The sequence below is a fragment of the Alcaligenes parafaecalis genome (assembly GCF_026344135.1).
Lineage (GTDB): Bacteria > Pseudomonadota > Gammaproteobacteria > Burkholderiales > Burkholderiaceae_B > Alcaligenes > Alcaligenes parafaecalis.
Genome location: NZ_JAPKNA010000002.1, coordinates 346,029 through 402,788, shown reverse-complemented (window position 1 = coordinate 402,788; position 56,760 = coordinate 346,029). Strand labels below are relative to the sequence as shown.

Genomic DNA, 56,760 nt, shown 5'->3' with positions numbered 1-56,760 from the left:
GCCTTGCCAGGAAGCAACTTCCGTGTCAGCGGTGCACCTATCGCCAAGAATGCCGCTGTTGCCGAGTTGGGCGCAGAGCTGAAAGCGGGCAAGAGCACTTCCTTCGGTCTGAACTACCAAGGTCAGTTTGGCCGCAATCAGGATCATGCAGGCTCGCTGTTCATGAAGGTTCGTTTCTAAGCAGGACGAAAAACACGGGGCTGACAGCGCGTCAGCCCCGTGTTCTATCAAACAGACGGGCATGAAAAATCCCTGCGATGCTCAAGCACGGCAGGGACTCGGGCTACAAGGCTAAACCGGCGTTACACCGCTTACATAGCGATTAGCGATCAGATTCGTTAAAACTACAGACGGTGTAAACCGACAGGCCGGAATCCTTCACGGCTTTAGATCCACCCAGCTCAGGCAAATCAATAATGGCAGCGGCTTCCACTACGTTGGCGCCCAAACGCTGCAGCAATCGGGCAGCAGCCAACAGGGTGCCACCGGTAGCGATCAGGTCGTCGATCAGCAAAACGCGCTGTCCAGGACGCACAGAGTCAGTGTGCATTTCAACGCTGGCATTGCCATATTCCAGGGAATACTCTTCAGCCACGGTATTGAAAGGCAGCTTGCCTTTCTTGCGCACGGGCACAAAACCCAGATTCAGTTCGTAAGCCAGAACCGAGCCCACAATAAAGCCACGCGCATCCACACCCGCCACCAGATCCAGCTTTTGTCCCATGTAGCGGTAGACAAACAGATCAATCAATACCCGGAAGGAACGCGGGTCTTGCAGGACCGTCGTGATATCGCGGAAAGTCACCCCTGGCTTAGGCCAGTCCGGCACATTGCGAATGATTTGACGGATGTACTGGGTGGGATCAATTTGCATGTCAAAGCTTCTACAACAAAAAATCCGGACGCGGAGGGCGCTCTTGGATACGTTGCAAGTGTACACAATTGGGCAGCAGCAACAAGGGCTCGCCCGGCTTGTGCCCGTAAGTTGTACTAATACGACGCGATTGAGCAGAAATCCTCGCAGACTTGACCCGACGCGTCCTTTTAGTTTGGCTCTAAAGTATTTTTTCCAGTGCTGGAACCGGCCTGCAAACGACCGGCATCGAACTGATAAACCTGGTCAAGCAAAGGCAGCAAGCGAGTATCGTGGGTCGCCATAATAACGGTTTTGCCCCGCGCTGCCGCCAGAATATCCTGCATCAGGGCCTGGCTGGTGGGGCCATCCAGACTGGCTGTGGGTTCATCCAGAAACCAGATATGCGCAGGCGACAATAGCACCCGCGCCAGGCACAAGCGGCGCTGCTGTCCCAAGGACAATTGCTGCCCGCCCTCCCCCAGCCAGGTATCCAAGCCTTGCGGCAAATCTCGTACCACTGCATCTAACTGCGCATCGTGAAGCACCTGCCAAATACGCTGTTCTGATGCGGCAGGTTCGGCCAGCAATAAATTGTCTCGTACAGAACCCAGAAACAGCGGTGAATCCTGGGCTAACAAGGCGCAATGATCAAACCAGCTAGCGCGAGTCCACTGTTGAGCCGCCAAGCCATCAATCTGATACTGCTGACCCGGTACAGGCAGAAGACGCATCAGCACGCCTAGCAAGGTCGACTTTCCAGAGCCACTCGGGCCGAAAATGGCAATGTGCTCACCGGGCGGCACGCGTAGCGACAAGTGCTCCAGCACGGGCTGCAAACCATAGGCAAAATTCAGGTCTGTAATTTCCAGCAAAGCGGGCTTGTCCAAGGCAATGACTTGCCCCTGCTCCTGTTCAGCCTCAAGTGGCTCATCCAGAATCATCAACAGGCGATTGCTGGCTGCCTGCACTTCACCCAAGCGCGAAGCACCCCGCATCATGGGAGCCATAATCTCGAACAGGCCCAGCAAAGCCAGCACCAGACCCACCCACAAAGGACCGCTCATGGCTTGTACATTGACTTGCTGTGCGCCCACGATCAGACAGGTCATCAAGGCCACGCCCATCAAGACTTGCTGGGAAAACTGCCCGACAATTCCCCAACCATTGCTGCGCAAACGAGCTTGCCCCAGTTTCTGACTCAACTTGTCCACTTGCTCCTGCACAGCATCAGCCGCGGCAAACACCTGGATATCGGCATAAGCACGAATAGCCTGATGCACCAGAACACGCTGACGGTTCTCCAACTGATGGACCTGCTGGGCGGCACGGCTGGCTCCGCGTGCACAAACATAAGGAACCAGGCAGGCGGCCAGCAGCAAACAAGCCAGAATCAGCCAAGCCCACCACGACAGCCAGGTTTGCAGCACGGCACTGAATACCAGCCCCGCCACAACTGCTGTTGTCAAAGGCACCAGAATCAGCAAGAGCACCAGATCCAGAATAGCTACGTCAGACGTCAGGCTCGATGCCAGCTCACCATCCCGGAACTGAGCCAGACGGGATTGGCTAAAACGGCTCAAGCGTCCAAAAACCAGGCTGCGTATGCGCACCTGTAGATCCAGTGTCAGGGCATGTCCGACCACTCGCTCCAGGTAGCGGGAGGTGATGCGCCAAAAAGACAGACCGCGAATCATGGCCGACGGGCCAAACAGGTTGAAAACAATACCCATCGTCGCCAGGAACGCACTGCTCAAAAACCAGCCTGCTACGCCCAACAGCCCCACACCGGCGGCCACGGTGCTGATGGCTAAAAGGACAGTGAATAGAACCGCCCCGCGACGGGCACGCAAACTGGAACCCAGGAGACGAAACCATGCTTTCATGCCGTCAGGGCTCCTTGGGCGATACGCAACTGGTTCGAGCACATGGCGGCCAACTCCTCGTCATGCGTCGCTACGACCAGACAACGGCCCCGGCAGAAACGAAGAATGTTGTGCATGACACGATCTCGTGTCGCGGCGTCCAGGCGAGAGCTGGGTTCATCCAGCAACACAACATGGGGGTCCGTCAGGAACAGGCGGGCCAAGGCCAGGCGCTGAATCTGGCCGCCGGACAGCCCAAAACCACCCTCTCCCAAGGCGGTCTGCAAGCTATCGGGCAAAGCGCGCACGAATTCCGCTGCACAGGCTTGTTCCAGAGCTTGCCAAAGCTGTTCATCGCTGGCTTGGGGAGCGGCCAGACGCAAACCATCGGCAATCGTGCCCATGGCTAAAAAGGCTTGTTGAGAAATCAGCACCACACCGTCGTGACGAGTCAGCAAACGACCGGCCGTGTCGCTATTGCGCAGCAGGATTTCACCCTGCGCTAAAGGCCGTAAACCGATCAGGCTTTCCAGCAAGCTGGTTTTGCCAGAGCCACTGGCGCCCAGCAAAGCGTAAGACTGATCTATATAGAGTTGCAGGCCGGGCACTTCCAGCAAGGTCCCCTGCCCGCTCAACTGCGGCAAATGCAGATGACGCAATACCAATACCGGCAAGTTGGGAAAAACTGCCTCATGGTCTGCGCTGGTGGGGGCTGCAGGAATCAAATCCTGACCCAGTTTTGCCCACAGTCTGTCGACCTCTACCGCAGCCGCACGCGCCGCTGCCCGGTCATGATAATTGGCGGCTAACTGACGCAATGGCTGGTAAGCCTCGGGGGCCAGGAGCAAACAGAACAAGCCTTGCTGCAAACTGATGCCTGAAAAGGACTCGCCCAGATAGCCCAGGTAACCCAAACCAATATAGACAGCGATCCCCGCCACTCCCAGGGCCGCAAAGAATTCCAGTACGGCGGACGATAGAAATGCGATACGCAGCACTTTCATGGTGCGCGTACGTAATTCCTGGCTGGCCAGTTCGACACGCTGCAACTCATCCTGCCCACGCCCCATCAGACTCAGGGTAAAGATCCCGCGCAGGCGGTCAGCAAAAAAACCGGATAAACGTAGCGTGGTTTGCTGCTGCTCTCGGCTGGCGGCTTCTGCCCCCCAACCGACCAATGCCATGAACAAGGGAATCAAGGGTGTGCTCAGCAGCAAAATCAAAGCCACAATGCCATCCACCGGCAAGACAGCCAGCACCAATGCCAACGGCACCAGAGCCGCAGCCGCCATGCAAGGGATGTAGCGCGTCACAAAGCCATCCAGGGCTTCGATTTGCGTGATCAGGCTAGTGGACAGTTCGCCGCTATTGCTGGCCCGCAAACGGGGCACCGTACTGCGAAACAGCCGGGCAAACAAGTCGGAACGCAGCCCCTGCTTCAATTGTTCTGAAACCTTCTGGGCACGGCGTTCGCCGAAAGCGGAAACGGCGGCCCGCAGCAATAAGAGCACAGCCACCATCAAGATAGAAACAAGCTGCCCGGTCCAAGGCAAACCATCGACCACAATGGCCTGCACAATTTGCGCCAGCAACCAGGCTTGAGGAATCAGTAATGCACCGGCCAGCACCGGGGTCAGCATGGAAACCCGCAAAGCCGTGCGGGCGCGGCTGGAGAATTGCTCCAGCCACTGTTGCGCCGTTGGACTTTGCGGGGTCAATCAGACCTCGATGTCTGCATTGGCCTTGGAGGAAGCTGCATTCTGCAAAGCAGTGTTCTCACGCAGCTCGAACCACATCGCATTCAAGATAGAAAATGCGCAGGCCAAACCCAAACCTAGAACCCAAGAGAAGTACCACATATGCGCTGGCCTCCTTAGTAAGAATGAGAAGAATCGTTCATGCTGGCAATCGACACTTTGCCCCGCATCACGCGGTAAACCCAGGATGTATAGAGCACGATGATAGGCAGGAACACCAGTGTCACCAGCAGCATGATCCACAAGGTCAAATGACTGGCCGAGGCATCAAACAAGGTCAGGCTGGAACCGGGGTTCAAGGACGAAGGCAAAAGGAAGGGGAAAACGGCAAAACCAAAAGTCAGGATGATGCCCCCCAAAGCCAGGGACGAAAACAGCAAGGCCAGCAAGCCACGACCACGGCCCGCCAACAAGGCCCCCAGCAACAAGCCCACAAAACCGACAACTGGGGCCGCCCACAAGGCAGGCCAGGTACGGTAGTTGGCCAACCAGGCGCCTTGCACCATCTCTACTGTTTTACCAATCGGATTGGACATGGCATGAGCCACTTCAGGCCAAGGCATGCTGTAGCCATCCATCGCGCTGATCCACCAACCACCTGCCGCAAAGGCCAGAATAGAAAGCAGACCCAAAGGCATGGCCCAGGCACGTGCACGTCGAGCAACCTGATCACTGCCCTTCCAAGCCACCACAACCGCCCCCTGGAAAGCCAGCATCAACACGCTAAGCAGGCCACACAAGACGGCAAAGGGCTGGAACAGGCCGAAGAAGTTGCCGTGGTACATAGGACGCAGCGTCGTGGGGTCAAAGCCAAACGGCACACCCAGCATGACGTTACCAATGGCCACCCCGAACACCAGAGCACAAACCAGACCCGAAGCAGTCCAGATCGCGTCCCAGTTACGACGCCAGCGCGTAGAGCTGAGTTTGCTGCGGTATTTGATGGCAACCGGGCGGACAATCAAGGCCACCAGGAGCAGCATCATGGCCAGGTAAAAGCCCGAGAACGCCATGGCATACAGCAAGGGCCAGGCCGCAAAAGCCACGCCACCGGCCACAATCAGCCAGACCTGGTTACCTTCCCAGACCGGACCAATCACGTTGTACAGCGTGCGTCGCTCGTCATCGCTGCGAGCAACCAGTGGCAACACCATCGCCACACCCAGGTCAGCCCCGTCCATGATGGCAAAGGCCGCCAGCAAAACGCCCAGCAGCAACCACCAGATGATGCGCAAGGTGTCGTAATCGAGAAGAATCAAATTATCCATGATGGTTCCCTCTCCTTAACCGCGCAGCAACGGAGCGTTGCGCGAACCATAAGACAAAGCGGACGGTGTCGCTGTGGCGCTCTCGTCATCCGGACCTTTGCGTATCGAGTGCAGCATGACCTTGATACCGATCACCGCCAACGTGGAATAGAGCAGCAAGAAGATGCTCATACTGATCATCAGATCCACAAAGGACAAACCGGAAGCCGCATAGTACGTGGGCAGGACACCTTCAATCGCCCAGGGCTGGCGTCCGAACTCGGCCACAAACCAGCCACATTCGATCGCAATCCAGGGAAGGGGAATACTCCAGACAGCCGCTTTGAGCAGACGCGGGTGACGCTGCAGACGGTCACGCGATGCCAGCACAAAAGCCACGCCAAAGAACAGGATGAAGTACAGGCCCAACGCTACCATCACACGGAAGCTCCAGAACAAAGGCGCAACCTGTGGCACCGTATCCCAGGCAGCCTGAGCAATAGTGTCGGTATCCGCTTTGGTGATGTCTTCGGTATAGCGCTTGAGCAGCAAGGCGTAACCCAGGTCCTTCCAGTTATTGTCAAAGACGCGACGGGCCTCGATATTGCTGGCATCGGCACGTACTAGCTGAAGTGCCTCATAAGCCCGCAAGCCATTGGCGATTCGGATCTTGGCGTGCTCCACCAGCTCGTTAATACCCATCATGGGGGTACTGACGGAACGTGTCCCGATCAGCCCCATCACCCAGGGAATTTCCACGGCAAAGCGGTTTTCACGGGCTTCCTGATCCGGCCAGGCTATAAGATTGAAGCTCGCTGGTGCTTCCTCGGTTTCCCACATGGATTCCATGGCCGCAATCTTCATTTGCTGGTGTTCAGTGGTCAGGTAACCACTTTCATCACCCAGAACCACCACGGACAGGGACGCCGCCAAACCGAAACTGGCCGCTACTGTCATGGAACGCTTGGCCAAATCAATATTACGGCCACGCAGCAAGTACCAGGCGCTGATGCCCATGACGAACATGGCACCCAGAACGTAACCGGCACTAACGGTATGAACAACTTTGGCTTGCGCAACGGGATTGAGAATGACCTCGGCAAAGTCGGTCATTTCCATACGCATGGTGTGGGGGTTGAAGATGGCGCCGACCGGGTTCTGCATCCAGCCGTTAGCGACCAGAATCCACAGAGCCGACAGATTGGTGCCGATAGCGACCAGCCAGGTAACGATCAGGTGTCCCAGTTTGGAGAGACGGTCCCAGCCAAAAAAGAACAGGCCGACAAAGGTAGCTTCCAAGAAAAAAGCCATTAATCCTTCAATGGCTAGTGGCGCTCCGAAAATATCGCCTACATAGTGACTGTAATAGGCCCAGTTCATGCCGAACTGAAATTCCATCACAATCCCGGTGGCCACGCCCAAGGCAAAGTTAATGCCAAAGAGTACGCCCCAGAACTTGGTCATGCGGCGCCAGATGGCTTTGCCCGTCATGACATAAACGCTTTCCATAATGGCCAGCAAAAACGACAGGCCTAGCGTCAAGGGTACAAACAAAAAGTGAAACATCGCGGTGGAAGCAAATTGCAGCCGCGATAAGGTAACGACATCCAGATCAATCATGACGACCCCCAGTTTGATCAGCTTTGCGAATCTTTCCGGCGAAACCCAGCACTTTCTGAACTTTGCTACCTAAACGCATCAGATTTTGCAGGGTCTCGGGCGGTAAGTGATGAACCTCGTCAAACCAACCACAAGCCAACTCGATCAACTCCAGCATTTCGTTAATGCGCTGCTGCCCATATTCTTCTTCTTCATTTACAGGCGCTTCCATTAGGATACTTCGCAATAAGGTCAATGTGGGATCTATCTCGCGCTTGCGTTTCTCCTCCACCAAAGTGCGGAAAATCTCCCAAATATCCTTGGGAGATTCAAAGTATTCCCGGCGCTCGCCGATCTTGTGCGTCATGTTGACCAGTCGCCAGGACTGCAACTCGCGCAAGCTCATGCTGACATTGGAACGAGAGATGCCTAGCGTTTCAGCAATCTCGTCGGCGTGGAGGGCTTCGGGTGCAATGAACAGCAACGCATAGATCTGGCCCACCGTACGGTTGACTCCCCAGCGCCCGCCCATCTCCCCAAAGTGCAGAATAAAACGCTCTGCCTGTGGTCCTAGATTCATGGCTTCCTGAATTTTCAGTAATTACTGAAATTACAAAACAGGGTGTATCTTAACCCTAAACTATTCAGCTTGCCACTGGTCCAAAGGCTTCTGACCTTACAATTTGCCTCCTGCAAATCTGCATGCCAAGCAGACACTTCACGTTTACAATTTCGCCATGAATACAACGGCACTTTTCGATCCCGCGCATATCCTGTCCTCGGCACGTCGCACCTTCGACATTGAAGTTGAAGCCTTGCAGGCGCTTGGCACCCGTTTGGACCAGAGCTTTGTCGAAGCCACCAAGCTGCTCGTGCACTGCCAGGGCCGCGTCGTGGTGACGGGTATTGGCAAGTCCGGCCATGTCGCCCGCAAAATCGCGGCTACCCTGGCCTCTACCGGAACCCCTGCCTTTTTCATGCACGCGGCCGAGGCCCTGCATGGCGATCTGGGCATGATTACCAAGCAGGACGTGGTCATTGCCATTTCCTACTCTGGTCAGGCTCAAGAGCTGGTCACGATTCTGACCGTGTTGCGCCGCATGGGAGCCAAGCTGATTGCCATCACCGGTAATGCCCAGTCCGAGCTGGCCCAAAACGCGGACCTGCATCTGGATGCGCATGTGGAGCACGAAGCCTGCCCGCTCAATCTGGCTCCAACGGCCAGCACTACCGCCGCTTTAGTATTAGGGGATGCACTTGCCGTTGCTTGCCTGGAAGCACGAGGCTTTAGCCGCGAAGATTTCGCCCGCTCCCACCCCGGTGGGGCCCTGGGTCGTCAATTACTGACGTTTGTGCGCGACATTATGCGTAGTGGAGAGCAACTGCCCATTGTCGCCGCCGACACCCTGGTTCCCGATGCCCTGGCCGAAATGTCCAGCAAGGGTATGGGCATGACGATTGTCACGGACGCACAAGGCCATCCCGTCGGAATGTTCACGGATGGCGACCTGCGCCGCCTGATTGCACGCGAAGGCGACATTCGTACCCTGCCCGTTTCCGCCGGTATGTCGCGCGACCCACGCAGCATTGCAGCCGAAGCCCTAGCCATTGAAGCAGCCGAGCAAATGGATGCCCTGCGTATCAGCCAAATGCTGGTTCTGGACGCAAACGGGCTATTATTGGGAGCTCTGCACATGCACGACCTGTTGGCTGCAAAGGTAATCTGATCATGATGAATACGCCCACTACCCCCATCCACCCTGCTGAAGCCCAGATTCTGGCCAAGCTGCCTGAAAACGTACGCAACCAATTACGTCAGTTGCGCATGATGGTGTTTGACGTGGACGGCGTACTGACAGACGGCCGCCTGTGGTACAGCGAGAACGGCGAAGAATTCAAAAGTTTCCATGCGCTGGACGGGCATGGTTTGCGCATGTTGGGCGAAAGCGGAATCAACGTGGCCCTGATTACGGGCCGTGAAAGCGGCATTGTGTCGCGCCGCGCCGCCGAGCTGGGCATTCCTTTTGTTCATCAGGGCGTACGCGACAAAATTGCTATCCTGACCCAGATTGCCCAGGAAAATGGCCTGTCCTTGAGCGAAGTGGGCTATATGGGCGACGATCTGATCGATTTGCCCGCCATGCAGCGCGTGGGTTTTTCCGCCAGCGTGCCTGAAGCCCCTTTCTATATTAGTCAGATCGCCAGTTGGGTCGCCACGCTGCCCGCCGGTCAAGGTGCGGTGCGCGAATGCTGTGACACCATTCTGGCTGCCCAACATCGTCTGGCCCCCTTTATTACCGGTGGTCCGCTGAAAACGACCGGAGTCATTCAGTAATCATGCGTGACCGTCTACCCACCGTCATTTCCCTGTTGCTGCTGGCCATGCTGGTGCTGGCAACCTTGTGGGCGGTCGATTACACCCAAAGCTCGGTGGCTATTGATCCCCCGCGCCGTATCACCCACGAGCCCGACTCCTGGGCGCGCGACTTCACCATGATCAGTACTGATCAAAGCGGCAAGGCCATCAGCCGTCTGGACGGGGTCATTGCCTACCACTATCCCGATGACGACTCGCACGACATCACGTCCCCGCGCGCAGTCAGCAACCGGGCCGATTCGCCCTTGACCATCGCCACCTCGGACACAGCGCATATGAATGCGGGCGGCGATACGATCACCATGACAGGCAATGCCCACATCCACCGCCAGGCGACCCCTGAAGAAGAGGCCATGGATGTGCGCAGCGAAGTGCTGATCATCCTGCCCGAAGAGGACGTGGTCTACACCAACGAACCGGCTTTGGTCGTGAATGGTCAGTCCACCATGCGCGGTACCGGTATGCGTTACGATAATCGCGTTCGCCAATTGAACGTCATGTCGGAATCCGACGTTAAAATCTCGGGCCAACAAACACAAAAAGCGCGTTCTTCCAATAGCTCTAAGGATTCCCCTCAATGATCACGCCTGACAGCGCCCGCCTGGGCCACAAGCCCAAGCTCTCCTTTAGCCTTTTGCGTGGTGCCCTGGCCCTGTGCCTGAGCACTGCAAGCCTGGCTTTGCTGCCTACGGCCCCTGCTCTGGCCCAGGCGGCTGCCCCTGCTGCCGCCGAACCAGACACTTCCGTGCTGTCCGACACCCTGACCTACGACGATATTGCCAAGCAGACTATCTACAAGGGCAACATCATCCTGACCCGTGGCGCCATGACCTTGATGGCCGACCAACTGGCTATCGAGCAGGACGCGGAAGGTTTCCAGCATGGCACCGCGACGGTAACCGAGCGCGCCCGTGTGACTATTCGCCAGGAAGATCCCGCCAAGTTTGAGCTTCTGGTCGCCGAAGGCGTCCGAGGCATTTATAACGGCAAGACAGAAGAAGTCGAGCTGATTGGCAAAGCTGTAGTCAACCGCTATGTCTGCGGCAAGTTGCAGGACACCATTCAGGGTCAGCGCATTGTTTACCGCCAGAAAGACGGCACCTACCAGGCTTTTGGTGGCTCCGAATCTGCCACACGTGATGGCCGGGTGCGCTCCGTTGCCCGCCCACGCGCCAATGCCGACGCTGCTCTGGCCGAATGCCAACGCAAGTCCTCCCCCCGCAAATAGCCCGGACACCTCTGAATCATGGTTGCTCCTAACAACCCGTCTACCCCTACCCGCGCCAGCCACTCGACCAAAGGCAGCCTGATTGCGCAAGGACTGCGCAAGACCTACGGCAAACGCACGGTCGTGCACGATGTTTCCCTGAATGTGGAAAGCGGTGAGGTCGTCGGCCTGCTCGGCCCGAACGGGGCTGGTAAAACCACCAGCTTCTATATGATTGTAGGCATTGTGCCCGCTGATGCCGGCCGCATTGAAATTGACGGCACGCCCATTACCGCCATGCCCATGCACAAGCGGGCACGTCTGGGACTGTCTTACCTGCCCCAGGATGCGTCTGTCTTTCGTCGCCTGACGGTTGAAGAAAACATCCGCGCCGTGCTGGAGCTGCAACTGGACGAAAACAGTCGCAGCATCAACAAGCACGATATCAACGAGCGCCTGGAAACCCTGATCAGCGAGCTGCAAATTGCGCACATCCGACAAAATACCGCCCTATCCCTGTCTGGTGGCGAGCGCCGCCGCGTAGAAATTGCCCGCGCGCTCGCCAGCAACCCCCGCTTCATCCTGCTGGACGAGCCCTTTGCCGGGGTGGACCCGATTGCCGTGATCGAGATCCAGCGCATTGTACAGTTTCTGAAAGGCCGCAATATTGGTGTGCTGATTACCGATCACAACGTACGAGAAACCCTGGGCATTTGTGACCGCGCCTACATCATCAGCGAAGGTACAGTCCTGACCAGCGGGCACCCGTCCGAGATTATTGATAACGAAGCCGTGCGCAAGGTTTACCTGGGCTCGAACTTCCGAATGTAAGCTGATTTTTGGCCCTGTAACGGGGCCAATCAAAGCAAGGGTTTTCCTGCACATCACAGATTGATCCAGGTCATGTTATCTGACCAACATATAGGTATACTGGAATATCCAGGATCAGTAGTAAGGAGGCTAAAGACGATCAACCTTCCCCTTCTTGAACACGTTGTTTGACTACTACGGAGAGCCTATATGAGCCTTAATATCACTGGCCGTAATCTTGACATAACTCCTGCCATTCGCGACTACGTCAAAAGCAAAATTGGTCGAATTGAAAAACACTTCGACAACGTGGTTGACTCGCAGGTTATGCTTTCCATCGAACGCCTGAAGCACACTGCCGAAGTGACCGTCCGCGTCCCCGGCAAAGATATACACTGCGCCTCTTCAGACGAGAACTTGTATGCCGCCATTGATCTGCTGGCCGATAAAATCGACCGCCAGATTCTGAAATACAAGGAAAAGGCAAACAGCCATGCGCATGAGCCCGCCAAGCGGCTCGAAGTTCCGGCAGTCTGATCACGCCGAACTGTTACAGCGGGCATAGCCTGCCGACAAACCCCGTTCTTTCAGAAGTTCGGGGTTTTGTGTTTCTGGGCACAGTGTCCGCCTGTTGTTAGCCATCCAAAAAATGTTTAGCTAAAAAACATTCCCCCCTATAATGGCCGTCATGAATCTCTTGTCGCGTATATTGCCTTTGTCCAACGTGGTTCTGGATCTTGCTGTTACCAGCAAGAAGCGCGCTTTTGAACAAGCCGGACTGATTTTCGAGAACCATCACGGCATTGCCCGGACAGCCGTTTTCCACAGCCTGATCGCTCGCGAGCGTCTGGGCTCCACTGCCCTTGGTCACGACGTTGCCGTCCCGCACGGCCGTATCAAGGACTTGAAGGAGCCTTGTGCCGTCTTCATGCGTCTGGCCGAGCCAGTGCGTTTTGATGCCAGCGACGGTCGGACTGCCAGCCTGCTGTTCTTTTTGCTGGTTCCCGAGACCGCTACCCAAATCCACCTGGACCTGCTGGCCGAGATCGCCCGTTTGATGGCCGATCAGGACATCCGCCAGGCGCTGGCCCAGGAAACGGACCCTGTTCAAATTCACCAGATCCTGACCCAGACCCCTGATCTCAACGCGGAACATCCCGATGCTGACAGTTCAAGAACTGGTCAATGATAATAATGACAAGCTTGAGGTAAGCTGGGCAGCCGGAAAACACGCTGCCCAACGTCCCATACCCGATCTTGGCGCCTCCGCCGCGGACCTGGTGGGTCACTTGAACCTGATCCACCCCGCTCGCATTCAGGTTTTCGGCCCTGAAGAGCTCTCCTTCTACAATCGCTTTGACGTCAAACGTCGCCTGCATCATCTGGACGACCTCCGGCAAGGCGGTGTTCCTGCCCTGTTTGTGGCCAACGACGCCGTTGCACCCGATGACCTGATCCAGTTTTGCGAAGAACAAGGGGTGCCGCTGCTCTACACCCCTATCGATGCGGCCCAGCTTATTGATCTGCTGCGCATTTACCTGGGCAAACGGCTGGCTCCCAAAACCACCATGCACGGTGTGTTCATGGACGTGCTGGGTCTGGGAGTACTGATTACAGGCGAATCCGGCCTGGGTAAAAGCGAATTGGCGCTGGAACTGATTTCCCGTGGCCACGGACTGGTGGCTGACGATGCGGTTGAACTGTCACGCACCGCCCCCAATATGATTGACGGCCAATGCCCGCCTTTGCTGCAGAATCTGCTGGAAGTACGCGGGCTGGGGCTGCTGGACATTCGCACCATTTTCGGCGAAACCTCTGTTCGCCGTAGAATGAAGCTTAAATTAATTGTGCACCTGGTTCGTTCCAACCCCGACAGCTTTGAGCGTTTGCCCACCCAGGATCAGACCCAGGAAGTGCTGGGCGTGGACATCAAACGCGTCATGCTTCAAGTGGCAGCAGGCCGAAATCTGGCTGTGCTAGTGGAAGCGGCCGTGCGCAACACGATTCTCGCCTTCCGCGGCATTGATACCATGGGCGACTTCATCGAGCGCCAGGCATTGGCTATCATGAACAGCCGCGATGACTAGGCACCTAAGGGTCTGTTAGCATTAAACGGCCCTGACGGCTTTGCCCTGTTTCACCTAACCGCCGCCCGCTGGGCAGCGACACGGAGCCCTTTGCTACGATGCTGAAAGTTGTATTGATTACCGGCATATCCGGTTCGGGAAAATCAGTTGCCTTGCGCCTGCTGGAAGATACCGGCTACCTGTGCATTGACAACCTGCCACCCCGATTTCTGGCCGAATTTGTCGAACGCTCTGCCGAACAAGGGCTGGAGCGGCTAGCCGTGGCCATTGACGTGCGCGGCGCCGGTGATCTGGACATCCTGCCCGGTGTGATCAGCAAACTGAATGAAGAAGGCTACGCCCTGCGCGTGCTGTTTTTGAACGCCAGCGATCACACCCTGATGCAGCGTTACTCGGAATCACGCCGCCGTCACCCGCTGACTGACCGTTTGCGCCAGGATGGCCGCTCGCCATCCCTGGAAGAATGTATTGCCGTTGAGCGAGAAATGACGGCCCCCTTGCGTGAGCTGGGCCACATTATCGACACCACCGACCTGACCCCGGGCCAATTGCGCGCCTGGATTCGGGATCTGGTACAGGCGGATCGCGCCAGCGTCGTGCTGACTTTCGAGTCCTTTGCCTACAAACGTGGCGTGCCCGGCGATGCCGATCTGATGTTCGACGTGCGCTGCCTACCCAACCCCCACTACGACCCGGAGCTACGCCCCATGACAGGCCGTGACGAACCAGTTGCCAAATGGCTGGCCCAGTTCGGCTCTGTGGAAACCATGGTGGATGATATTGCAGGCTTTGTACGCCGCTGGTTGCCTTTGTATATGCAGGACACCCGCAACTACCTGACGGTTGCCATCGGCTGCACCGGAGGTCAGCACCGTTCTGTGTACGTTACCGAACAACTGGCACTGCGTTTTGCCGACTACGCCCCCTTGCTAGTGCGACATCGCAATCAACCGCCCATCAATCCCGTCCCATGAGCCTGTCCACTTTACGCAAACTAGGCGCCACCCTCAGCATCCTGGCCTTACTGGCCGGGTGCGCATCCAGCCCCAAGGGCGCCAAATCCAAAGCCAAACCGGGAGCCACCGTCTCGGCACCTCGCGGAGGAGGCTATTACAAAGACGATGGCCCAGACGCCCGAATCCCGGCGAACCTTCAGGCCACCCCCGACGCTACACCTCGAATAGAACCCATCGCCCGCAGTAATACCCGCCCCTATACCGTGCTCGGCAAAAGCTTTGTTCCCCATACCTCTCACAAAGCCTTTTCCCAGACCGGCACAGCTTCCTGGTACGGACGCAAATTCCACGGCAAAAAAACCGCCAACGGCGAAACCTACGATATGTACGCCATGACGGCGGCACATCCCACCCTGCCCATCCCCAGCTACGCCCGCGTCACCCGCCCCAAAACCGGCAAGTCCGTGATAGTGCGCATTAACGACCGTGGTCCATTCCATAGCTCCCGCATCATCGACTTGTCCTACGTTGCAGCCGCCAAGCTGGACTTGATTGCACCGGGCAGTGGCACCGTTGTGGTGGAGTCGATTACTCAGGAAGAAATACGCACGGGCAGCTTTGGCCGTGGCGAAGTCGAAGTGGTCGAAGCAGCACCACCTCCCCCTGTCGCCCCCCAACCCAGCCTGACCATGACTGAAAAGCTGGAGCCCACGCCGGATGCGCTGGCCGTCCTGCCAGGAGATGATCTGACTGTAGAATTGGACGACTCCCCAAGCTGGAGCAGCGATGCCAATGATCAGCAGTTAATTGTGCAATCTTCGAGCACAAGCCCCAGCAAACCTCAGGCCCCATCAGGTCAAAATCGGGTTTATCTCCAGTTTGGCGCATTCTCCGCAAGAGAAAATGCGGCCGCACTGGCGCAGCAGTTGAACCGTCAGATTTCGCAGGTGGAGTACCGGGACGCCCAGGTTCAGATGCACAACGATTTGTACCGCGTGCAAATTGGCCCGTACCAGAACCGGACCGAAGCCATTAATGCGGCCTATCGGATACAGCAGAAAACCGGACTTAGCCCCTCAGTGGCGGTGCGTTAATCTTTAGGCGAATTCGCCAAGCCCCAGGCATACAAGACATCACGCGGTATGCCGCTGGCTTGGCTGGCAATTCGGGCGGCATCACGCAGTGAAACCTGCTCCAACAAAGCCTTCATCCAGCGTTCCGTATTGGCATCCAGGGCGGGGGCATCCTCGTCCACCTCTTGCACCGCAGCGTGCAAAATTAAAACAAACTCCCCCTGCTCACGGTGGCTATCCTCATCCAGCCAGGCCAAGGCCTGCCCCAGTGGCAAAGTATGAATCTGCTCGAAACGCTTGCTCAGCTCGCGAGCAAAGGTCAGTTCTCGCTCTGGGCCGCACACTTCTTCCATATCGCGCAAAGCAGCACGCAGGCGGTGCGGGGACTCAAACATCAACACCGGCATGCCCAGACTGGACCAATGCTGCAGCCACTTGCGACGCGCAACCGTTTTAGGTGGCATGAAACCGGCGAAAGCAAAGGCGGGATTCTCGTCACTCGTTGCACCGCTACCCATCAAGGCGGTAATAACCGCAGAGGCGCCGGGCAAAGGCACAACCTGAAAACCTGCGTCCCGCACTGCCCGCACCACGCGCGCGCCTGGGTCGCTCACCGCCGGAGCACCCGCGTCTGACACCAGGGCCACCCGTTGCCCTTGCTCAAGGCGCTCAATAATCGCCTGAGCCGCCTGGGCTTCGTTATGACGATGTGCCGCCATCAAAGGGGTTTGAATGCCCCAGGCCTGCAAAAAAGGACGAGTCGCCCGCGTATCCTCTGCCGCAATAATGTCGCAGCATTCCAGCGCCTGCCAGCCGCGCAGGCTAAGGTCTCCCATATTGCCGATAGGCGTGGCCACTACGTACAGACAAGACTGCGGCCAGACCTGACCTTGCACCTTGTCCATCATGCTTTGCCAGACCCCGGCATTCCCTGTTCGGTTTTCGATATCGCTCATGCTCGATCCTGCTTATTCATCATCGTGTATCCCTATGAATCCCTTTGAATACGCTCGCCAGGCACAAAACAAGCGACTGCGGCAGCGTCAGCGCATTCGCCCTCAGACCAGAGAAGACCGACCACAGCGCTCCCCCAGTCAACGAAGGGGCGATCAGGCCGAACAGCGTGCCTGCGATCATGTCACCGCCCAAGGTGCTCGCGTTCTGGCGCGGCAATTGGGTGCTCGTTTCGGGGAAATTGACCTGGTCCTGTGGCATCAGAGTCATCTTGTCTTTCTGGAGGTACGCCAGCGCAGTCACACAGGCTACGGAGGAGCGCTTGCCAGTGTAAACCGGGACAAGCAACGGCGCTTGATTCTGAGCGCCCAGCAGTGGCTGCCCACACTGAGCCAGCGCTACTTCCATGGCAAGCTGCCCGCCTGCCGGTTTGATGTCATCGCTATCGAAGGCGACACCCTGAACTGGGTGCAAAATGCCTTCGATCAGCCCTGAGCACACCTGAGCACACAGCGCCATGCACTGATTTCCCAGGCAGGACATTCATGCCCATCCTGAAAAAACCCAGACAAAACGCCGCATTTTGGCTTTGATACAGCATCTGGTTTCAATACCGTGGCGTTTTTTTCAACATGACACGATCTGCCTGCCCCACAGGGAAATTCTCCGTGCGATAATGCGCGCTATGGACCTTATCGCCTTAATGACTTCGCATTTCGACGATTCCGTCGATACCCTCAAAGCCAGCACACGCGAACTGGCCGAACCTTTGGCCGCCGCTGTCGAGCTGTTGTTTGCCACCTTGGCCAACGACGGCAAGATTCTGGCTTGCGGAAACGGCGGATCAGCAGCCGACGCCCAGCACTTTATTGCAGAGCTGGTGGGCCGTTTTGAGCGCGACCGTTTACCCCTGGCTGGCATCGCCTTGAATACCGACACCTCCATCATGACGGCGGTGGGTAATGATTATGGCTTTGACAGCATCTTTGAACGCCAGGTCAGCGCCTTGGGCCAGACTGGCGACATTCTGGTGGCCATCTCCACCAGCGGCAATTCGCCAAACGTCATCCGTGCCATTGAGGCCGCTCGCGAACGCGATATGGTCATCATTGCCCTGACCGGCAAAGGCGGCGGACAAATTGCCGACCTGCTCTCGGACACCGACATCCATCTGTGCGTACCGCACGATCGAACCATGCGTATTCAGGAAGTACACATCGTTCTGTTGCATGCCATGTGCGATGGCATTGATGCGCTGCTGCTCGGAGATCCACTATGAAACACCGTTTGATTCTGGCCGCCCTGCTGGCCAGCACCACTCTGACCGGTTGCGGTCTGCTGGTTGTTGGCGGCGCGGCTGCCACCACCGCCGTTGTCGCTACCGACCGCCGCACGACGGGCGAGCAGGTCGAGGACAAAACCATTGTCATGAAGGCCGGTGCTGAAACACGCCGTCTGCTGGAAAACAAGGAAGGCCGCATCAACTCCACCTCGTACGCCGGAGTTGTCCTGCTGACAGGCGATGTGCCTACCCAGGCTGATAAAGAAGAAGCCGCCCGTCTGGTTTCCAAAGTTGACAAGGTGAATCGCGTGGTCAACGAGCTACGCGTGGGCGAACCTACCGCGCTGGGCGTACGCTCGAACGACTCCTGGATTACCACCCGCGTCAGCACCGCCCTGCTCAACGCCAAAGAAGTACCTAGCCGCACTATTTCCACGACCACAGAGCGTGGCGTGGTCTACCTGCTGGGCCGTGTGACCCACCAGGAAGGCGAACGTGCTGCCATTGCTGCCTCCAGCGTGCCGGGCGTGAACAAAGTCGCCAAGCTCTTTGAGTATGTCAGCGCTGAAAGCCTGGCACAGCCTTTGAGCAGCAACAAGCAGGATGCCCCCAACACCGCCGCCCCAGCCGCTGAACCGGCCGCCGCCGCCTCTGTAGAAGTTATGCCCGTCCAATGAAAAAAGTAGTCATCATTGCTCTTGTTGTTGCTGTCGCCGTCGGTCTGGGTGTCTGGACCATGTCCGGCAGCTCCAAATCCAGCGCGCCTGATGTGGCCTTCACCGACCTGAACGGCAAGCACTTTGAAACCAAAGACTTGCAAGGCAAGGTCGTCCTGGTGAAATTCTGGGCCACGGACTGCACCACCTGCGTCGCACAGATGCCCGACAACATTAAAAACTTCAATGCCTTGTCCGGCAAGGGCTTTGATATTGTGGCCGTTGCCATGAAGCACGACCCGATCAACTACGTGCGCAACTTCACCCAATCCCGCCAACTGCCGTTCACGGTTGTCCATGACGACAAGGGCGAAATCGCCAAGGCCTTTGGGGATGTCCGTTTGACACCCACCGCCTTTTTACTCAACAAACAGGGCAACATCATCAAGCGTTACCTGGGCAACTACGACAAGCAGGAATTTATCGCTACCGTCGAAAAAGCCCTGGCTAGCAGCTAAAAAACTGTTTCTGCCCCCAGCCACATAACCCCGGGTACCAGCAGTGGACCCGGGTTTTCTTCAAGTGAGCGCATCAATGAGCACCACAGATCCGCAGAATTACCCCGCAACCGTCAAAGCAGAAGTGTTGTCCGAGGCCCTGCCTTATATTCGTCGCTTCCACGGCAAGACCGTTGTCATCAAATACGGCGGCAATGCCATGACCGAAGAGGCTTTGCAGCGCAGCTTTGCCCATGACGTCGTCTTGCTCAAGCTGGTTGGCCTGAACCCCGTTGTGGTGCACGGTGGCGGCCCCCAGATCAATGACGCCCTCAAGCGTATTGGCAAAGAAGGCACATTCATCCAGGGCATGCGTGTGACGGATGCTGAAACCATGGAAGTGGTGGAATGGGTGCTGGGCGGGCAAGTGCAGCAAGACATTGTCATGATGATCAATGAAGCAGGCGGCAAGGCCGTGGGTCTGACCGGAAAAGACGGTGGCATGATTCGTGTCACCAAGAAAATGCTGCCTGATGCCGAACACCCTGGCGAACTGCTGGATATCGGCTTTGTGGGCGATATTGAAAGCATCCAGCCTGAAGTGGTCAAAGCTCTGCAAGACGATCAGTTCATTCCCGTTATTTCCTCTATCGGTTACGGTGAGGACGGCCAGGCCTACAACATCAATGCGGACGTGGTGGCTGGCAAGATGGCGGAAGTGCTGAGCGCTGAAAAGCTGGTCATGCTGACCAACACGCCCGGCGTGCTGGACAAGGCTGGCCAACTGCTGCGCCGCCTGTCGGCCCAGACCATTGACGAGCTGTTTGCCGACGGCACGATCTCCGGCGGCATGCTGCCCAAGATCTCCTCGGCCCTGGATGCAGCCCGCAACGGTGTCAATTCCGTGCATGTGATCGACGGCCGTGTCCCCCACTGCCTGCTGCTGGAAATCCTGACTGATCGTGGTGTTGGCACCATGATCAGCTCTCACTAATCCGTGCGCGCCCCTATCCGTGCCCATCCCTGGGCACGGCCTTTGTCGGCCTGCCAGCCAGATGAAACCATCTGGCTGTTTGATCTGGATAACACCCTGCACAATGCCTCCAAAGGCATTTTTCAAGCCATTGATGGGCGTATGCGCATCGGCGTGGCTGAAACGCTGGGGGTGGATATGGATGAGGCCGACCGGCTGCGTCTGGAGTACTGGAAGCGTTACGGCGCCACCATGATTGGCCTGCAGCGCCATCACGGCGCAGACCCGGCGACTTTCCTGAAACACGCGCACGACTTTGATGTGCCTACTCTGCTCAGTTCCGAGCGTGGCCTGGCATCCCAGTTACGTCGTCTGCCCGGCTACAAGCTATTGCTGACCAATGCGCCGCTGGACTACGCACATCGCGTGCTGAAAGCCCTGAATCTGCTGCCTGTCTTTGACGGCCTGTGGGCGATTGAGCATATGCAGCTTCAGGGACGCTACCGCCCCAAGCCGTCCCAAGCGCTGATGAAACAAGCCCTGGCGGTGCTCAAATCCCAGGCACGTGACATCGTGCTGGTGGAAGATACGCTGCGCAATCTGAAAAGTGCCCGCCAGCTAGGGATGCAAACCATCCATATCTATAACGCGGGCACTCCGTTCAGCGCTTTGTATCATGGACGCGGCCCGTATGTAGACCAGCGCATCAACCGCATTGCACAACTGGTCAAAAACTGGCCACGCCCCCAGGGCTGATTAGAACGCCAACTGGCGTTCTCCTTGCTGGATGGTGACCCATTTCAGCTCAGTCATGTCGGCAATGGAATAACGGCCGTTTTCCTTGCCGTAGCCACTGTCCTTGAAGCCACCGAAAGGCGCGTTCGGATCATCATCAAAAGAGTTGTCATTGATGTGAACTGAACCTGCCTCGATACGCTCGGCAAAATCCATCGCTTTTTGCAGATCATTGGTCAGAATCGCGGAAGACAAACCGTAGGATGTGTCATTGGCCATTTCCAGTGCGTGCTCGTAGTCACGCGCCTTGTAGATGGCAGCGACCGGGCCAAAGGTTTCCTCGTGGTACAGATGCATATCCGGGGTGACATCGCACAAGGCTGTAGGCTGAACCACATTGCCCTCACGACCACCACCTGCCAACAAGGTTGCCCCCTTGGACACGGCATCTTCAATATGGGCCTGCACAAAATCAGCCTGTTCGGAACTGATCAAGGGACCGACAGCCGTTTGTGGCAAAGCAGGGTCCCCTGTGGGGATACGGGCTACCTGTTTGGCGAAAGCCTCGCAGAAGGCCTCGTAAATCCCCTGTTCCACAATAATGCGCGAATTGGCCATGCACACCTGGCCCTGGTTGAAGTAGATCCCGAACGCAGCAGAACGCACGGCGTAATCCAGCGTGGCATCATCCAGCACCACCACGGGGCTTTTACCGCCCAGCTCCAGCACAATCCGCTTCTGATGGCGACCCGCCAGATCAGCCAGAATCCGACCCACACGAGCCGAGCCTGTAAAAGTCACCAATTTGACGCGTGGATCGGAGAACAGGGTATCGCCCAAGGCTTCGTCCGTTGTCAGCAGAACGGTCAGCACGCCTGCAGGCAGACCGGCTTCTTCCAGAATCTCGGCAAACATCAGGGCGGCCATCGGAGTATGAGGCGAAGGCTTCAGAATGAAGCTGTTACCAGCAGCCAGAGCGGGAGCCAGCTTCTTGCCATTCAGCAGCAAAGGAGCGTTAAAAGGGCCAATCCCGGCGACCACGCCCAAAGGACGGCGAATGCTCATGGAAATACGGCCAGGCAGATCCGAAGGCATGGTTTCACCGCGAATATCACGAGTCTGACCGGCGGCTATGCGGAAGGTGCTTACGATGTAATCGCACTCGAACATGGCCTTGCCAAAGACGTTACCGCCCTCTTCCACCAGCACTCGCACGATATCGTCACGGCGGCGCTCCACAATATCGGCCGCACGGCACAGGATGGCCTCGCGCTCACGCGCCAGCATCTTGCCCCAGGTACGCTGCGCACGCTCTGCACTGGCCAGCGCTTCTTCAATATCCTGCTTGGTCGCCAGAAACACACGTGCCAGTGGTTTGCCGGTGTAAGGATTGACCAGATCTTTATGCTGCTGACCCTCTGATTTCCAGGCCTGGCCGTTGATATAGGGGTAGATCTGCTTTAGCTGTTCTGTCATGACTGCTCCTTTCCTGTATTGTCTCCAGGTGCGCTGTGGGCACCCTTCATGGTTAAACCCGATAGCCACCGAGGTGTGCCGTGGCCCACCATGCAGTACTGTCTTAGATACTATTCTTGAGCCTATTGCCTCTCTGTGTCGTGGACTGGGGCGCAGCCCAATCTGGACAATGACGCAGAAGACGGAAATAAACCGCATGAGCACGAACTACCACTGGGATACACAGACTTCGCCCCCCGGACAGGGAGCCAAGCTCTGGACACAAGCCATTTCACAGTCCTTTCAGCATGTGCAGACGCAGTGCTACGGGCAGAACTTCCATGGCACCCTGCGCTCCCAACGCCTTGGAGAGGTAGCGATTAATCGGCTGACGGCGCAGCCCTATCGAGTCAGCACGGGCAGGCCGCAAACGGATCAACCCTGGTTGTTTTTGAATGTGCATCAGCAAGGCCACTGCCGCCTGATTCAGAACGGGCGCGAACAATGGCTGCCCGCGGGCAGCTTGAGCCTGAATGTGGGCACCAGCCCCTTCACGCTGGATTTTGTGGACGAAGTCATCATGACCACGTTGCGGCTGCCGCTGGACGGGCTATTGCCGTATACGGGCCCCTTGAATGATGTAGTCGCCCAGCCCTTGAACCCGGGAGCCAGCCTGCACTTGCTGGAGCATTATCTGCAAGGCCTGCTGCTGTCAGCCGATGGCTTACGGGCCAATCAGCATGACCAGGCTTGGCGCTGCCTGCGCGATTTGCTGGCCATGAGTATCAACGAGCGACGCACGACGCCGCTGGCACCGACCACAGCGCGTTACGAAGATGCGCTGGGCTATCTCTCTGACCGTTTGGGTGATCCCGCTTTGACTATTGCGGCCCTGTCCGAATACCTGGGTATGGCACCACGCACTGTCCAGGAACTATTCAAAACGCAGGGCACGACGTTTACCGCCCAGTTGATGCATTTACGCCTGGAAGCGGCGGCACAATTGCTGCGCCAGACACCGTCCAACACGGTAGCGCAAGTGGCGTATTCAGTGGGATTTTCGGATCTGTCCTACTTTCATCGCCAGTTCCGGCGACGCTTCGGAATCACACCAGGCCATTTTTACGGACATGGCCTGGAGTCTTGATCAACACATCAGGAAAGTATCAGGCGTGGTCGGCATGCTCTGCCGAGCCTGCACTACATACCGGGCAAGCCGGGTCTTTGCGGAAACGCACGGTATGCCAGTTCATATTGAAAGCATCCACGCTCAACAAACGGCCCACCAGAGGCTCTCCGAAGCCGCCTAACAGCTTCAAGGCCTCTACTGCCTGTGCACTCCCCACCATACCCAATAAAGGCGATAGAACGCCTGTGGTGGCACAACGCAATTCCTCGACATCATCGGCTTCCGGGAACAGGCAGTGATAACAAGGGGCATCAGGCTGTCGCAAGTCGTAGGTGCTGACCTGGCCGGAGAACCGGATAGCGGCACCTGACACCAAGGGTTTACGCAGTGCCACGCAGGCACGGTTAATCGCATGGCGGGTTGCGAAGTTATCGCAGCAATCCAGCACCAGATCCACTTGCTGAACCCAATGCATCAAACCCGCTTCGTCCAGACGTTGAACGACAGGCGTCACCTTCACTTCGGGATTAAGTTGCTCGATATGCAGCTTGGCGGACTCGACCTTGTCCCAGCCCAGGCGGTCGGTGGTGTGAGCAATCTGGCGTTGCAGATTGCTCAATTCCACTTGGTCATCATCAACCAGAATGATGGAGCCCACACCCGAGGCCGCCAGATAAGCCACCACGGGGGAACCCAGCCCCCCCGCGCCTACCACCAGAATGCGGGAGGCCAGAATCCGCTCTTGCGCTTCTACCCCGAACTCATCGAGCAGAATATGCCGCGCATAGCGCAGTAATTGCTGATCTTCCACGTCAAAAACCCATCTTTACGGTTTTACCGGTTCGAGACCCTTGGGGGTGATTCGGAACCGTTCAACGCTGGGTTGCTGATTCAAGGGACTTTTTTTTTCCGGCGAATCGGACTCTACTTCCTTTTCGCGCTTGGCAGCCGCTTCCTTGGCGGCAGCAACTTTGGCAGGATCATTCTTGATGACCGTACGGCCAGCCAAATGATTCAGCGCTTGCTGCAACTGGAAGTCGTCGTCACCACCGAACTCAAACATCTTGAACTCTGGGCTCATGCCCAGGTCAGGCTGTTCTTCTTCCGTGTTTTCATCGACCTTGCTGTTAACCAGGTGACGCTTCAAGTCCACTTCGCGCGGCAGGCGGAACAAATTACCTTGGGCCGTATCATCCACCACCACATCAGGCTGTACACCCGTTACCTGGATGGAAGTGCCGCTAGGCGTGTAGTACAGCGCCGTCGTCAGCTTCAGGCCCGAGTCTTCAGACAGAGGCACCACGCTTTGAACCGAGCCTTTACCAAAGGTGCGGTTGCCGATAATGGTGGCGCGTTTGTGATCCTGCAAGGCACCGGCCACAATTTCCGAAGCCGAGGCCGAACCCACGTTCACCAGCACCACGATAGGCACCGTCTTGAGCCAATCCAGCTTCTTCAAGACGTCAGCGTCCGTATCCAGTTCGCCCAGAACGGACTGCATGGATTTGACGTAGTACTCGCGGTTTGACGAAGGAATACGGCCTTTGGTCGATACCACCAAAGCACCGGAATCCAGGAAGGCAGAAGACACACCAATCGCGCTTTCCAGCAAGCCACCGGGGTCATTACGCAGGTCAATCACCAAGCCTTTCGGTGCGCCTGGGCCTTTATTCACCTCGGACAATTGCTTGACCAGATCCGCAGCAGTGCGCTCCTGGAACTGAGCAATACGCACGTAGGCCACATTGTCGTTCAGCATCTTGGAGCGCACGCTGCGCACCTTGATGACATCGCGCACCAAGTTGAATTCCAACGGCTTGTCACGGCCTGCACGGCGGATAGTCAGCTTGATAGACGTTTTAGGCTCGCCGCGCATTTGCTTGACGGCATCATTCAGGCTCAAATCCTTGGTCGGTTTGCCATTGATGTGCGTGATGATGTCGCCCGCCAGAATCCCGGCGCGCGCCGCAGGCGTATCTTCAATAGGCGAGATGACTTTGGGCATCCCGTCCTCGCTGCCGATTTCTATGCCCAGGCCACCGAAGCCACCTTGGGTCATGGCTTCCATTTCCTTGAAAGCGTCGGCATCCAGATAGGCGGAATGCGGATCCAGATCGGTAAACAGACCTTTGATCGCGTTATTGACCAAAGCCTGATCGGTCAGGGGCTCCACATATGTGTTCTTGATGGCAGCGAACACATTGGCGAACTGTTGCAGTTCGCGCAAAGGCAATGGCTCGCCGCGTTGAGCGACCGCAGTAATGCCCAGGCTGATCAAAATACCGCCCACAGCACCTGCTGCCACTAGTCCTATGCTGCCAATCCTTCGAGTGCTCATGCACATTCCCATTATTTTCAGATTCAAGACGGGGCCACCTCCCGGAGCTGACCCGACCATGCATTATAAGAGTAGCGTAAAGCGTCGACCAGCGTGAACTGGGCTGGAGTCGCTACCCGGCGCTACAAATGCGAGCAAACGTAAGTGCGGGGTTCTACACCTGGGGAAAAACGGAATCAGGAACCCAGCCAGACCTGCGGATTAATAGGCTTGCCCTGATGGCGCAGCTCGAAGTACAGACCCGGCTCAACCTGCCCACCGGTAGCCCCCACCCGAGCAACGGCATCCCCGCGCCCTACAATATCGCCAACCTGCTTAAGCGTGCTCTGGTTATAGGCATAAACGCTTAAGTAATCGCGGCCATGATCAATGATCAGCAAGTTTCCAAACCCGGTCATCCAGCTTGCAAAGACCACACGACCTGGAGCTACGGCACGCACCGTTGTCCCCGCTTGCGCACGCAACACAATGCCGCGCCAAATACCGCCGTCGGGGCGCTCGGCACCAAATTTGCCTTGCACCTCGCCCCGTACCGGGTAAGGCAAGCCACGTTTCAGACCAGCAAATCCACCTTCTGGTTCCAAGGCTGGCCCGGAAGCCTGATCCACAGGCTCTTCAACCACCTGCACCTCACGTACCTTCGGTGCTACCGGTTTACTGATCGGCTCACTTGGTTCCGACGAGGCTTCCAAGCTGTCTGACAGCAAGCGCTCGTTGGAAGTTGGCGGCGTATACGTGAGCGGAGGACGCGGAATGAGTGGCTCTGGCTGCTGCGGAGCGGCAGGCTCCGGCTTGCTGGGTGGCAAGGCCGGTGGCAAAGGTGGCTGTGTAGCACGTGCCCGCTCCAGCAATTCCCGCTCGCGTTCCAGGCGCGCCTGTTCACGGGCAGCCTGCTCTTGCTTGGCTTTACGCTGCAATTCTTGCTGACGGGCCAATTCAGCTTTGCGCGCTTCTTCAGCACGGCGTGCGGCTTCGCGTCGGCGTTGTTCTTCGGCGCGACGGGCCAGCTCGGCCTGTCGGGCAATTTCAGTTTCCAGACCGGAGATCAAATCCCCCAGTCGTTTGTCATTGCTTTGCAGGTTCGCAGCCTGACCGCGCTGTCGGTCCAGTTCAGCACTGATATCAGCCACCACCTTGCTTCGTTTTTCTTTTTGTTCTTCCAAGGCCACTTTTTGGGCGGCAGCGTCGGTGGCAAGCTGTTCCTGCTCTTTTTCACGCGCCGCGACCTGGGTCTGCAAACGGTCCAGCCGCTCGACAGTGCGGCGTACCTTATGAACCTGTTCGGTCTGCTGACGCGAGACATAGCCCAGATAATGCAGTTCACGGTTGATGGCGTTCGGGTCATCACCCGACAGCAAGGCGGACCATGGCGACACGCCATTGGCATATTGCGCCCGCAGTTGCTCGGCCAGCTCTTGCTGACGCTGCTCTTTGATGACTTGTTGTTCGCTGATCTGCTTGCCCAACGAACCCAACTGTTGGTGCAACTGCTCTTGCCGCTGCTCGATCTGAGCCAGCGTGCGATCTATATCGGAAATAGCCTGCTCGGATTCGCGCAAGGCATTGGCCGCATCCCGACGCGAGCTTTCGCTGGTATCAATGGTTTTACGCAGCGATTCAATTTTCTGGCGCAGCTCTGCCTGCTGCTTTTGGGCCTGGGCCTGGCGGGCGGCCAAGTCAGGATCAGCAGCCAGGGCCGGAAAGGTCCAGGCTGCCAGCAACAGGCAAACGCTGTAGCGCCACATTTTTTACTGCGCCTTGCCCTGATTGGCGACGGCTTGCATCTGGGCCTCAATCGCTGCCTGGTCACCCAGGTAGTAATGGCGGATAGGACGCAGGTTTTCGTCCAGCTCGTACACCAGAGGCTGGCCGGTAGGAATGTTCAGGTGAACGATATCCTCGTCAGAAATGCCATCCAGGTGCTTGATCAGTGCGCGCAGGCTGTTGCCGTGAGCAGTCACCAGCACACGACGGCCCGAACGAATCGCAGGAGCGATAGACTCGTCCCAGAAAGGAACCACGCGGGCCACGGTGTCTTGCAGACACTCGGTGCGAGGCAGTTGATCGTCCGGCACGCGGGCGTAGCGAGCATCAAAGCGTGGGTTGCGTGGATCGTCCACGGCGACAGGATCGGGAGCGATCGCGTAGGCACGACGCCAGACCAGGACCTGGTCTTCACCGTACTTTTGTGCGGTTTCGGCTTTATTTAAGCCTTGTAAAGCACCATAATGGCGTTCGTTCAGGCGCCAGCTCAAACCCACGGGGGTGTGCATGGCGTCCATCGAATCCAGGGCGATCCACAATGTACGGATAGCGCGCTTGAGGACCGAGGCGAAAGCCAGGTCGAACTCAAAACCGTTTTCTTTCAGCAAATCACCGGCTTGCTTTGCCTGTTGACGCCCGGTTTCGGTAAGATCGACATCGGTCCAGCCAGTAAACCGGTTCTCCAGGTTCCACTGGCTTTCGCCGTGCCGCATCAGTACAAGTTTATACATGGTAAAAACAGCCTCGAGGTTGAAAAATTGGCGCCACTCTATAATCGTGTGATCTTGCCCTTTTTTCTTGCTTTTCTTGGTAATCAACAGGATTTAACGTGGACTTCATCTTAAGTCAGAACAATCTTCTAATTTTAGCAATTGCGGTGCTTGCCGGCATTATGCTGTTAATACCCAGCTTTTTCAAAGGCCGTGCCGGGCGCGCAGTTTCAAGCGCTGAAGCGGTACAGATGGTAAACCAGAAAGACGCCATTTTGATTGATCTGCGCAGCGCCGATCAGTTCAAAGCCGGGGCAATTGCACAATCTCGCAACATTCCTGCTGCCGACCTTGACGCCAAGGCCAGCTCGCTGCCCAAAGACAAGCCTGTCATTCTGGTGTGTGACACCGGCCGCAGCGCCCCGCGCAGCGTGGCCGTTTTGCGCAAGCACGGCATCAACGAAGCCTACACACTGCAAGGCGGTATTCAGGGTTGGCTGCAATCGAGCCTGCCCGTCAAAAAATCGTAAGCTCCCCTTCTACGAGGCTCTCATGGCAAAAGTCACGATGTACTCCACAATGGTGTGCCCCTATTGTGTGCGCGCTGAAATGCTGCTCAAGCAACGCGGCGTAACTGAAATCAATAAAATCATGATTGATCGCGAACCCGAACAGCGCGCCCTCATGATGGAGCGCACCGGTCGGCGTACCGTTCCCCAAATCTACATTGGCGACACCCATGTAGGTGGCTACGATGATCTGGCCGCTTTGGACCGCGAAGGTGGCTTGCTGCCTCTGCTGGCCGCCTGATTTTTTTTCTAACAATTTTTTTATCCCATAGGATCACCCATGGCCGACCAGAACACCCCAGCCGCTGAACAAGAAGCTCAACAACCCAGCTTCAGCCTGCAGCGCACCTACATCAAAGACCTGTCCATCGAAATGCCCCACGCTCCCCAGATCTTTCTGGAGCAAGAGGCCCCTTCCGTGGAAGTGTCCATCAATGTGGGCGGCCAACGCCTGGCTGACACGGTCTACGAAAGCACCGTAACCGCCACTGTGACCACTCGCATTGGCGACAAGGTCATGTACCTGGTGGAAGCCACCCAGGCCGGTATTTTTGAAGCCGCCAACATCCCTGAAGAGCAACTTGAGCCTCTGCTGGGCATTGTGTGCCCCACCATGCTGTACCCCTACTTGCGTGCTGCCGTGGCTGATGCCATCAACCGCACATCCTTGCCTGCCTTGCACCTGACTGAAGTGAACTTCCAGTCTCTGTACGAGCAGCGCATGGCGCAGCAACAAGGTGCCGCACAAGCTGACGGCCAGCCTTTGCAGGCTTAATGATGTCAAACGCGCACACTCCCGTTCGTGTTGCAGTTCTGGGCGCTGGAAGCTGGGGCACGGCACTGGCCGCCCTGGCCAGCACCCAGGCTCCCACGATGGTCTGGGCGCGCAAAGCATCAACGGCGCAAGCCATCGGGCAGGATCATCGCAACCCTGCGTACTTGCCCGATGTCTTGCTGCCCGAATCGCTACAGGCCAGCGACAGCCTGCAGCAAGTCATGGATTTCGCCCTGGGCGACGACACCGGCCCTGCCCTGCTGATTCTGGGTGTACCTGTGCGTGGTCTGGCGCAAACCTGTCTGGACCTGGCGCAGCATTTGCCTGCGACCCGTCGTCATCCCGTCCTGCTGGTGTGGACCTGCAAAGGTTTTCATCAGGAAAGCGGTTTATTGCCCCACCAGATTGTGCGTGAAAGCCTGCCCGACCATCCCTGGTTAGGCCGTGCCGTGCTCTCTGGCCCCTCGTTCGCCCTGGAAGTCGCCAAAGGCCTGCCTGTTGCGCTGACTCTGGCTTGCGAGCCTGCTGATATGGCCGGCATTGCCCTGGAGGCTCTGCATGGCAAACAAGCCCGTCTTTACACCAGCACCGACATGATCGGTGTGGAAGTGGGCGGTGCTGTCAAAAACATTATGGCTATTGCCTGTGGCATTGCCGATGCACTGGGCCTGGGCCACAACGCCCGTGCCGCCCTGATTACCCGAGGCCTGGCTGAAATGCAGCGCCTGGGCGTCGCATTAGGTGGTCAGGCAGAAACCTTCTCTGGTCTGGCAGGTTTGGGTGATCTGGTGCTGACAGCCACGGGCGAATTGTCCCGCAACCGCCAAGTGGGCCTGGCGCTGGGTGCAGGCGAAAGCCTGGACAGCATCCTGGCCACCGGCATTACCGCCGAAGGTGTGCGCTGTGCCCGTTCGGTTCTGGAAATGGGCCGGGCGCACCAGATTGAACTACCGATTACCGCAGCGGTCTGCCAGATCCTGTTTGAACAACTGGCCCCGCGCGAAGCTGTCCACGCCTTGTTAACCCGCGAGGCCAAGCAGGAAGGCCACTAATACCTTCGTCTGCCCGATCTGGCACCTGACCCGCGCTGCCAGACCTGCGGTCAACCGTCTCTTACTCAGAATCAAAACAATGTCATTGCTTGCTCGTTCTCGTGATCTTCTGATCCGCTCCGTTCTGGGGCTGGCCTGCACCGGTTTGCTGGCGCACTCGGCTCAAGCCCAATCCAGTTGGCCCGAGCGTCCCATTCAAATGGTGGTGCCCTTCCCGGCAGGCTCCTCGCCTGACGCCTTGGCCCGTGCCATTTCCGAGCCTCTGTCCCAAGCTCTGGGCCAGACCGTCATTGTTGATAACCGTCCCGGTGCTGGTGGCAATATCGGCACCCGCTTTGTGGCACACGCCAAACCCGACGGCTACACCCTGCTGCTGACCATCAATGGCCCCATGGTGACTGCCCCTACCCTGTACAAGACTTCGCTGGGTTACGACCCGCTGAAGGACTTGCAGGCCATCTCCATGATTGGCACCAGCCCCAACGTACTGGTGGTACCGGCGAACTCGCCCGCCAACACCGTGGAAGAATTCATTGCCCTGGCCAAGTCTCGCCCCGGCGAATTGAACTACGGTTCGGTCGGCCCCGGCAGCTCGGCCCACCTGGCCATGGCCATGCTGGAGCACGCTGTCGATATCAAGCTGGAACAAATCCCTTACTCGGGCTTCCCGCAAATCCTGACCGCCATTATTGGTGGCGACATTGACGCGGCCTTTATGGTTCCCGGCATTGCCATGCCCCAGGTCGAAGCAGGCAAGGTTAAAGCCCTGGCGGTGACTTCCTTGCAGCCCAGCGAACTGCTTCCCGGCCTGAACACCATGGCCCAAGCTGGCCTGGAAAACTTCGAGGCAATTTCCTGGGACGCTTTCTTTGTGCCGCACAACACCTCGGATGATGTGGTCAAACGTCTGAACCAGGAAGTCACCACCATCCTGCAACGCGACGATATCAAGGCCAAGCTCAACGCTTTTTACTTCTCGGCCGAGCCATCAACGCCGCAAGAAATGACGGACAAGATCATTGCCGACAAAGCTCGTTGGGATGAGGTGATTGAACGATTGAACCTGTCGCTGGAATAAAACCAACAACTGGATTCCACAAAAACGGCCCTGCAAACTCTTCGTTTGTAGGGCCGTTTTCTTTGAGACTATCAACAGAAAATAAATACGTGTAAGTCAGCGTGTCCCGTAACAAGCTTCCGCTTCTTGAGTCTTGTTCCTGTGGTGTCAAAGCACAAAAAAGCTCTAACACAAGATTCTCCAGCCCTCATCACTTCAACAGAATTCGTCGTACACACTGCTAAATGACAAGTTTGACGTAGTGCCTCGATCCAAGACTCAAGCTTGCTACTTACCTCTGCCCGAGCTTAAACACCACCTTCGTAACCCGCTTGCCGCCAGGCATCAAACACACAAATCGCCACAGCGTTGGACAGATTCAAGCTGCGTTGCCCCGTCAACATGGGCAGGCGAATCCGCTGCTCGTTAGGAAACAGCGCAAGTTGCTCGACAGACAAACCGGCGGTTTCGCGGCCGAACACGAACACATCCCCTGGCTGAAAACTTTGCTCAGCCAGCAAATGGCTGCCACGTGTAGTCAGGGCAAACGCGCGATCAGGTGCAGAGCCCGTGGCCTGCAAGGCTTCTTCCAGGCTGTCATGTACCTTCACCTGCGCCCACTCGTGATAATCCAGCCCGGCGCGGCGCAGCTTGCTGTCTTCCAGCTCAAAGCCCAAGGGCCGCACCAAGTGCAGGACACAACCTGTATTGGCCGCCAGTCGAATGACGTTACCCGTATTGGGAGGGATCTCGGGCGAAACCAGGACGATATGAAACATGAAGAACCTAAAAAATGCAGAAAAAATGCAAAGAAAAGCCGCGCGTCAGCGGCGAAGTATACAAGGCTAGAGTGCCTTCAATTTCCAGGGCGCCCGGGCGGCAACCAGGGCATACACAGCACCCGCCCCCGCCCAACGGCAAGCCCGCGCCAAAGAGTCCAACGTGGCCCCTGTGGTCAGCACATCATCAACCAGCAGTACAGGCCGCCCTTCCAATGGTGCCAACACCTTAAAAGCTCCCCGCATAGCCTGTCTGCGCGCTTGACGTCCCAAGGACTTCTGGGCCTGATCATGCCGAGACTGCGACGCGACCAGATGCAAATGAGCTGACACCCCTAATAAGCGTGCCACACGCTTGGCCAGCACCGCTGCCGGATTAAAGCCTCTACGATGCAAGGCACGGCGCTGAGACGGCACTGGTATTACCCAGGTATCTGAATCCAGCGGAGGCCCCTGACAGCGCCATTGCTGCACCATCAGCTCAGCAAGTACTGCCGCCATTTCCAGCCGACGTGAAATTTTAAACGCATGGATCAACATATCGCCAGGATGTTCATAATCGAATCCTGTGACCGTGGCGTGCAAGCTTATCTGTCCCGCACCGCAATCCGGGCAAGCCAGTAAAGCCAGCGGCGGCAAGGCCAAGGCACAGCGCGGACAGCGCAAACCTTGAGCCGCTGCGCCCAGCGCGTCCCGACACAGAGCGCACAGCGAGCCAGTTTGCGAGCGCAGACCACACAGTACACAGGGTCGCGCCAGCAGAGGAATCCCTACAAGACGGTTGGGCGACTCGCGCCGGAACAGGGGATGCGCCATAATAGATCATTACCTTTCAGAGCCAGGCTGACCTGATCACAGCACACGCCACTGATCCAGGCCAGCAACGTCCGCGCAACTATGTCCCAGTTACCTTCTTTGCCAATCAACTCCGCCCACGTCGAGCAGCAGTTCAATCGCCGCGCTCCCCTGGATCACGCTCAGTTTCTTTATGGTGAAGTCGCACAGCGGATGTTGTCCCGACTGGCCCTGGTGCGTTTGCAGCCCACTCATATTCTGGATGCAGGTTGCGGTGCCAGCCACGCGCTGGAACCCTTGCGTTCCCGCTACCCGGACATGATTTACACCGGGCTGGATCGCAGTGAAAAACTGCTGGAAGTCGCCCGCGAGCGCTACCAGGCCAAGCCCAGTCTGTGGCAGAAACTGCGCAATCAACCCACCCCGGCAGCCAGTTGGGTTCATGCCGATATGGCCGAAAGCGGCTTGCCTGCCGAAAGCCAGGAACTGGTCTGGTCAAATATGGCCCTGCACTGGCACCCTGAGCCTCATCGGGTGCTGGCGGAATGGAACCGCTTGCTCAAACCCGAAACGCTGGTCATGTTCTCTTGTCTGGGCCCGGGCTCTTTGGCTGAACTGCGCAGCGCCATGGAGCAGGCCGATCTGGGCACCCAGACACTGGAATTCGTGGATATGCACGACTTTGGGGATTTGCTGCTGGAAAACGGCTTTGCAGACCCCGTCATGGACCAGGAAGTCGTGACCCTGACCTATCGTAGCGCTGAAAAACTGCTGGATGATTTGCGTCTGCTGGGTGGCAACCCGCATCCCCAACGCAAAGCCAGTCTCAGTACGCTGCCGTGGCGTCAACGCCTGCTCAATGCTTTGGAAAAACAGCGCCATATGGATGGCACTTTGCATCTGAGCCTGGAAATTGCCTACGGACACGCCTGGCGTGCCCGTAGTCGTCGCAGCACCCTGGGTGAGGTCAGCGTGCCTATTTCCACTATCAGCCGCCGCCCCAAGCCCCAGGAATAACACTCTCGCTTAGAAGCGGTATTCCCCCTGCAACCAGAAGCGTCGCCCATCTTCCGCGTAGGAGTAAGCGCCGTTTGTACCTGAATCACGACGACGGTCAGTCAGGTTATAGACGGCAGCACTCAAGCTCAGGTCTTTTCTGGCGCGCCAGCTTGCACCTAGATCAATGGTTGCAATCGTTCCCATGCTGTCGCTGACCGCACCACCCTGCCCCCAGGAAATATTGGTTTCACGACCACGTACATTCAGAGTCGAGAAAGCAGACACAGCTTCATTCGGCGTCCAATCCACCGTCAGGCTACCCATATTGCGAGGGGTCGCAACCAGGGGCTGACCTTCAGATTGTGGATACCCGAAGCCCAGAATAGTGGCGCTACCGTTACGCACCTTGGAGTCCGTGAAGGTATAGCTACCGCGCAATTTCCACTGATCGTTGAAGCGGTAGGCCAAACCCAGCTCCAGACCCTGCACACGCGCTTCAGTAATGTTGAAGTAGGTGCTGTACATGCTGTTGGTGTATGGGTCCGGTGGCACGGGACGGCCATCGGGGTAATACAACTGACGCGAACCCGTATTAGCAATCTTGTTCTTGTAGCGCGTGTGGAACAAGGTCGCATTGCCGCTCAGGGGCCCGCCGTCATCAAAGTACAAGCCCAGCTCTACGTTGGTGCTGGCTTCAGGTTCCAGATCCGGATTACCCCAGGTATAGGCACCACCACGCTGCGGCAAACCGATCTGCGGATTGCTTTGCATAATCGTGGGCGACTTGAAGCCTTTGGCAATCCCGCCTTTCAGCGTCCAAGCATCCGTGGCACTCCACACGCCATATAGGCGTGGAGTCCAGTGGCGACCATAGAACTCGTTATCATCCATACGCACACCTGCCGTCAGCGCAAAGGACGGGGACAGACTCCATTCATCTTCCAGGAACAAGGAGTACTCACGCACCGAGGTATCCACGCCTGCGCCATTCGGATTGGCGTAATAGCCATCGGCCTTCAGCTCGCTTTTACGCCACTGAAACCCGCCGACCAGCATGTGATCAGCCAGAGGCATAGTGAGCTTGCCATCAATCACGGTGTTGCGAATATCAGGGCGTGCGCTCTGGGTGGGGCCATCGCGGTAAGCCTGCTCCCGGTTGATGCTCAATTCGGTATCAAAAGCGTCCCAACGCCCTGTGTGCGCCAGTGTGTAGGTGTCGCGCACATATTCATTTTCATTTGCCTTGCCGGTCAATGCCAAGGACTTGCCAGGAGTAGTCCAGAAGTGCTGAGTCGTACGCCCCGCTTCAAACATGAATTCGTGATTGGCATTCGGGGTGGCCCACAAACGCACGGTGCCGTTTTGGCGTGTAGCACGCGCAAAACCATTCAGAACCTGATCTTCCTGACGCTGCTTGTGATAACCCCAGAATTGCAAACCCAGGCGACCAGGCACGATAGGGCCGGACAGATACAAATCAGCCGAGCCACTATTTCCTGCCGAGCCACTGTCTTGCAAGGTATAGCCACCCGTCACCGAACCGTGCCATTTATCAGCCACTTTGCGCGTGACGATATTGATCACCCCGCCCAAGGCCTCCGAGCCGTACAGCGTGGACATGGGGCCACGCACCACTTCGATACGCTCAATGGCTTCCAGCGGGGGAATCCAGTTCATATCCAGTGCTTCAGACACCCCGCCCTTCATGGTGATCTGGCGCATATCCTGACGACGGCCATCAATCAGAACCAGCACGTGCTCGGACTCCATGCCACGGATCGAGATAGCTCCTTTGTCGCCCCCCAAAACGCTGACGCCCGGCACCTGCCGCAAGGCATCGGCCAAGGACTCGAAGCGCTTGCCCTCCAGCTCCTCACGCGGGATGACCGTGATGGAAGCCGGTGCCGTCACCACTTCCTGCGCAAACCCCGAGGCAGTCACAGAGATAGTACTTAACTGCTCGACTTCATTACGTTCCTGCGCCCAGGCAGACATGCATGCCAGGGACAAGGCAGCCAAGGGCCAGCAAAGGCCCGTTTTCATTTTCATCACGGCTTCTTCCATTATTTATAATACGAACCAAACTCATTTCTATTTGCTACTATCATGAGCCCGGTTTCTGACCGTAGTCTGATGAAAAACATTCTGATCATTGAAGACCACAGGCCTTTGCTGAGCCTGCTGGCGACCCATTTGCAAGGGCAGGGATACGCTATCCGCACGGCTACCACCGGCCGGATTGGCTTGGCCCTGCTCCAAGAGCACAGCTTTGACGCCCTGATTCTGGATCTGGGCCTGCCCGATATGGATGGCATGGAAATTCTGGCTCAGTTGCATCATCCAGACCGCAGCCAACGCCTGCCCTGCCTGATCCTGAGCGCCCGTGACGCGGTCCACAATCGCATTCAAGGACTACGTGGCGGTGCGGATGACTACCTGCTCAAACCATTTGATCTGGTTGAGCTGGAGGCACGCCTTAGTGCGATCTTGCGGCGGGCTGCCCCCCATCGCTATCAGCAACTGATCATCGCCAATCTGCGATTCGAACCCGAAGTCCGACAAGCCTGGGTGAATGACCAGGCCTTGATGCTGCCGCGTCGGGAAAGTGTGCTATTGCTGGAACTGATGCAGGCCAGCCCACGTTTGCTGGTCAAGGATTACTTGCTGGAGCAGCTCTACAACAGTCAGACCGAGATCAGCCTGAATGCCATCGAAGCCTTGATCTCCAAACTGCGCCGCAAGCTGCGTGATCACAATGCACTTGTGTGCATCGACACGGTTCGAGGTGTTGGCTACCGTTTGCGTACCCTGTGAGCAAGCGCGCTTTCAGCCTGCGCAGGCGGCTCCTGATCAGCCTGCTGCTAATGCTGGCCTTGGGTTTTTGTGCTTTGGCCGTCTCCCTGTTCGATACCCGGGACGAGCTGCGCCGCATCAGTCTTTTTCTGCAAGCCGAAGAAATTGCCCGGGACTTCAGGCCAGAAGAATCGCTGGATAGCTTGCCACGGCAGTACGCCGGTGGAGAAATGTCCTACTCGCTCTACAGTGCCCAGGGAGCCCTGCTCCAGGCCTCCTCCAATCTGGAAATCCCACGACGCCTGCGCCCTGCCCAGCCCGAGGACGAACTGGCTCTATTCAAGCTGAAACACCGTAGCGGCTATGTCGTATCCGTTTCGGTGACACTGCCCACTGGCGAGATCCTGATGGTCGCCAAACGGGATCAACGCGAGCGTGAACTGATCGGCGCTTTGCTGCAAACCCGCATGTGGCGCTCTCTGCTCTTATGGCTGCCAGTCTGTGCGGTGGGCCTGTTGCTGATTGCCTGGCTCATACACTGGACCTTGCGCCCGGTACGGCAAGCGGCAAGCCTGGCCGCTACACTGGGGCCCGCACAACCCGAGCTGCGCTTGCCAGTCACGGAACTGCCCAAAGAAATCCGCCCTTTGGCGCAGGCGGTCAATCAAAGCCTGGACCGTCTGATGCAGGCCTATCGCCATGAACAACAATTGGTCGCAGATACCGCTCATCAATTGCGTACGCCCTTGGCGGTCATGTCTTTACGGCTACAAACGACGCAACATCACGACGACAAAGACTGGGATTTACTGCGCGAAGACATTGCCCATTTACAGCGTTTGGTCAGCCAATGGCTAAGCCTGGCGCGCAAACAGGAACAGCCCACAGAACTGGTCGATAAAACCGCATTAGCCCCGCTATGCCGACGTGTCATGGGAGAGCTATGGCCCCTGTTTGAGCAAGCCGGACGTGAACTTCAATTTCAGGATGACAGCCCACAAGACCTGGTGCTGGCCTGCGAGGCTGATTTGGCTGAGGCAATCGCCAATGCGCTGGACAATGCGCTGACCCACGGTAAAGACACTGTCACGCTACGCCTGCATCAGCCACAGGCGGATAGCTGCGCCATCGACATCAGTGATCAGGGCAGCGCCCTGGATGCGCAGACCGCCCACTTGGCTTTTGAACGCTTTCACAAGCAAGACAGTGCCAGCAAAGGGGCGGGATTGGGGCTGACGATTGTGCGCCAGATTCTGCTGCGTCATGGCGGCCAAGCCCATTTTCTGCCTGGCCCCCACTGCACCCTTCGCTTGCTGCTGCCACTGGCAACCCAAGCTCCGGCCAGCTCTGACAAAAAAATGGTTTAGCGGTACACTCGCTCAGTTGGCCTCTCCGGCCAACTACGTTCTCAGGGCGGGGTGCAAGTCCCCACCGGCGGTAATGGCACTAGCCTAGCCCGCGAGCGCCTGACCTTAGGTCAGGGACAGCAGACCCGGTGTGATTCCGGGGCCGACGGTATAGTCCGGATAAAGAGAGAACGGGATATCCTCAACACCCTCTCCGGGAGTGATCCCGCTATGGGCTTGAGCTATCCTGCTTCCTGCATGCCCTGTTTTTGTTGTCATAAAACAGGAAATCAAGATGAACAGTATTACTCCAGCCAATCTTCTGGCTCCCCGCATCGCCTTTATTCAAGCTTGCTGGCACAAAGACATTGTTGATCAGGCCCGCCAGGGTTTTGTCGACGAGGTCAAAGCAATGGGCCACGACAGCAGCCTGATCGACTTCTTTGAAGTAGGCGGCGCATTTGAAATTCCACTGCATGCACAGCGTCTGGCCCAGTCCGGGCAATACGCCGCTATCGTCGCTGCGGGTCTGGTTGTTGATGGCGGTATCTATCGCCACGACTTTGTGGCTACCGCAGTGATTCAGGGCTTGATGCAAGTACAGCTCAGCACCAACGTGCCTGTGTTCTCGGTCGTACTGACTCCGCACCATTTCCATGATGGCAAAGAGCACCACGACTACTTCCACCGTCACTTTGTGCTCAAGGGCCAGGAAGCGGCCCGTACTTGCCTGGATACCGTGACCAAGCTGCAGGCATTGCCTGTTGCGGCATCCGTGGCCGCTCTCTAAGCAGCCAGGCGGCCTGAAATGGCCGCCTCAATCCAAACATCCCTAAGGCTGCATTCACTCGCAGCGTTGGGGCAGGCCAGACTCCTCCCGGCCACGTATTTGGTAACTACTGTATCAGGACTGGTTACGCTTGCGCGAGGAGTCGATACCCAACTGCTTGAGCTTGCGGTACAAGTGGGTGCGCTCCAGTCCGGTGCGTTCCGAGACTCGCGTCATGCTGTGATTTTCGCGGCGCAGATGATATTCAAAATAAATGCGCTCGAACTCGTCACGCGCTTCACGCAAAGGCAGATCCAAAGAAATGCTGCCTAGCTGGGACTCATCCTGTTCGACCTCAGCCACCGCCATGGCAGGTGCCATGCCAGGAACCATTGTCGCGGCTTCAGGGCGACGATCCCCACCTTGAACCACTGGGCGAGCAGCCGCTGCCAAAGCCTTGGGCGCAACTGTGCGCTCCAGACCCGAGGCCACTGTTTTCAGCAAACGCTGCATGGTGATGGGTTTTTCCAGGAAGTCCACCGCACCAATACGGGTTGCTTCCACCGCGGTATCCACCGTGGCGTGGCCGCTCATCATGACCACAGGCATATCCAGCAAGCCTTGGGAGGCCCACTCTTTGAGCAGGCTGACACCGTCAGTGTCTGGCATCCAGATATCCAGCAAGACCAGATCGGGGCGGCCCCGCAAGCGTGCCTCGCGAGCCTGGGCGGCATTTTCTGCCAATTGCACGGTGTGCCCTTCGTCGTAAAGAATTTCCGACAAAAGTTCCCGAATGCCGATTTCGTCATCAACTACCAGAATTCTGGCCATAAAACGTCACCTACGTGATTTTTACGCATTATCGTTTGCTCGCCGCCCAGAGTCCAGACGAATATGCTGGCCAGCAAGCCGGGTAAAGAGGATGGAAATGCGAGCCCCCCCCTCACGACGATTGGAAACATCGATTCTGCCGCCGTGCTCCTCGATGATTTTCTTAACTATAGCAAGTCCCAGACCCGTGCCGGTGGGCTTGGTGGTGACATAAGGTTCAAAAACGCGCACCAACATCTGGGGATCAAAACCAGGCCCGTTATCTGACACCACAAAACTGACGGCACAAGAGTCGGAACCTTCTACGCCCGCAATCATGGTTTTAACAAATACATGCGCCTGGTCAAGTGATTGATCCTGGGCAGCCGCTTCACGAGCATTGGCCAGCAGATTATGAATAACCTGGCGTAACTGTGTGGGGTCCCCTTGCACCATGGGTAAATCGGGGTCCAGTTCCACATCAATCGCCACACTATACCCATCGTCCCGGACCATGCCCTCTTCCGGGTCCCAACCATATAACGTCAGTACTTCAGTGATCAGCTCGTTCAGATTCAGGGCTTGCATCTGCGTCGCAGGTTTACGGGCATATTCGCGGAAATCTTCCACCATCTTTTTCAGGGAGCTGACCTGATTGACGATGGTATTGGTATAGCGCAGCAGCATGGCCGCATGGACCTCGTCCAACTGCGACTCCAGTTTCATGGCCAGACGTTCAGCAGACAACTGAATCGGGGTAAGCGGGTTCTTGATCTCGTGTGCCAAGCGTCGGGCTACCTCGCTCCAGGCCACCAGACGGCTGGCGGAAATCACGTCGGTAATATCGTCAAACACCACCAGATAACCGGTTGGCTGACCATCCACACGCAGCAAAGTACCACGGGCTAAAACGGTGACGATAGTATCACGCGCTTCATTACCTTCTTTCATTTCCAATTCAAATTGCTGCTGCCAATACGGATGGTCCGAACCCATGGCCTGATGCGTGGAAAAAGCCTCACGAATCACGGACGCAAAAGTCAGCGCCCCTTCCAGCGTTTCCAGCGGACGACCTTTAATAGAGCGCAAGTCCACCTGCAAGATACGCTGCGCCCCCTGGTTGAACATGGTGACACGGAACATCTCGTCAAAGGCCAACACACCGCTGGACAAGTTACTGAGCACCGACTCCAGGTACATATTGGAGCGCTCCAGTTGCAGGCGGTTTTTCTCGACCATGCGCCGCGCTTCATCCAGTTGCCGGGTCATGGCATTGAAAGAGCGGGTCAGTTGGCCGACCTCATCCTTGGCGGGAGGCTCTGGCAAGGCACGGTAATCCCCTACCCCCACGGCTTGCGTCCCCGCCGCCAGCGTCAGCAAAGGACGAGTCAGACGACGTGACAGCGCCAGCGCCGCCGCCACAGCAGTAAACACGGCCAGGATCAAAGCCAGTGTCAGCGTAATACCGTAGAGCTTGCGCAAACCCTGACGGGACAGAGCCAGCTCCTGATAATCCCGAAAGCCTTGCTGCACCTGATTAGCATTACGGGCAATCTTGTCAGGCACAGGCTGAATCACCTGTAGCCAACGCGAATCTGCCGTACCGCTCAAGGTCGCCGTAAAACGATTGGGATCAGCCAATGGCAAGACCGTACGCAAACGCAAACCCGTGGACTCTGCAGGCACACCGCCTTCATCCAGACCGTTATCGCGTACAGGAGCGTCATCATCCACTTCAGCCGCCGAAAAACGGCCAGCGATACGCAACTGGTTCATCACGCTGGATGGCGGCATATCCGGCAGCAAGGTGTCGTAGCGTGCCGACGAAAAAGCAATCAAACGGCCATTGCCCGAAAACACCATGGCCTCGGTGACACCACTGTTTTCGCGCAAGGAAATCAACAGACTGCTGTACTGCGAGCTATCGGCCTTATTGAGCGCCGTCACCATTTCACTGGCGCGCCCTTCCAATTCATTGAGCTGCGAGTCCAGCGCCGCCCGGCCCAGGGCCAAGCCCGATTCCAGCGCGGAATCCACCCGCACGTTGAACCAGGACTCGATCGAACGCGACATGAACTGAACCGACAGCACGTAAATCAGTGCGCCCGGAATAATGCCGATCAAAGTGAAATAAAAAGCGAAACGCGCTGTCATGCGAGCGCCAAACTGACGCCTGCGTATCTGCCTGAACAGACGAATGGTCAGCAACAGCACCCAGGAAATCAGCGTGGCCGCCAGCACCCCGTTAAGTACCAGCAGCAAGTCATATTGCTGTGCGTAGCGCGAGGCATTGCCAGTTGACCAGACAAGAAGCGAAAACAGCGCCAACGCGCTGACGCCCGCCCCGAACAGAGCGGTGCGCAAGATCCAACGGATCAAGGTTGGGGCTCGTCGACGGAGACGGAAAAGGAAAAGGTTTTCCATGGAGTAGCCAGTGTCCAGGCAGAACTATTGATGGCGTCCACTTGGAACGGACGGGCCAGCAAAGAGGTATCCAGGCGCAGACGCACACGACCTTGGTATTCCTGGTCGCGGTCCAGATCAGCCACATAGGCCACGGGCCAGACGCGGATATGCCGCAGCATGGCCAATGCGTCATTCATGGAAGATTCGGGCAAAGACAGATCCCCGGTGCCAACGCGCCACTGACGAGTCAGCGCGTTATACACGACCCGCCAAGTCTGTTGTTCCTTAACAACATTCTTGTCGAACCAGTACCAGCGCGGCTGAGCCAATTCCACTTCAACCGTGAAATACAGCGGCACGCCTTTCTCGGCAGCGGTGCGTAATTCGGGACTGAGCTCGAACTCGACGTCGGCATCGATATACAGTTTTTCGTCTCGAATACGGGGCTCGACCTTGACGACTCGCTCTCCCGACGTAGCGACCGGCACAATCGTATTAGCCGAGCTTAGCGCGCAGTTGAAAATCAGCAGAAAAGACAAAAAAACGCGCCACATCGTGATTAACCGCAAAAAGGACAAAGTCAGAGCCCTAATTGTGACAAGTCAAACCGGGCGCGTAAACAAGGCGTAGAAAAAACCGTCGCCATCTGCCAGCGATCGTCCGGCAACACCGGGCAAAATCTGGCCGGGAGAATCCAGAAGCTGGGCTTCCGGGTGACGGGCCAAAAACGCCTCGACCTGTTCCTGCCCTTCTGCAGGGAAAATCGAGCAGGTCGAATACAGGAAGTGCCCGCCGGGTCGCAATGTGGACCACAAGGCATCCAGTATAGAGCTTTGCAAACGCGCGGTATCGGCAATGTCCGACTCGCGGCGCAGCCAGCGAATATCAGGGTGGCGACGCACAATCCCCGAGGCGGTGCAGGGCACGTCAGCCAGGATCGCATCGAAAGGCTGACCATCCCACCACTGCGCAGGACGAGCAGCATCACCACGCTTGAGCTGAACCTTATCGCTTTCCAGGCCTAGACGACGCAGGTTGTGGCCGATACGCTCCAGACGCTCCGCGTCCGAATCCAGCGCCAGCACAGACAAATCAGCCTGTTCCAGCAGATGAGCGGTCTTGCCACCTGGAGCCGCACACGCATCCAGAACGCGCATGCCATCTTTAACGGGCAACAGCAGCCCCGCTTGTTGAGCCGACCAATCCTGCACCGACCACCAACCCAGATCAAAGCCAGGAATCGCCTGCACAGGCATCGCTTTGTCCAAAGTGACCGCACCGGCTCCCGGGCTGCTGGACGCAATACCGGCTTCCGTCAGCACCGCCTGCAAGCGCTCCACCGAGCAACGACGCTGGTTAACACGCAAAGTCAAAGGACCCGGGCGATTCGCAGCTTGCAGCAGCGCTTCCCAATCACGCGGGTACGCACGGCGCAATTCCTTGACCCACCACCCTGGGTGGTTCCAACGCGCTTCTGGGCGGCTTTCCACTTGGGACAAAATCATCTTGCGCTCGCGGGTAAAGCGACGCAGCACCCCATTGACCAGGCCCTTGGACAGACGCAAGGCCGCTTGGCTATCTGCCGCCCGCACTGCCTGATCCACCACAGTATGCACGGCGTACACCGGCACATCCGGACGATCCTCAAAGGCCTTGGCATCCTCTTGCACACGCATGGCGGTATCCAGCAAGGCCAGCGACACCATCAGCAAGGCATCCAGCCAGGTATTGCTGGGCTGACGTGGCACCAGCGTGATACGGATCTGACGAGCATGGCCCAGACGGCGCAAAACATGGAAGCTGATCGATTGCACTGCCCCACGGGCAGAGGCTGGCGTTGCCGCCAAACTTTCAGTCAGGGATTTGCCTGCCAGCACGCCTTCAATATTGCGCGCGCTCAACAGCATGACTTCGGACAGGGGCAAGGAGGGGGAAAGATGTGTGTCGGACACAGGACAACCGCTAGAAAAGAAAAATATGACTGCGACTGTAGCACTATTTACCGCATAAACCGGGCCCAAACACACAAGATCCGCACGCATCCGGGCATGGGACGGTAAAATCAAGCCTATTTCCCAATTTCGAGCCCTCAAGCTCCAGAAGGACCCTCTATGAGCGCCCCCAAAGTCGGATTCGTGAGCCTGGGTTGTCCCAAGGCCCTGGTCGATTCCGAACGAATTCTTACCCAACTGCGTACTGACGGCTATCAGATCACCCCCAGCTACGACAATGCTGACGTGGTCGTGGTCAATACCTGTGGTTTTATCGACAGCGCCAAGGCCGAATCGCTGGAAGCGATTGGCGAAGCGCTGGCTGAAAACGGCCGCGTTATCGTCACCGGCTGTATGGGTGTGGACGAAGGCCTGATCCGTGAGGTTCACCCTTCGGTGCTGTCCGTCAGTGGCCCCCAACAGTACGAGCAAGTGCTGCGTGCGGTGCGCGAAGCCGCCCCGCCCTCGCTGGATCACAATCCTTATATTGATCTGGTGCCCCCACAAGGCATCAAGCTGACTCCGCGCCACTACGCTTACCTGAAGATTTCCGAAGGCTGTAACCACAGTTGCAGCTTCTGTATTATCCCGTCCATGCGCGGCAAGCTCGTCAGCCGCCCTGTAGGCGACGTTCTGGGCGAGGCCGAGCGTCTGGTCAAGGCCGGTGTCAAAGAGCTGCTGGTGATCTCTCAGGACACCAGCGCCTATGGTGTCGACATCCGCCAACGCACCGGCTTCTGGAATGGCCGCCCCGTCAAGAGCAGCATGCTGGACTTGAGTGCTGCCCTCTCCGAGCTAGGCGCCTGGGTACGTCTGCATTACGTCTACCCCTACCCGCACGTGGACAACATCATCCCCTTGATGGCTGAAGGCAAAGTGCTGCCTTACCTCGATATTCCGTTCCAGCACGCCAGCCCCTCTGTGCTGCGCGCCATGAAGCGCCCAGCCTTTGAAGACCGCACCCTGTCACGTATCAAGCAATGGCGTCAGGACTGCCCGGATCTGACCATCCGCTCCACCTTCATCGTGGGCTTCCCCGGCGAGACCGAGGAAGACTTCCAATACCTGCTGGACTGGATGACCGAAGCCCAGTTGGATCGCGTCGGCTGTTTCCAATACTCTCCCGTGGAAGGCGCTCCCGCCAACAAGCTCGATGGCATCGTCCCCGACGAAGTCAAACAAGAGCGTTGGGAACGTTTCATGGAACATCAGCAAGCCATCTCCACCGCTCGCCTGGCCGCCAAAGTGGGCCGCGAAATGGATGTGCTGATTGATGAGATTGATGAGGACGGCGATGCCGTTGGCCGCTCCAGCGCCGACGCCCCCGAAATTGATGGCAACGTCTTCATCACCAGCGAACAAAAGCTGGAACCCGGCCAAATGGTGCGCGTGCGCATTACGGATTCCAGTGAATATGACTTGTTCGGCGAAACAAGCTAAGCTCGAACGTCCCTCATTTCATTTGACAACAGCCCGGCTCTCGAGCCGGGCTGTTCGCTTACGCCATGACAAGAACAAGACTCATCGAGCTGGCTGTTGTTATCGCGCTGGGGTACTTCCAGCACTATCTTTTGCAAGACCATCTGGATTTTCTCTTTCTGGATGAGGCAGACCAATATCGATGGCTTGCGCTGGCGCTCTCTATGGCCCCGCTATTTGCGCTCTACTTTCTACTGCGAGTGGTTCTGCCCTGTACAGTAGCCGGGGCCCTGACTGCGGGGGTCTCCTTGTTACTGACAGAAGCCAGTAACACCAAGCAAGCGCTGACTACTGAACCGCTTAGCTGGACGGATATCACTCGCACTGACAATCTGTCAGTTGTGCCGCACTACATAAACCAATCCCACATCATCTATGCCTTACTAGTGGTCGCCGGGATTGTGCTGCTGATGCGCCTTGATCAAACAGCACGCTTAAAAAAGACCGGGATTGTGCTGGCAGCCCTTTTCTCCCTGCTGTCCCTCCATCCCTACTTAAACCGTATCGACACCCCATTAAGTCACGTAGCGCAGTTTGAGCTGACACGTCAAGACATCAACTATGTCGTCTGGGACTGGCCCAGAAATATCAGAAAAAATGGCCTGCTCACCCATTTAGTTCAAACAAGTCAGCGCCGTATACCCCCGAAGCCTTCAACCACAGAACGGGAGCAATTTGATATTTTGACAGAGTCCAGCACTGATACGTCAGTTCAGCCTTCAAACATCATTGTGATTCTCTGTGAAGCATGCTGGCATGATGAACAGCATTTCAAAGAAGCGTTCAGTCCTTTAGAAAAAATTGGCTTTCAAGCCTTCCGCGCTATTGCCCCTGTGTATGGGGGAGGGACTGTCAACTCAGCATTTGAACTCCTGACAGGATTACCTGCAAATGGCGCCTTAAATGGCATCATTTACCAGGAATACACGAAGCTGCTCTCCCCACAAGCTTGGAGTTGGCCCCGTAGCCTTGAAAACAGCGGCTATGCCAGCGTCTCACTACACAATCACAATGCGGTCTTCTGGAACCGACACATTATTAATCCAAAGCTTGGGTTTCGACGGTTTCTCGCTCTTGAAGACATGAACTACGACGGCCCGATATGGGCCAACGATGAGATTCTTTTCAAGGCTGCAACTCAAGAGCGGCAAAACAGTGACGGACCAAACTTTCAGTTCATCACAACCGTCTATACACACGGGGCCTACTACCCACGCGACGGTGACCATGGTGAGCAACACTACCAAGAGAAACTCACTCAAAGCCTGCGTGATGCAGCTGATTTTGCCGACCGACTCCTTGCCGACCATCCAGACTCCATGATCCTGCTTGTTGGAGACCACAAACCAGCCTTGACCCGCTTTTTCCATCAAGAAAATATCTTTTCAGATGACTTTTTCATACGAACAGGGGAAATGAACGACGACTATATGTTCTCTCCCTCCGCCTCAAAAGAGATACTGGGTGACGTACCGGGCTATATTTATTATCGTGATCAGGATCTGGCAGCCCGCTTGAACCATCAACCTTTTTTCTGCCTTGGCCAGATCATTAACGAGGCTTCTGCAGGCGCTATCTTGCCGGCATTCCAGTATGCCCGGCATTATGATCTTTGCTCAGCTGCCCCAAAGCTCACCTATACCCAGCGCAGCGAATCCTATCCAGGCTGGTTGTACTCCGCCTCCCTCTTCGACTTCTGATTTTTGTACATTGTTATGCCTATTTATCAACTAGACGAACACAGCCCACAAATCCACGACAGCAGCTTTGTTGCCGCAGAGGCCACCCTGATTGGCAAGGTCGTATTGAAAGAGCACAGCAGTGTCTGGCCCGGCGCTGTTATCCGTGGCGATAACGAAACCATTACCGTGGGCGTAGGCTCGAACGTACAAGAAGGTGCCGTACTGCACACCGACCCCGGCTATCCCCTGGATATTGGTAACCACGTCACCATCGGCCACCAAGCCATGCTGCACGGCTGTACCATCGGTGAAGGCGCGTTGATCGGCATCCAGGCCGTCGTGCTGAACGGTGCCGTCATCGGTCGCGATAGCCTGGTCGGTGCCGGGGCACTGGTCACAGAAGGCAAAGTCTTCCCGGAACGCAGCCTGATCATCGGATCACCCGCCAAGGCCGTGCGCACCCTGAGCGATGAAGACATTGCCAAGCTGCGCCAGAACGCCAGTGTTTACGCCGAACGCGGCGGTCACTACAAAACAGCCTTGAAACGCATAGACTAAAAAAAGCAAGTACACGCTGGCCCCTCTTGGCAGTGCACCTTGCAGTTGAAGGTCGCTTACACAATCTCCAAACGAAGAGCGACGACACCTGGCGCTGGCAATCCGGCCAGTCCTGATCTCTGCCAATTCTGCCATCGCCGTTGGCGATGGCACGTTGACAGATGATTGATTTGCAAGGAAGAAAACGGGTCCTAGAATGAAGGCGTCAATCTAAAAACCACCTTCAGAGACAGATACTTATGAAAACCTACCGCATCGGTCAGATCGTTCCTAGCTCCAACACCACTATGGAAACCGAGATTCCTGCCATGTTGCAGGCTCGTTACGCTGAGTTTCCTGAAGAGCGCTTCACTTTCCACTCCTCGCGCATGCGCATGATGCACGTGAACCCCGAAGAGCTGAAAGCCATGGACATCGCCAGCGACCGCTGCGCGGTTGAACTGAGCGACGCCCGCATGAGCGTGATGGCCTACGCTTGCCTGGTCGCCATCATGGCCCAAGGCGACGGCTACCACCGCGTCTCGCAAGCCCGTCTGCAAAACACCGTTAAAGAAAACGGCGTGGAAATTCCTGTGCTGAGCTCGGCCGGTGCCCTGGTCGATACGCTGAAAGAATTCGGCTACAAGAAAGTCTCCATCATCACCCCTTACATGAAACCGCTGACCAAGCGCGTGGCTGACTACATCGAAGCCGAAGGCATCGAAGTTCAAGACTCCATCAGCCTGGAAGTGTCGGACAACCTGGAAGTGGGCCTGCTGAACCCGGAAAACCTGCTGGAACACGTCAAGCGCTTGAACCACGACGGCGTGGACGCTGTCATCCTGTCCGCTTGCGTACAAATGCCTTCCTTGCCCGCTATCCAGCGCGCTCAAGATCAGATCGGCAAACCCGTTCTGTCCGCCGCTGTTTGCACCGTGTACCAAATGCTCAAGACCCTGGGTCTGGAAACCCGCGTACCTAACGCTGGCCACATCCTGTCGGGCGCCAAGCCACAAGCCTAATCAAACAGGCTTAGCAGTACACAGCCCTGCCGACCGTGTGTCGGCAGGGCTTTTTTTATGCTTGGACGTCATCAAAGCGTGCGGTAAAAAATGCAGTTGTACCGGCTCATAAGCAAATGCCACACCACGGATGGCCGTTCGTTCTCGATATAGGCTGATGACACCCTTTGCCATTACATCCATATGGGCACTGGTGTAGACGCAACTCGAAGTAACCATAAAGCTTAGGACGACGACTCTCTTCGCTGTCACAGTCACCCCATGTGCAGATAAGCAAAAAAAAGCGATATGATGCCTGCATGAAATTGGACCTTCTGACCCTCAAACTGTTTGTCCGCATCCTGGAAGAAGGCACGATCAGCCAGGCGGCTGAGCGTGAGCACATTGCTGCCGCGGCAGTCAGCCGCCGGATTGCGGATTTGGAACAGTCTCTGAATACCACCTTGCTGCTACGCACCAACAAAGGCGTCAGCCCGACTGCAGCAGGCCTGGAACTGCTGTACCGCTCGCGTGCATTGCTCAATAGCGCGCAAGAGATCGAAACGCGCCTCCAAGCGTTCTCGCAAGGCCAGCAAGGTCTGGTGCATATCCTGGCCAATACATCGGCTATTTCTCAGTTTCTGGCCGAGCCGCTAGGTGAGTTTGGACGTGTGCACCCAGCTATTCCCCTGCAACTGGAAGAACAAACCAGCCTGGATATTATTCGTGCTCTGGCAGAGGGCAAAGCCGACCTGGGTGTCTTTACCCGCCTGCCCTATGCAGCGGACATCGAAGCCTACCCGTTTCGCAGTGACAAGCTGGTCGTGCTGGTGCCTCTCAATCATCCCTTGGCCCAGCATGAGAAAGTCCATTTTGAGCAAACCCTGGAGCATGAGCAGATCACGCTGCTAACAGGCACTCAGTTGCATTACCAGATCACCAAAATCGCCATGGAGGCCAACCGCTCCGTGCGCATCCGCACCGAAGTATCAGGCTACGACGCCATGTGTTTGTTGATTAATGCAGGCATGGGCATTGGCATCTTGCCGCGCAAGAGCGCCAGCATTTATCAGATCCCGAATACCCGCGTGATTGAGCTGGACGAAGAATGGAGCCAACGAGAAATTCTGATCGGTGTGCGCCGCCGTAGCGACCTGCAACCTAGCGCAGAAAGCTTGCTAAGCTTTCTGCTCGATAGCGGCGCTTAAGATTTAGTAAGCCGCGCCAGGCTGGGCAAGCGGCACCACGACCTCGTCCTTGAATTGACCCAGCAAAGCCGTCGCTGCCTGTCGCAACAAAACGGCATCCACACCTACGGCTACAAACAAGGCGCCCAAGGACAGGTAATGATGCGCCGCCTCGACATTCGCCTGCAAGATTCCAGGGGCTTTACCTGCCTTGCTGATACGCACAATCGCATCCTCGATCGCTGACAGGACATCTGGATGCCCTGGTTCGGTCAAATACCCCATGCTGGCCGCCAAATCCGCCGGGCCGATGAAAACACCATCCACACCCTCTACCGCCAGAATCTCGTCCAGGTTATCCAGCGCCTCACGAGTTTCCACCTGGCAAATCACGCACATTTCCTGGTTAGCTCGCGCCACATAATCCGTGGTCGCTCCCCAACGAGCAGCACGAGCCAGAGCTGCACCCACCCCTCGAATACCGTGCGGAGGATAACGTGTCGCAGCAACAGCCGCTTTAGCCTGCTCAGCGTTTTGCACCATAGGAATCAACAGGTTCTGAGCCCCCATATCCAGCAGCAGCTTGATCTGCACAGGGTCATTCCAGCTAGGACGCACGATCGGCGCGATGGGATGAGCCGATACGGCCTGCAACTGTGCCAGCAAGGTCTGTACTGTATTGGGGACATGCTCGCCATCCAGCAAGATCCAGTCATAGCCCAGGCCAGCGCAAAGATCCGCCACATATGGGCTGGCCAGGCCATGCCACAAACCGATCTGGGACTTGCCCTGCCGCAAAGCCTGCTTGAACGCATTTACCGGGTGCTTCATGTCCTCTCCTTGTCATATGCTTAGGCGTCGAACAAGCAGTGTAAAGCGCACAAAGCAGAAGTGAACATAAAGCCTGGTTGTTTTGTGCCAGAGCATCGTCGTGCATAGCCTCCAGGCACTAATGGACAAAAGAAACGGCCCACTAAATGGGCCGTATTTCTTGATGCACTGGCTAACGAGACTACAAGGCCTGACCGACCTCTTTCACCAGTTCCCCAAAGCGGGGGGAAGTGCGATCTCGAGGACGCGGTAGGTCTACCTCTATCCGGGCGCTGACACCAGCCGGACTGCCACCCAGAACAATAATGGTGTCGGCTAAAAAGACAGCCTCATCAATGTCGTGCGTCACGAACAGAACTGCGGCCGAACTGCGCTGCCAAACCTGAACCAGCTCATCCTGCAAGGCCTGACGGGTCAAGGCATCCACGGCAGAAAAAGGCTCGTCCATCAAGAGCAAGTCTGGTTGCACGGCCAAGGCTCGCGCAATACCGACACGCTGCACCTGACCACCCGACAACTGATGTGGCCAACGGTCTTTCAGATGTGCCAGGCCTACCTGATTCAAGGCCGCATCAACACGCTGATCCAGTTCCTGACGCGACAGGCCCAGACCTTCCAGACCATACGCCACGTTGGAGGCGATACGACGCCAGGGCAACAAGCGGCTGTCCTGAAACACAAAGGCATTCGCACGACGGCCTGGGCTGTCTTGAAGGTTGGATCGCAGATGCCCGAAACTGGGCTGGCTCAAACCGGCCGCCGCACGCAACAAGGTGCTCTTGCCTACGCCCGAACCACCCACAATCGCCACAAAATGCCCTGCCTGAACATCCAGATTCACATCACGGATCACAGGTGCAGGCGCACCGGGGTATTGAAAACCAAACCCCTGAAACTGAATCAAGGCTGCCACTGAAGTACCCATTTATTGAAAGTCAGAAAAAGCATGTCGCACACGGTGTAAACCACCGAGATGATCAACATGTAGACCACGACCGCGTCATAAGCACCAACTCCGGCAGCCGCATTCATTTCCTGACCCATGCCAGGCACACCTAAAAGCTCGGCGGCAATCAGGGTCATCCAGGCCTGCCCAATACCCGCACGTACACCACTCAGCAAACCGGGACTGATCGCAGGCAAAACCACGGTCCAGGCACGCGAGAAGTACGAGTTATGCCCAAAGGCAGCCGCCAACTCGTAATAACGTGGATCTACCGAACGCACAGCGCTATACGTTGCAAAGTAGTTCAACCAGAACACACCAATTGCAATCACAAAGGCCGCGCCGGTATGGCTAACCTTGAACCAGGCAATGGCAAACACCACCCACGCCAAAGGCGGGATAGGACGCAGCAAACGCACCAAATAGGCTTGCAGCAAATCAAAGCGATGAATGGTTGCCGCAGCAAGGCCAAAGACAATGCCCAGAATCGTCCCAATACCCAGGCCCCAGAAATAATGCACCAGACTGGATTGAGCGGCAGGCCAGAGACGACCGGCCTCGATTTCCTGAAACAAGGCAGACGGCAGACTTAAGGGATCTGGCAAGGTACCGCGCGGAGCCCAGCCATAGGCATAAGCCAGTCGCCACACCAGGATAAACAAGGCCAGACCAGCCACACCGTAAACAATCCGCTCCAGACCACGACGCCATAAGGCATCAACCAAGGCACCCGCAGGTGCAGGTGCCGCGGCGGGCAAACTTGCTTGTTTCGCGACACTCATTACGGTACTGCCTTCTCATAAAAGCGAACATCGAACAGGCTTTGCACATCAGCCAGCTTGGTCGCCAACGTGCCTAAAGAAACCTGAAAGTCCTGCAACTGAACCGTGCCATCAATAATCTTGCGAGGATCAGGCTGGAACTGATCGTGTGAGCGCTCGATAGCAGCCTGCACAATATCCTTGGGCAAGCGACCACCGCCTACATACTTCTGCACATACGGCGTAGCCTTGGCAGGTTCATCACGCAGCATGGCAGTGGCACGCAGGTGAGCATTCACCAAGTGCTGAACCAACTCAGGATTGGATTTGATCAGACCTTCACGTACCAGCAGCACCGAGCCAGGCTCATTAGGGAACAGCTCACCACCGTGCGCCACGATTTTGGCATCAGGTTGGCGTTGCAGGATCTGGCTAACCGTAGGTTCCAGAATGGCCGCAGCATCCACAGCATGGTTGCTCAAGGCTTGCTGAATCTGAGCCTCACCTTGATAAATCACTTCGACCACATCTGGGTCGACCTTCAACATATTGCGCAGCCAGTATTGCAAGGCAGCCTCGGGCACCGCTCCTTTGGGGTAGCTGGCAACCTTGGGCTTATGCCCTTTTTCCTGAGTGAATTTAGCGACAGCAGCAGCGAAGTCCGGCTTGTCTGCATCCAGGTAGCTGGACAGATCACCAATTGCCACCACGCTGACCTGCTCCACAATATTGGAGGCCACCACCTTGACGTCTGCTTCCTTGGCCTTGGCCACCAAAGCGGGGCCAATACCAACATAGGCAACGTCCAACTGACCGGCGATCAGAGCCTGGGTCAGCGCTGGACCACTTTGAAACTGGACCAGTTTAGGATCCGGTTGCCCCTCTGGCAGTAAGTCGCCAGACCCTAAGCCCACGAACAATTGAGCAGCAGGCATGATGGGCAAATAGCCAATCTCCAGCGCTTGCTCGGCCGCCTGTGCGGAGAAGGAAACAGAGAGGGCAAGAAGGCTGGGGGCTAAATAACGGGAAAACATAAAGATCTCGTGAAACAGGCGAAAACTGAAGCTTAAACCTGTTGGGGAGACGCATCTTTATTTGTTTATAGCTATCAGTAATAAAAAGAAGGTTCTTTACGCAAAACCATCAATCAACTTTTAGCAACGTTTCTAACTCGAAGCTGCTGGCCTACTGGTTACGGAGCAGCTTCGTAAAATTACTGACAAACAAAGAAGATTGAAAATTATCCCTTAAAACCAATGACTTAGCAGAAAACCCCTCATAATCCGCCATAATTTTCCCTATTTTTACTAAAGCGTCTCCCTGACTTTCATAGATAAAGTCTCGACCAAAATCCTTCACTAGCTTCTTGTGCGCATCAATCTTAGAAAGCAGCACAGGTAGGCCAGCACAAATAGCCTCTGCAGCAGACAAGCCAAAAGACTCCCCCCGTGAGGGAGAAACAAATATACCGCCAGAGCCTTTGAGGGCATGAAAAAACGGTGATACAGAGTAAAAAGGGATAGATGGCAGCACTAACACTCGTCCCAGCATTTTTCTTTGAGCTATCTCTTTTCTGATATCTACTTCAGGACTTCGTGGCCCACACATTACTCCCATGAATTTACCTGGATACCGCACTTCAAGATCAGCGAGTAAATCCAAATAAAACCCAGGGTTCTTCAACTTATCCATTCTGCCTAGAAAACAAAGAGGTGTTCGACTCCATCCAGGCAAGCATTGCCAAGAGCTGTGATCTTCCTCTAAATCCCAAGGGACAAAATTCTCGAAAATATGAATGTGCTCCTCGGGAATCTGATAGCGCACCCTAATCTCTTCTCCAAAGTCTTTACCAGGTGCAACTACCCCCAAACAAAATGACCGCTTCTTTGCCAAATAGCTTTGATTCTCGAGGTATGCGGTATGGCACTCAATAAAATAAGCCCAACCCTTACTTTCAAATAAGTCTAAAACATCGGGACAATCGATAATAAAATTTACATCATAATCATTATCGATTTCAAAACCAAAATCCACCTGAACGTCTAAGCCATATCTAGCCAGTGTACCTTTAAAAGCCTTCAACCCGCCTGAATCGTGTAAAAAATGAAAACATATTTTATATTCAGTCGACTTATCCAGGAGAACCCTAGCCCTATTTATAAGTACTCTTTCAACTCCACCCAATGTTGCCCAGGGATAAAAAAAACGAATTTTTTTATGCATATAAAACGCTCATAGCAGGCTTCCTACTAACAGTGTCTAAAATCTGCTCAAACCTTTTATCCCAAGTGCAATCAGCTAAAAATATCTGAATGCAGGAATAATCAACATTCAAGGAAAGTAGTTTTTCCAATTTTTCTGCAGCATTATACTTATCAGCCACCTCAGTATAAGGATAAGATTTCAAATGCTCTATTCCCGTCACCAATACTGGAAGCCCAAAATATAAATATTCATAGATTTTTATAGGATCAACCGACTGCGCCAAAGCACCATCTTTAAAAGGAATCAGTGCCATATTCCAATTTTTTACATAGCGGTGCAAGTCTTTGGGTAAAACCTTTCCAATTAAACTCACGTTTTCAAATTGATGCAACTTTCCAACAACCCAATCAGGCTCGCCATACCCAATAATTTCAAAACGGTAAGTCGGAAACTGTGTAGCTAAAGAAAAGAGAAGGTCCCATTCGAACCATGCATCGGTTAGATGCCCCACATAACCTATAACTTTTTCTCCCCCGCTCTCGGATTTACCCAGACTGATCATTGCATTGTTTTCGCCGATGACAGTGGAACTAAAACCGTTACCTACGACTTCGATATCTTTACGTAAGTGCAAGAACTTCTCACGTAGAGCAGGCGCCACTACTGTTACCCCATCAGCACTTAACACAGCCAACTCCTCTGCTTCAGCCGTATACCACGGAGCCTGTCCGGCATTAAAAAACTCTTCCCAATTATCCATCACATCATATATGACGTTAAATCCCTTGCTCCTCAAGAGATACATGGGATCGACAAGAATTTCTGCAGGCAAGGTCGCCAGATAAATTGATTCTTGCCTATCTCCATTTAGCAATGGAAGGTACTTTATAAAATCATATAAAGGCACCTGCCACACATTGGGATACACCTCAGAATCAGCTTTCTCCTGCTGCTCATCAGGGCTCCACTGCCAAGAGACAAACAGTGTTTTTATCCCTTTTTGAGAAAAACATTTGGCAAAATTTATAGGTCGCTGATTAACAAGTTCATCAAACTCAAACCCACATGGCACGACTGCCAATTTTTCACATCCATTCGCTACTAAAAGCCATTCTGGCGCATCCAAAAGGCTAACACCCTCTTGATTATCCACAAAGCTGGAATATCTTTTATTAAGGTACTTTGCCTTTAATCCATGAAGCCTTTTTTTAATGCTTTCCGGTAAGACCTTATAAACATTCTTTAACAGACAGTGAGAAAAGTCAGTCAACCTTATTTTTTTTGAAAAATCCCCAGCCATCCGTAAAGGTTTAGTAATTCTCCACGAAGTGGAGTTTTTCAACATATTAATTAAATCCTCCTTTTGGCGGATAGAGCCTTTCAATTCTGAAACCTGATCCCGCAAAAATTTATTATTTTTCTTTTGTTGCGATAAACCGTCCTTGATATTATCCAGTTCCGTAGAAATCTTAGCCAAGGAATGTTTCAGTATTTTTGAAAACTCATACTCGCGATGCCAGCTTAACGAGTCATAACCCGCCAACGGCTCATTAACTACACCGGAGTCAATATGCATATCCCCCAGGAACTCTGAGTGATTGAAAGCCCATGCTGAATCAGCATAGACAAGAATAACCTGATCTCCCGCCCACATCGTGTTCTTGAT

The 56,760-nt window shown here is 56.0% G+C and carries 58 protein-coding genes and 1 riboswitch (2 of these 59 running past the window's edge); of the genes, 32 read left to right on the top strand and 26 right to left on the bottom strand.

Translation table 11 applies throughout. The features are described from left to right. Positions 1-180, top strand: partial view of an autotransporter domain-containing protein gene (locus OSH09_RS08780; RefSeq protein ID WP_266120763.1) — the final stretch only. It extends 2,622 nt beyond the left edge of the window; the window shows 180 of its 2,802 coding nt (coding positions 2,623-2,802); its start codon lies off the left edge, out of view; it ends in the stop codon at positions 178-180. Positions 181-322: 142 nt separating this feature from the next. On the opposite strand, the gene OSH09_RS08775 is transcribed toward OSH09_RS08780, so the two are convergent. From OSH09_RS08775 to OSH09_RS08745, 7 genes are all read right to left on the bottom strand, one after another. Continuing rightward, positions 323-874 carry an adenine phosphoribosyltransferase gene (locus OSH09_RS08775; RefSeq protein WP_207872297.1) on the bottom strand — a complete coding sequence of 184 codons (552 nt, stop codon included), beginning with the start codon at positions 872-874 and terminating at the stop codon, positions 323-325. 170 nt (positions 875-1,044) lie between these two features. Beyond that, positions 1,045-2,739, bottom strand: a complete 1,695-nt coding sequence (gene cydC, locus OSH09_RS08770; protein WP_266120762.1) for a thiol reductant ABC exporter subunit CydC — start codon at positions 2,737-2,739, stop codon at positions 1,045-1,047. After that, the gene (cydD, locus tag OSH09_RS08765; protein ID WP_243430152.1) at positions 2,736-4,436 is read right to left on the bottom strand and encodes a thiol reductant ABC exporter subunit CydD; all 1,701 of its coding nucleotides are present in this window, start codon (positions 4,434-4,436) and stop codon (positions 2,736-2,738) included. The genes cydC and cydD overlap by 4 nt, the downstream gene beginning before the upstream one ends. Continuing rightward, entirely contained in the window at positions 4,437-4,577 is a 141-nt protein-coding gene (cydX, locus tag OSH09_RS08760) for a cytochrome bd-I oxidase subunit CydX (protein WP_045929585.1), read from the bottom strand. A 14-nt stretch (positions 4,578-4,591) separates the two neighbouring features. Next, the gene (cydB, locus tag OSH09_RS08755; protein ID WP_266120761.1) at positions 4,592-5,743 is read right to left on the bottom strand and encodes a cytochrome d ubiquinol oxidase subunit II; all 1,152 of its coding nucleotides are present in this window, start codon (positions 5,741-5,743) and stop codon (positions 4,592-4,594) included. 15 nt (positions 5,744-5,758) lie between these two features. Beyond that, positions 5,759-7,342 (bottom strand): cytochrome ubiquinol oxidase subunit I, encoded by a 1,584-nt coding sequence (locus tag OSH09_RS08750; protein WP_266120760.1) that lies wholly within the window; start codon positions 7,340-7,342, stop codon positions 5,759-5,761. Further along, positions 7,335-7,901, bottom strand: a complete 567-nt coding sequence (locus tag OSH09_RS08745) for a GbsR/MarR family transcriptional regulator (RefSeq protein WP_207872301.1) — start codon at positions 7,899-7,901, stop codon at positions 7,335-7,337. The genes OSH09_RS08750 and OSH09_RS08745 overlap by 8 nt, the downstream gene beginning before the upstream one ends. Before the next feature lie 157 nt (positions 7,902-8,058). On the opposite strand from OSH09_RS08745, the gene OSH09_RS08740 reads away from it, so the two are divergent. The 10 genes from OSH09_RS08740 (at position 8,059) to OSH09_RS08695 (ending at position 15,852) form a co-directional block, all read left to right on the top strand. After that, positions 8,059-9,048, top strand: coding sequence for a KpsF/GutQ family sugar-phosphate isomerase (locus OSH09_RS08740; protein ID WP_266120759.1), 990 nt, complete (start codon positions 8,059-8,061; stop codon positions 9,046-9,048). A gap of 2 nt (positions 9,049-9,050) precedes the next feature. Beyond that, on the top strand, positions 9,051-9,656 hold the full coding sequence (locus tag OSH09_RS08735) for a KdsC family phosphatase (protein WP_266120758.1): 606 nt from the start codon (positions 9,051-9,053) through the stop codon (positions 9,654-9,656). Positions 9,657-9,658: 2 nt separating this feature from the next. After that, positions 9,659-10,279, top strand: coding sequence for an LPS export ABC transporter periplasmic protein LptC (gene lptC, locus OSH09_RS08730; protein ID WP_222668903.1), 621 nt, complete (start codon positions 9,659-9,661; stop codon positions 10,277-10,279). Beyond that, a complete protein-coding gene (gene lptA / locus OSH09_RS08725) occupies positions 10,276-10,926 on the top strand; it encodes a lipopolysaccharide transport periplasmic protein LptA (RefSeq protein WP_266120757.1) in 651 nt (216 codons plus the stop codon). Before lptC ends, lptA begins: the two co-directional genes overlap by 4 nt. A gap of 18 nt (positions 10,927-10,944) precedes the next feature. Then, the gene (gene lptB, locus OSH09_RS08720; protein WP_266120756.1) at positions 10,945-11,736 is read left to right on the top strand and encodes an LPS export ABC transporter ATP-binding protein; all 792 of its coding nucleotides are present in this window, start codon (positions 10,945-10,947) and stop codon (positions 11,734-11,736) included. A 189-nt stretch (positions 11,737-11,925) separates the two neighbouring features. After that, entirely contained in the window at positions 11,926-12,252 is a 327-nt protein-coding gene (gene hpf / locus OSH09_RS08715) for a ribosome hibernation-promoting factor, HPF/YfiA family (protein ID WP_207872307.1), read from the top strand. Positions 12,253-12,403: 151 nt separating this feature from the next. Continuing rightward, positions 12,404-12,904, top strand: coding sequence for a PTS sugar transporter subunit IIA (locus OSH09_RS08710; RefSeq protein ID WP_162496918.1), 501 nt, complete (start codon positions 12,404-12,406; stop codon positions 12,902-12,904). Next, positions 12,876-13,802 (top strand): HPr(Ser) kinase/phosphatase, encoded by a 927-nt coding sequence (gene hprK / locus OSH09_RS08705; RefSeq protein ID WP_207872308.1) that lies wholly within the window; start codon positions 12,876-12,878, stop codon positions 13,800-13,802. The genes OSH09_RS08710 and hprK overlap by 29 nt, the downstream gene beginning before the upstream one ends. Before the next feature lie 98 nt (positions 13,803-13,900). Then, a complete protein-coding gene (rapZ, locus tag OSH09_RS08700; protein ID WP_266120755.1) occupies positions 13,901-14,776 on the top strand; it encodes an RNase adapter RapZ in 876 nt (291 codons plus the stop codon). Then, the gene (locus tag OSH09_RS08695) at positions 14,773-15,852 is read left to right on the top strand and encodes a septal ring lytic transglycosylase RlpA family protein (RefSeq protein ID WP_207872309.1); all 1,080 of its coding nucleotides are present in this window, start codon (positions 14,773-14,775) and stop codon (positions 15,850-15,852) included. The genes rapZ and OSH09_RS08695 overlap by 4 nt, the downstream gene beginning before the upstream one ends. On the opposite strand, the gene rsmI is transcribed toward OSH09_RS08695, so the two are convergent. Further along, positions 15,849-16,787 (bottom strand): 16S rRNA (cytidine(1402)-2'-O)-methyltransferase, encoded by a 939-nt coding sequence (gene rsmI / locus OSH09_RS08690; RefSeq protein ID WP_266120754.1) that lies wholly within the window; start codon positions 16,785-16,787, stop codon positions 15,849-15,851. The genes OSH09_RS08695 and rsmI overlap by 4 nt on opposite strands. Positions 16,788-16,821: 34 nt before the next feature. Between rsmI and OSH09_RS08685 the strand changes: the two genes are divergently transcribed. From OSH09_RS08685 to OSH09_RS08660, 6 genes are all read left to right on the top strand, one after another. Further along, positions 16,822-17,280: a YraN family protein gene (locus tag OSH09_RS08685; RefSeq protein WP_266120753.1), complete on the top strand. Its 459-nt coding sequence runs from the start codon at positions 16,822-16,824 to the stop codon at positions 17,278-17,280. Between the two features lie 190 nt (positions 17,281-17,470). Continuing rightward, positions 17,471-18,064 carry a phosphoheptose isomerase gene (locus OSH09_RS08680; protein WP_009458645.1) on the top strand — a complete coding sequence of 198 codons (594 nt, stop codon included), beginning with the start codon at positions 17,471-17,473 and terminating at the stop codon, positions 18,062-18,064. Continuing rightward, positions 18,061-18,744, top strand: a complete 684-nt coding sequence (locus OSH09_RS08675; RefSeq protein ID WP_266120752.1) for a BON domain-containing protein — start codon at positions 18,061-18,063, stop codon at positions 18,742-18,744. The genes OSH09_RS08680 and OSH09_RS08675 overlap by 4 nt, the downstream gene beginning before the upstream one ends. After that, positions 18,741-19,241 carry a peroxiredoxin family protein gene (locus OSH09_RS08670; RefSeq protein WP_266120751.1) on the top strand — a complete coding sequence of 167 codons (501 nt, stop codon included), beginning with the start codon at positions 18,741-18,743 and terminating at the stop codon, positions 19,239-19,241. Before OSH09_RS08675 ends, OSH09_RS08670 begins: the two co-directional genes overlap by 4 nt. A 76-nt stretch (positions 19,242-19,317) precedes the next feature. Then, positions 19,318-20,214, top strand: a complete 897-nt coding sequence (argB, locus tag OSH09_RS08665; RefSeq protein ID WP_207872314.1) for an acetylglutamate kinase — start codon at positions 19,318-19,320, stop codon at positions 20,212-20,214. Positions 20,215-20,217: 3 nt separating this feature from the next. Further along, positions 20,218-20,949, top strand: a complete 732-nt coding sequence (locus tag OSH09_RS08660; protein ID WP_222668913.1) for a pyrimidine 5'-nucleotidase — start codon at positions 20,218-20,220, stop codon at positions 20,947-20,949. Here the strand turns inward: OSH09_RS08660 and OSH09_RS08655 are convergent, their stop codons facing one another. Beyond that, a complete protein-coding gene (locus tag OSH09_RS08655; protein ID WP_266120750.1) occupies positions 20,950-22,404 on the bottom strand; it encodes an aldehyde dehydrogenase family protein in 1,455 nt (484 codons plus the stop codon). It lies immediately after the preceding gene. Positions 22,405-22,600: 196 nt separating this feature from the next. Between OSH09_RS08655 and OSH09_RS08650 the strand changes: the two genes are divergently transcribed. After that, complete coding sequence (locus tag OSH09_RS08650) at positions 22,601-23,530, top strand: AraC family transcriptional regulator (RefSeq protein WP_266120749.1); 930 nt, start codon at positions 22,601-22,603, stop codon at positions 23,528-23,530. A 19-nt stretch (positions 23,531-23,549) separates the two neighbouring features. Here the strand turns inward: OSH09_RS08650 and OSH09_RS08645 are convergent, their stop codons facing one another. The 4 genes from OSH09_RS08645 to gpmA all read right to left on the bottom strand — a co-directional run bounded on the left by OSH09_RS08645 (position 23,550) and on the right by gpmA (position 28,345). Beyond that, positions 23,550-24,323: a HesA/MoeB/ThiF family protein gene (locus OSH09_RS08645; protein WP_207872318.1), complete on the bottom strand. Its 774-nt coding sequence runs from the start codon at positions 24,321-24,323 to the stop codon at positions 23,550-23,552. Between the two features lie 15 nt (positions 24,324-24,338). After that, complete coding sequence (locus OSH09_RS08640; protein WP_207872319.1) at positions 24,339-25,850, bottom strand: S41 family peptidase; 1,512 nt, start codon at positions 25,848-25,850, stop codon at positions 24,339-24,341. 176 nt (positions 25,851-26,026) lie between these two features. Next, positions 26,027-27,595 (bottom strand): murein hydrolase activator EnvC family protein, encoded by a 1,569-nt coding sequence (locus OSH09_RS08635; protein ID WP_266120748.1) that lies wholly within the window; start codon positions 27,593-27,595, stop codon positions 26,027-26,029. 3 nt (positions 27,596-27,598) lie between these two features. Then, positions 27,599-28,345, bottom strand: coding sequence for a 2,3-diphosphoglycerate-dependent phosphoglycerate mutase (gene gpmA / locus OSH09_RS08630; RefSeq protein WP_207872321.1), 747 nt, complete (start codon positions 28,343-28,345; stop codon positions 27,599-27,601). Between the two features lie 161 nt (positions 28,346-28,506). Between gpmA and OSH09_RS08625 the strand changes: the two genes are divergently transcribed. The 5 genes from OSH09_RS08625 (at position 28,507) to OSH09_RS08605 (ending at position 31,798) form a co-directional block, all read left to right on the top strand. Further along, on the top strand, positions 28,507-28,854 hold the full coding sequence (locus tag OSH09_RS08625) for a rhodanese-like domain-containing protein (RefSeq protein ID WP_266120747.1): 348 nt from the start codon (positions 28,507-28,509) through the stop codon (positions 28,852-28,854). Positions 28,855-28,876: 22 nt separating this feature from the next. Then, positions 28,877-29,134 (top strand): glutaredoxin 3, encoded by a 258-nt coding sequence (grxC, locus tag OSH09_RS08620; RefSeq protein WP_009458616.1) that lies wholly within the window; start codon positions 28,877-28,879, stop codon positions 29,132-29,134. Between the two features lie 39 nt (positions 29,135-29,173). Next, entirely contained in the window at positions 29,174-29,668 is a 495-nt protein-coding gene (secB, locus tag OSH09_RS08615) for a protein-export chaperone SecB (protein ID WP_207872323.1), read from the top strand. Next, entirely contained in the window at positions 29,668-30,720 is a 1,053-nt protein-coding gene (locus OSH09_RS08610; RefSeq protein ID WP_376912161.1) for an NAD(P)H-dependent glycerol-3-phosphate dehydrogenase, read from the top strand. The genes secB and OSH09_RS08610 overlap by 1 nt, the downstream gene beginning before the upstream one ends. A gap of 79 nt (positions 30,721-30,799) precedes the next feature. Beyond that, positions 30,800-31,798: a Bug family tripartite tricarboxylate transporter substrate binding protein gene (locus tag OSH09_RS08605; RefSeq protein WP_207872324.1), complete on the top strand. Its 999-nt coding sequence runs from the start codon at positions 30,800-30,802 to the stop codon at positions 31,796-31,798. Positions 31,799-32,085: 287 nt separating this feature from the next. On the opposite strand, the gene OSH09_RS08600 is transcribed toward OSH09_RS08605, so the two are convergent. Together OSH09_RS08600 and OSH09_RS08595 are read right to left on the bottom strand one after the other, a co-directional pair. Continuing rightward, entirely contained in the window at positions 32,086-32,556 is a 471-nt protein-coding gene (locus tag OSH09_RS08600) for a tRNA (cytidine(34)-2'-O)-methyltransferase (RefSeq protein ID WP_266120746.1), read from the bottom strand. 66 nt (positions 32,557-32,622) lie between these two features. Then, on the bottom strand, positions 32,623-33,372 hold the full coding sequence (locus tag OSH09_RS08595) for a ComF family protein (RefSeq protein WP_266120745.1): 750 nt from the start codon (positions 33,370-33,372) through the stop codon (positions 32,623-32,625). An 81-nt stretch (positions 33,373-33,453) separates the two neighbouring features. Between OSH09_RS08595 and OSH09_RS08590 the strand changes: the two genes are divergently transcribed. After that, positions 33,454-34,368: a methyltransferase domain-containing protein gene (locus tag OSH09_RS08590; RefSeq protein WP_207872326.1), complete on the top strand. Its 915-nt coding sequence runs from the start codon at positions 33,454-33,456 to the stop codon at positions 34,366-34,368. 9 nt (positions 34,369-34,377) lie between these two features. Here OSH09_RS08590 and OSH09_RS08585 read toward each other — a convergent pair whose 3' ends face one another. Next, positions 34,378-36,399, bottom strand: a complete 2,022-nt coding sequence (locus tag OSH09_RS08585; protein WP_266120959.1) for a TonB-dependent receptor domain-containing protein — start codon at positions 36,397-36,399, stop codon at positions 34,378-34,380. 57 nt (positions 36,400-36,456) lie between these two features. Between OSH09_RS08585 and OSH09_RS08580 the strand changes: the two genes are divergently transcribed. The 3 genes from OSH09_RS08580 to OSH09_RS08570 all read left to right on the top strand — a co-directional run bounded on the left by OSH09_RS08580 (position 36,457) and on the right by OSH09_RS08570 (position 39,279). Further along, positions 36,457-37,164: a response regulator transcription factor gene (locus OSH09_RS08580; protein ID WP_266120744.1), complete on the top strand. Its 708-nt coding sequence runs from the start codon at positions 36,457-36,459 to the stop codon at positions 37,162-37,164. After that, positions 37,161-38,510 carry an ATP-binding protein gene (locus OSH09_RS08575; protein WP_266120743.1) on the top strand — a complete coding sequence of 450 codons (1,350 nt, stop codon included), beginning with the start codon at positions 37,161-37,163 and terminating at the stop codon, positions 38,508-38,510. Before OSH09_RS08580 ends, OSH09_RS08575 begins: the two co-directional genes overlap by 4 nt. A 33-nt stretch (positions 38,511-38,543) precedes the next feature. After that, positions 38,544-38,686, top strand: a riboswitch (FMN riboswitch). 98 nt (positions 38,687-38,784) lie between these two features. Beyond that, a complete protein-coding gene (locus OSH09_RS08570; protein WP_207872328.1) occupies positions 38,785-39,279 on the top strand; it encodes a 6,7-dimethyl-8-ribityllumazine synthase in 495 nt (164 codons plus the stop codon). A 114-nt stretch (positions 39,280-39,393) separates the two neighbouring features. Here OSH09_RS08570 and OSH09_RS08565 read toward each other — a convergent pair whose 3' ends face one another. From OSH09_RS08565 to rsmB, 4 genes are read right to left on the bottom strand one after another with little or no spacing between them, the layout of a single operon-like run. Then, positions 39,394-40,089: a response regulator gene (locus OSH09_RS08565; RefSeq protein WP_207872329.1), complete on the bottom strand. Its 696-nt coding sequence runs from the start codon at positions 40,087-40,089 to the stop codon at positions 39,394-39,396. Between the two features lie 21 nt (positions 40,090-40,110). After that, positions 40,111-42,444, bottom strand: a complete 2,334-nt coding sequence (locus tag OSH09_RS08560) for a sensor histidine kinase (protein WP_266120958.1) — start codon at positions 42,442-42,444, stop codon at positions 40,111-40,113. Next, entirely contained in the window at positions 42,444-43,028 is a 585-nt protein-coding gene (locus OSH09_RS08555; RefSeq protein WP_266120742.1) for a DUF4390 domain-containing protein, read from the bottom strand. Before OSH09_RS08555 ends, OSH09_RS08560 begins: the two co-directional genes overlap by 1 nt. 48 nt (positions 43,029-43,076) lie before the next feature. After that, the gene (gene rsmB / locus OSH09_RS08550; protein ID WP_266120957.1) at positions 43,077-44,381 is read right to left on the bottom strand and encodes a 16S rRNA (cytosine(967)-C(5))-methyltransferase RsmB; all 1,305 of its coding nucleotides are present in this window, start codon (positions 44,379-44,381) and stop codon (positions 43,077-43,079) included. Positions 44,382-44,585: 204 nt separating this feature from the next. Here rsmB and rimO point away from each other — a divergent pair, with 204 nt between their 5' ends. From rimO to OSH09_RS08525, 5 genes are all read left to right on the top strand, one after another. Next, positions 44,586-45,905, top strand: a complete 1,320-nt coding sequence (gene rimO / locus OSH09_RS08545) for a 30S ribosomal protein S12 methylthiotransferase RimO (RefSeq protein WP_266120741.1) — start codon at positions 44,586-44,588, stop codon at positions 45,903-45,905. Positions 45,906-45,970: 65 nt separating this feature from the next. Next, positions 45,971-47,644: a sulfatase-like hydrolase/transferase gene (locus tag OSH09_RS08540; protein ID WP_266120740.1), complete on the top strand. Its 1,674-nt coding sequence runs from the start codon at positions 45,971-45,973 to the stop codon at positions 47,642-47,644. 15 nt (positions 47,645-47,659) lie between these two features. Next, positions 47,660-48,184 carry a gamma carbonic anhydrase family protein gene (locus OSH09_RS08535; protein ID WP_162090863.1) on the top strand — a complete coding sequence of 175 codons (525 nt, stop codon included), beginning with the start codon at positions 47,660-47,662 and terminating at the stop codon, positions 48,182-48,184. Positions 48,185-48,423: 239 nt separating this feature from the next. Further along, the gene (locus OSH09_RS08530) at positions 48,424-49,185 is read left to right on the top strand and encodes a maleate cis-trans isomerase family protein (RefSeq protein ID WP_042486802.1); all 762 of its coding nucleotides are present in this window, start codon (positions 48,424-48,426) and stop codon (positions 49,183-49,185) included. A gap of 299 nt (positions 49,186-49,484) precedes the next feature. Beyond that, complete coding sequence (locus OSH09_RS08525; protein WP_266120739.1) at positions 49,485-50,372, top strand: LysR substrate-binding domain-containing protein; 888 nt, start codon at positions 49,485-49,487, stop codon at positions 50,370-50,372. Positions 50,373-50,375: 3 nt separating this feature from the next. On the opposite strand, the gene hpaI is transcribed toward OSH09_RS08525, so the two are convergent. The 6 genes from hpaI to OSH09_RS08495 all read right to left on the bottom strand — a co-directional run. Beyond that, on the bottom strand, positions 50,376-51,182 hold the full coding sequence (gene hpaI, locus OSH09_RS08520; RefSeq protein WP_266120738.1) for a 4-hydroxy-2-oxoheptanedioate aldolase: 807 nt from the start codon (positions 51,180-51,182) through the stop codon (positions 50,376-50,378). Between the two features lie 181 nt (positions 51,183-51,363). Next, positions 51,364-52,107, bottom strand: a complete 744-nt coding sequence (locus OSH09_RS08515; RefSeq protein WP_266120737.1) for an ABC transporter ATP-binding protein — start codon at positions 52,105-52,107, stop codon at positions 51,364-51,366. Further along, on the bottom strand, positions 52,083-52,910 hold the full coding sequence (locus tag OSH09_RS08510) for an ABC transporter permease (RefSeq protein ID WP_222668936.1): 828 nt from the start codon (positions 52,908-52,910) through the stop codon (positions 52,083-52,085). The genes OSH09_RS08515 and OSH09_RS08510 overlap by 25 nt, the downstream gene beginning before the upstream one ends. Beyond that, positions 52,910-53,923 (bottom strand): ABC transporter substrate-binding protein, encoded by a 1,014-nt coding sequence (locus OSH09_RS08505; RefSeq protein ID WP_266120736.1) that lies wholly within the window; start codon positions 53,921-53,923, stop codon positions 52,910-52,912. The genes OSH09_RS08510 and OSH09_RS08505 overlap by 1 nt, the downstream gene beginning before the upstream one ends. Positions 53,924-54,074: 151 nt before the next feature. Further along, positions 54,075-55,112, bottom strand: coding sequence for a glycosyltransferase family 4 protein (locus tag OSH09_RS08500; RefSeq protein WP_266120735.1), 1,038 nt, complete (start codon positions 55,110-55,112; stop codon positions 54,075-54,077). Then, a protein-coding gene (locus OSH09_RS08495; RefSeq protein WP_266120734.1) for a methyltransferase crosses the window boundary here: on the bottom strand, positions 55,105-56,760 show its 3' portion. 567 nt of this gene lie beyond the right edge of the window; 1,656 of the gene's 2,223 nt are visible here — the last part of the coding sequence; its start codon lies off the right edge, out of view; its stop codon occupies positions 55,105-55,107. Before OSH09_RS08495 ends, OSH09_RS08500 begins: the two co-directional genes overlap by 8 nt.

Bases quoted from the DNA above. Each gene is read 5' to 3' on its own strand.
- OSH09_RS08775 (WP_207872297.1), bottom strand. From the start codon at position 874: ATGCAAATTGATCCCACCCAGTACATCCGTCAAATCATTCGCAATGTG.
- cydC (WP_266120762.1), bottom strand. From the start codon at position 2,739: ATGAAAGCATGGTTTCGTCTCCTGGGTTCCAGTTTGCGTGCCCGTCGC.
- cydX (WP_045929585.1), bottom strand. From the start codon at position 4,577: ATGTGGTACTTCTCTTGGGTTCTAGGTTTGGGTTTGGCCTGCGCATTT.
- cydB (WP_266120761.1), bottom strand. From the start codon at position 5,743: ATGGATAATTTGATTCTTCTCGATTACGACACCTTGCGCATCATCTGG.
- OSH09_RS08750 (WP_266120760.1), bottom strand. From the start codon at position 7,342: ATGATTGATCTGGATGTCGTTACCTTATCGCGGCTGCAATTTGCTTCC.
- OSH09_RS08745 (WP_207872301.1), bottom strand. From the start codon at position 7,901: ATGAATCTAGGACCACAGGCAGAGCGTTTTATTCTGCACTTTGGGGAG.
- OSH09_RS08740 (WP_266120759.1), top strand. From the start codon at position 8,059: ATGAATACAACGGCACTTTTCGATCCCGCGCATATCCTGTCCTCGGCA.
- OSH09_RS08735 (WP_266120758.1), top strand. From the start codon at position 9,051: ATGATGAATACGCCCACTACCCCCATCCACCCTGCTGAAGCCCAGATT.
- lptC (WP_222668903.1), top strand. From the start codon at position 9,659: ATGCGTGACCGTCTACCCACCGTCATTTCCCTGTTGCTGCTGGCCATG.
- lptA (WP_266120757.1), top strand. From the start codon at position 10,276: ATGATCACGCCTGACAGCGCCCGCCTGGGCCACAAGCCCAAGCTCTCC.
- lptB (WP_266120756.1), top strand. From the start codon at position 10,945: ATGGTTGCTCCTAACAACCCGTCTACCCCTACCCGCGCCAGCCACTCG.
- hpf (WP_207872307.1), top strand. From the start codon at position 11,926: ATGAGCCTTAATATCACTGGCCGTAATCTTGACATAACTCCTGCCATT.
- OSH09_RS08710 (WP_162496918.1), top strand. From the start codon at position 12,404: ATGAATCTCTTGTCGCGTATATTGCCTTTGTCCAACGTGGTTCTGGAT.
- hprK (WP_207872308.1), top strand. From the start codon at position 12,876: ATGCTGACAGTTCAAGAACTGGTCAATGATAATAATGACAAGCTTGAG.
- rapZ (WP_266120755.1), top strand. From the start codon at position 13,901: ATGCTGAAAGTTGTATTGATTACCGGCATATCCGGTTCGGGAAAATCA.
- OSH09_RS08695 (WP_207872309.1), top strand. From the start codon at position 14,773: ATGAGCCTGTCCACTTTACGCAAACTAGGCGCCACCCTCAGCATCCTG.
- rsmI (WP_266120754.1), bottom strand. From the start codon at position 16,787: ATGAGCGATATCGAAAACCGAACAGGGAATGCCGGGGTCTGGCAAAGC.
- OSH09_RS08685 (WP_266120753.1), top strand. From the start codon at position 16,822: ATGAATCCCTTTGAATACGCTCGCCAGGCACAAAACAAGCGACTGCGG.
- OSH09_RS08680 (WP_009458645.1), top strand. From the start codon at position 17,471: ATGGACCTTATCGCCTTAATGACTTCGCATTTCGACGATTCCGTCGAT.
- OSH09_RS08675 (WP_266120752.1), top strand. From the start codon at position 18,061: ATGAAACACCGTTTGATTCTGGCCGCCCTGCTGGCCAGCACCACTCTG.
- OSH09_RS08670 (WP_266120751.1), top strand. From the start codon at position 18,741: ATGAAAAAAGTAGTCATCATTGCTCTTGTTGTTGCTGTCGCCGTCGGT.
- argB (WP_207872314.1), top strand. From the start codon at position 19,318: ATGAGCACCACAGATCCGCAGAATTACCCCGCAACCGTCAAAGCAGAA.
- OSH09_RS08655 (WP_266120750.1), bottom strand. From the start codon at position 22,404: ATGACAGAACAGCTAAAGCAGATCTACCCCTATATCAACGGCCAGGCC.
- OSH09_RS08650 (WP_266120749.1), top strand. From the start codon at position 22,601: ATGAGCACGAACTACCACTGGGATACACAGACTTCGCCCCCCGGACAG.
- OSH09_RS08640 (WP_207872319.1), bottom strand. From the start codon at position 25,850: ATGAGCACTCGAAGGATTGGCAGCATAGGACTAGTGGCAGCAGGTGCT.
- OSH09_RS08635 (WP_266120748.1), bottom strand. From the start codon at position 27,595: ATGTGGCGCTACAGCGTTTGCCTGTTGCTGGCAGCCTGGACCTTTCCG.
- gpmA (WP_207872321.1), bottom strand. From the start codon at position 28,345: ATGTATAAACTTGTACTGATGCGGCACGGCGAAAGCCAGTGGAACCTG.
- OSH09_RS08625 (WP_266120747.1), top strand. From the start codon at position 28,507: ATGCTGTTAATACCCAGCTTTTTCAAAGGCCGTGCCGGGCGCGCAGTT.
- grxC (WP_009458616.1), top strand. From the start codon at position 28,877: ATGGCAAAAGTCACGATGTACTCCACAATGGTGTGCCCCTATTGTGTG.
- secB (WP_207872323.1), top strand. From the start codon at position 29,174: ATGGCCGACCAGAACACCCCAGCCGCTGAACAAGAAGCTCAACAACCC.
- OSH09_RS08610 (WP_376912161.1), top strand. From the start codon at position 29,668: ATGATGTCAAACGCGCACACTCCCGTTCGTGTTGCAGTTCTGGGCGCT.
- OSH09_RS08605 (WP_207872324.1), top strand. From the start codon at position 30,800: ATGTCATTGCTTGCTCGTTCTCGTGATCTTCTGATCCGCTCCGTTCTG.
- OSH09_RS08600 (WP_266120746.1), bottom strand. From the start codon at position 32,556: ATGTTTCATATCGTCCTGGTTTCGCCCGAGATCCCTCCCAATACGGGT.
- OSH09_RS08595 (WP_266120745.1), bottom strand. From the start codon at position 33,372: ATGGCGCATCCCCTGTTCCGGCGCGAGTCGCCCAACCGTCTTGTAGGG.
- OSH09_RS08590 (WP_207872326.1), top strand. From the start codon at position 33,454: ATGTCCCAGTTACCTTCTTTGCCAATCAACTCCGCCCACGTCGAGCAG.
- OSH09_RS08585 (WP_266120959.1), bottom strand. From the start codon at position 36,399: ATGAAAATGAAAACGGGCCTTTGCTGGCCCTTGGCTGCCTTGTCCCTG.
- OSH09_RS08580 (WP_266120744.1), top strand. From the start codon at position 36,457: ATGAGCCCGGTTTCTGACCGTAGTCTGATGAAAAACATTCTGATCATT.
- OSH09_RS08570 (WP_207872328.1), top strand. From the start codon at position 38,785: ATGAACAGTATTACTCCAGCCAATCTTCTGGCTCCCCGCATCGCCTTT.
- OSH09_RS08565 (WP_207872329.1), bottom strand. From the start codon at position 40,089: ATGGCCAGAATTCTGGTAGTTGATGACGAAATCGGCATTCGGGAACTT.
- OSH09_RS08555 (WP_266120742.1), bottom strand. From the start codon at position 43,028: ATGTGGCGCGTTTTTTTGTCTTTTCTGCTGATTTTCAACTGCGCGCTA.
- rsmB (WP_266120957.1), bottom strand. From the start codon at position 44,381: ATGCTGTTGAGCGCGCGCAATATTGAAGGCGTGCTGGCAGGCAAATCC.
- rimO (WP_266120741.1), top strand. From the start codon at position 44,586: ATGAGCGCCCCCAAAGTCGGATTCGTGAGCCTGGGTTGTCCCAAGGCC.
- OSH09_RS08540 (WP_266120740.1), top strand. From the start codon at position 45,971: ATGACAAGAACAAGACTCATCGAGCTGGCTGTTGTTATCGCGCTGGGG.
- OSH09_RS08535 (WP_162090863.1), top strand. From the start codon at position 47,660: ATGCCTATTTATCAACTAGACGAACACAGCCCACAAATCCACGACAGC.
- OSH09_RS08530 (WP_042486802.1), top strand. From the start codon at position 48,424: ATGAAAACCTACCGCATCGGTCAGATCGTTCCTAGCTCCAACACCACT.
- OSH09_RS08525 (WP_266120739.1), top strand. From the start codon at position 49,485: ATGAAATTGGACCTTCTGACCCTCAAACTGTTTGTCCGCATCCTGGAA.
- hpaI (WP_266120738.1), bottom strand. From the start codon at position 51,182: ATGAAGCACCCGGTAAATGCGTTCAAGCAGGCTTTGCGGCAGGGCAAG.
- OSH09_RS08515 (WP_266120737.1), bottom strand. From the start codon at position 52,107: ATGGGTACTTCAGTGGCAGCCTTGATTCAGTTTCAGGGGTTTGGTTTT.
- OSH09_RS08510 (WP_222668936.1), bottom strand. From the start codon at position 52,910: ATGAGTGTCGCGAAACAAGCAAGTTTGCCCGCCGCGGCACCTGCACCT.
- OSH09_RS08505 (WP_266120736.1), bottom strand. From the start codon at position 53,923: ATGTTTTCCCGTTATTTAGCCCCCAGCCTTCTTGCCCTCTCTGTTTCC.
- OSH09_RS08500 (WP_266120735.1), bottom strand. From the start codon at position 55,112: ATGCATAAAAAAATTCGTTTTTTTTATCCCTGGGCAACATTGGGTGGA.